Source organism: Ruegeria sp. AH7, from assembly GCF_056541325.1.
This window is the reverse complement of record NZ_JBQFYF010000011.1, coordinates 1-54,733: the sequence shown is the minus strand read 5'-3', so window position 1 is coordinate 54,733 and position 54,733 is coordinate 1. Positions and strand designations below refer to the sequence as shown.

At 56.2% G+C, this 54,733-nt stretch carries 62 protein-coding genes and 1 tRNA gene (1 of these 63 cut by a window edge); 42 read left to right on the top strand and 21 right to left on the bottom strand.

The features are described from left to right. The 31 genes from ACR0JX_RS19265 to ACR0JX_RS19115 all read left to right on the top strand — a co-directional run. A protein-coding gene (locus ACR0JX_RS19265) for an SDR family NAD(P)-dependent oxidoreductase (RefSeq protein ID WP_480545402.1) crosses the window boundary here: on the top strand, positions 1–408 show its 3' portion. It extends 375 nt beyond the left edge of the window; only the last 408 of its 783 coding nucleotides appear in the window; its start codon lies beyond the left edge, outside the window; the stop codon is at positions 406–408. 270 nt (positions 409–678) lie between these two features. Next, the gene (rpmC, locus tag ACR0JX_RS19260) at positions 679–885 is read left to right on the top strand and encodes a 50S ribosomal protein L29 (protein ID WP_037311745.1); all 207 of its coding nucleotides are present in this window, start codon (positions 679–681) and stop codon (positions 883–885) included. Positions 886–889: 4 nt separating this feature from the next. Further along, positions 890–1,120 (top strand): 30S ribosomal protein S17, encoded by a 231-nt coding sequence (rpsQ, locus tag ACR0JX_RS19255; protein ID WP_008757253.1) that lies wholly within the window; start codon positions 890–892, stop codon positions 1,118–1,120. 76 nt (positions 1,121–1,196) lie between these two features. After that, positions 1,197–1,565, top strand: a complete 369-nt coding sequence (gene rplN / locus ACR0JX_RS19250; RefSeq protein ID WP_008757934.1) for a 50S ribosomal protein L14 — start codon at positions 1,197–1,199, stop codon at positions 1,563–1,565. A gap of 2 nt (positions 1,566–1,567) precedes the next feature. Next, positions 1,568–1,879: a 50S ribosomal protein L24 gene (gene rplX / locus ACR0JX_RS19245; protein ID WP_170531626.1), complete on the top strand. Its 312-nt coding sequence runs from the start codon at positions 1,568–1,570 to the stop codon at positions 1,877–1,879. Beyond that, positions 1,872–2,432: a 50S ribosomal protein L5 gene (gene rplE, locus ACR0JX_RS19240; RefSeq protein ID WP_480501807.1), complete on the top strand. Its 561-nt coding sequence runs from the start codon at positions 1,872–1,874 to the stop codon at positions 2,430–2,432. Before rplX ends, rplE begins: the two co-directional genes overlap by 8 nt. A 19-nt stretch (positions 2,433–2,451) precedes the next feature. After that, entirely contained in the window at positions 2,452–2,757 is a 306-nt protein-coding gene (gene rpsN, locus ACR0JX_RS19235) for a 30S ribosomal protein S14 (RefSeq protein ID WP_010437098.1), read from the top strand. 13 nt (positions 2,758–2,770) lie between these two features. Next, complete coding sequence (gene rpsH, locus ACR0JX_RS19230; RefSeq protein WP_039523381.1) at positions 2,771–3,163, top strand: 30S ribosomal protein S8; 393 nt, start codon at positions 2,771–2,773, stop codon at positions 3,161–3,163. Between the two features lie 11 nt (positions 3,164–3,174). After that, entirely contained in the window at positions 3,175–3,708 is a 534-nt protein-coding gene (rplF, locus tag ACR0JX_RS19225; protein WP_170356679.1) for a 50S ribosomal protein L6, read from the top strand. An 11-nt stretch (positions 3,709–3,719) separates the two neighbouring features. Next, positions 3,720–4,079, top strand: coding sequence for a 50S ribosomal protein L18 (gene rplR / locus ACR0JX_RS19220; RefSeq protein WP_039523386.1), 360 nt, complete (start codon positions 3,720–3,722; stop codon positions 4,077–4,079). A gap of 118 nt (positions 4,080–4,197) precedes the next feature. After that, positions 4,198–4,776 carry a 30S ribosomal protein S5 gene (gene rpsE, locus ACR0JX_RS19215; protein WP_480545400.1) on the top strand — a complete coding sequence of 193 codons (579 nt, stop codon included), beginning with the start codon at positions 4,198–4,200 and terminating at the stop codon, positions 4,774–4,776. Between the two features lie 13 nt (positions 4,777–4,789). Next, a complete protein-coding gene (gene rpmD / locus ACR0JX_RS19210) occupies positions 4,790–4,978 on the top strand; it encodes a 50S ribosomal protein L30 (RefSeq protein ID WP_008757946.1) in 189 nt (62 codons plus the stop codon). Between the two features lie 192 nt (positions 4,979–5,170). Further along, a complete protein-coding gene (locus ACR0JX_RS19205; RefSeq protein WP_480545398.1) occupies positions 5,171–5,941 on the top strand; it encodes a VOC family protein in 771 nt (256 codons plus the stop codon). 244 nt (positions 5,942–6,185) lie between these two features. Next, positions 6,186–6,401: a DUF1127 domain-containing protein gene (locus ACR0JX_RS19200; RefSeq protein WP_480545396.1), complete on the top strand. Its 216-nt coding sequence runs from the start codon at positions 6,186–6,188 to the stop codon at positions 6,399–6,401. A 202-nt stretch (positions 6,402–6,603) separates the two neighbouring features. Further along, positions 6,604–7,077, top strand: coding sequence for a 50S ribosomal protein L15 (gene rplO / locus ACR0JX_RS19195; RefSeq protein WP_480545394.1), 474 nt, complete (start codon positions 6,604–6,606; stop codon positions 7,075–7,077). 109 nt (positions 7,078–7,186) lie between these two features. Beyond that, a complete protein-coding gene (secY, locus tag ACR0JX_RS19190; RefSeq protein WP_170531614.1) occupies positions 7,187–8,551 on the top strand; it encodes a preprotein translocase subunit SecY in 1,365 nt (454 codons plus the stop codon). Continuing rightward, complete coding sequence (locus ACR0JX_RS19185; RefSeq protein WP_480545392.1) at positions 8,548–9,123, top strand: adenylate kinase; 576 nt, start codon at positions 8,548–8,550, stop codon at positions 9,121–9,123. Before secY ends, ACR0JX_RS19185 begins: the two co-directional genes overlap by 4 nt. 202 nt (positions 9,124–9,325) lie before the next feature. After that, positions 9,326–9,694: a 30S ribosomal protein S13 gene (gene rpsM, locus ACR0JX_RS19180; RefSeq protein WP_008757392.1), complete on the top strand. Its 369-nt coding sequence runs from the start codon at positions 9,326–9,328 to the stop codon at positions 9,692–9,694. A 15-nt stretch (positions 9,695–9,709) separates the two neighbouring features. After that, complete coding sequence (gene rpsK / locus ACR0JX_RS19175) at positions 9,710–10,099, top strand: 30S ribosomal protein S11 (RefSeq protein WP_008757289.1); 390 nt, start codon at positions 9,710–9,712, stop codon at positions 10,097–10,099. Between the two features lie 114 nt (positions 10,100–10,213). Next, positions 10,214–11,230 carry a DNA-directed RNA polymerase subunit alpha gene (locus tag ACR0JX_RS19170; RefSeq protein WP_010437127.1) on the top strand — a complete coding sequence of 339 codons (1,017 nt, stop codon included), beginning with the start codon at positions 10,214–10,216 and terminating at the stop codon, positions 11,228–11,230. A 130-nt stretch (positions 11,231–11,360) separates the two neighbouring features. Next, complete coding sequence (gene rplQ / locus ACR0JX_RS19165; RefSeq protein WP_170334079.1) at positions 11,361–11,780, top strand: 50S ribosomal protein L17; 420 nt, start codon at positions 11,361–11,363, stop codon at positions 11,778–11,780. Positions 11,781–11,922: 142 nt separating this feature from the next. After that, positions 11,923–13,308 carry a trypsin-like peptidase domain-containing protein gene (locus ACR0JX_RS19160; RefSeq protein WP_480545390.1) on the top strand — a complete coding sequence of 462 codons (1,386 nt, stop codon included), beginning with the start codon at positions 11,923–11,925 and terminating at the stop codon, positions 13,306–13,308. A gap of 4 nt (positions 13,309–13,312) precedes the next feature. After that, the gene (locus tag ACR0JX_RS19155; RefSeq protein ID WP_480545388.1) at positions 13,313–14,626 is read left to right on the top strand and encodes a replication-associated recombination protein A; all 1,314 of its coding nucleotides are present in this window, start codon (positions 13,313–13,315) and stop codon (positions 14,624–14,626) included. Positions 14,627–14,720: 94 nt separating this feature from the next. Beyond that, positions 14,721–15,527, top strand: coding sequence for a crotonase/enoyl-CoA hydratase family protein (locus ACR0JX_RS19150; protein WP_480545386.1), 807 nt, complete (start codon positions 14,721–14,723; stop codon positions 15,525–15,527). A 67-nt stretch (positions 15,528–15,594) separates the two neighbouring features. After that, positions 15,595–16,638, top strand: coding sequence for an RluA family pseudouridine synthase (locus ACR0JX_RS19145; protein ID WP_480545384.1), 1,044 nt, complete (start codon positions 15,595–15,597; stop codon positions 16,636–16,638). Then, positions 16,635–17,306: an HAD-IA family hydrolase gene (locus ACR0JX_RS19140; RefSeq protein WP_480545382.1), complete on the top strand. Its 672-nt coding sequence runs from the start codon at positions 16,635–16,637 to the stop codon at positions 17,304–17,306. The genes ACR0JX_RS19145 and ACR0JX_RS19140 overlap by 4 nt, the downstream gene beginning before the upstream one ends. Before the next feature lie 3 nt (positions 17,307–17,309). After that, complete coding sequence (locus tag ACR0JX_RS19135; RefSeq protein WP_480545380.1) at positions 17,310–18,017, top strand: ATP12 family chaperone protein; 708 nt, start codon at positions 17,310–17,312, stop codon at positions 18,015–18,017. Positions 18,018–18,224: 207 nt separating this feature from the next. After that, positions 18,225–19,241, top strand: a complete 1,017-nt coding sequence (locus ACR0JX_RS19130) for an amino acid ABC transporter substrate-binding protein (protein ID WP_480545378.1) — start codon at positions 18,225–18,227, stop codon at positions 19,239–19,241. Positions 19,242–19,363: 122 nt separating this feature from the next. Further along, complete coding sequence (locus tag ACR0JX_RS19125) at positions 19,364–20,596, top strand: amino acid ABC transporter permease (RefSeq protein WP_353010789.1); 1,233 nt, start codon at positions 19,364–19,366, stop codon at positions 20,594–20,596. 3 nt (positions 20,597–20,599) lie between these two features. Further along, positions 20,600–21,898 (top strand): amino acid ABC transporter permease, encoded by a 1,299-nt coding sequence (locus ACR0JX_RS19120; RefSeq protein ID WP_480545376.1) that lies wholly within the window; start codon positions 20,600–20,602, stop codon positions 21,896–21,898. Positions 21,899–21,910: 12 nt separating this feature from the next. Then, positions 21,911–22,702, top strand: coding sequence for an amino acid ABC transporter ATP-binding protein (locus tag ACR0JX_RS19115; RefSeq protein WP_280922860.1), 792 nt, complete (start codon positions 21,911–21,913; stop codon positions 22,700–22,702). Between the two features lie 46 nt (positions 22,703–22,748). Here the strand turns inward: ACR0JX_RS19115 and ACR0JX_RS19110 are convergent, their stop codons facing one another. The 13 genes from ACR0JX_RS19110 to rpmH form a co-directional block, all read right to left on the bottom strand. Continuing rightward, positions 22,749–23,246, bottom strand: a complete 498-nt coding sequence (locus ACR0JX_RS19110) for a SixA phosphatase family protein (RefSeq protein ID WP_480545374.1) — start codon at positions 23,244–23,246, stop codon at positions 22,749–22,751. Next, positions 23,243–23,917 carry a ferredoxin gene (locus ACR0JX_RS19105; protein ID WP_480545372.1) on the bottom strand — a complete coding sequence of 225 codons (675 nt, stop codon included), beginning with the start codon at positions 23,915–23,917 and terminating at the stop codon, positions 23,243–23,245. The genes ACR0JX_RS19110 and ACR0JX_RS19105 overlap by 4 nt, the downstream gene beginning before the upstream one ends. An 18-nt stretch (positions 23,918–23,935) precedes the next feature. Next, the gene (gene argB / locus ACR0JX_RS19100; protein WP_480545370.1) at positions 23,936–24,799 is read right to left on the bottom strand and encodes an acetylglutamate kinase; all 864 of its coding nucleotides are present in this window, start codon (positions 24,797–24,799) and stop codon (positions 23,936–23,938) included. Between the two features lie 115 nt (positions 24,800–24,914). Next, positions 24,915–26,318 (bottom strand): PepSY-associated TM helix domain-containing protein, encoded by a 1,404-nt coding sequence (locus tag ACR0JX_RS19095; RefSeq protein WP_480545368.1) that lies wholly within the window; start codon positions 26,316–26,318, stop codon positions 24,915–24,917. Between the two features lie 67 nt (positions 26,319–26,385). Further along, on the bottom strand, positions 26,386–26,754 hold the full coding sequence (locus tag ACR0JX_RS19090) for a DUF2946 domain-containing protein (protein ID WP_480545366.1): 369 nt from the start codon (positions 26,752–26,754) through the stop codon (positions 26,386–26,388). Continuing rightward, positions 26,751–27,404 carry a ribosome biogenesis GTP-binding protein YihA/YsxC gene (yihA, locus tag ACR0JX_RS19085; protein ID WP_480545364.1) on the bottom strand — a complete coding sequence of 218 codons (654 nt, stop codon included), beginning with the start codon at positions 27,402–27,404 and terminating at the stop codon, positions 26,751–26,753. The genes ACR0JX_RS19090 and yihA overlap by 4 nt, the downstream gene beginning before the upstream one ends. Next, on the bottom strand, positions 27,401–28,138 hold the full coding sequence (locus ACR0JX_RS19080; RefSeq protein WP_480545362.1) for an MOSC domain-containing protein: 738 nt from the start codon (positions 28,136–28,138) through the stop codon (positions 27,401–27,403). Before ACR0JX_RS19080 ends, yihA begins: the two co-directional genes overlap by 4 nt. Next, positions 28,135–29,964 (bottom strand): membrane protein insertase YidC, encoded by a 1,830-nt coding sequence (gene yidC / locus ACR0JX_RS19075; RefSeq protein WP_480545359.1) that lies wholly within the window; start codon positions 29,962–29,964, stop codon positions 28,135–28,137. Before yidC ends, ACR0JX_RS19080 begins: the two co-directional genes overlap by 4 nt. A 111-nt stretch (positions 29,965–30,075) precedes the next feature. Further along, a complete protein-coding gene (locus ACR0JX_RS19070; protein WP_480545357.1) occupies positions 30,076–31,629 on the bottom strand; it encodes a putative bifunctional diguanylate cyclase/phosphodiesterase in 1,554 nt (517 codons plus the stop codon). Positions 31,630–31,693: 64 nt separating this feature from the next. Further along, positions 31,694–32,587 carry a tRNA 2-thiocytidine(32) synthetase TtcA gene (ttcA, locus tag ACR0JX_RS19065; protein WP_480501777.1) on the bottom strand — a complete coding sequence of 298 codons (894 nt, stop codon included), beginning with the start codon at positions 32,585–32,587 and terminating at the stop codon, positions 31,694–31,696. A 57-nt stretch (positions 32,588–32,644) separates the two neighbouring features. Continuing rightward, positions 32,645–32,890: a membrane protein insertion efficiency factor YidD gene (gene yidD, locus ACR0JX_RS19060; RefSeq protein WP_480545355.1), complete on the bottom strand. Its 246-nt coding sequence runs from the start codon at positions 32,888–32,890 to the stop codon at positions 32,645–32,647. Beyond that, entirely contained in the window at positions 32,887–33,312 is a 426-nt protein-coding gene (rnpA, locus tag ACR0JX_RS19055; RefSeq protein WP_480545353.1) for a ribonuclease P protein component, read from the bottom strand. Before rnpA ends, yidD begins: the two co-directional genes overlap by 4 nt. 26 nt (positions 33,313–33,338) lie before the next feature. Beyond that, positions 33,339–33,473, bottom strand: a complete 135-nt coding sequence (gene rpmH, locus ACR0JX_RS19050; RefSeq protein WP_005980833.1) for a 50S ribosomal protein L34 — start codon at positions 33,471–33,473, stop codon at positions 33,339–33,341. Between the two features lie 295 nt (positions 33,474–33,768). Between rpmH and ACR0JX_RS19045 the strand changes: the two genes are divergently transcribed. The 6 genes from ACR0JX_RS19045 (at position 33,769) to ACR0JX_RS19020 (ending at position 39,611) form a co-directional block, all read left to right on the top strand. Next, positions 33,769–34,500 (top strand): TVP38/TMEM64 family protein, encoded by a 732-nt coding sequence (locus ACR0JX_RS19045; RefSeq protein WP_480545416.1) that lies wholly within the window; start codon positions 33,769–33,771, stop codon positions 34,498–34,500. 4 nt (positions 34,501–34,504) lie between these two features. Next, entirely contained in the window at positions 34,505–35,923 is a 1,419-nt protein-coding gene (locus tag ACR0JX_RS19040) for a dihydrolipoyl dehydrogenase family protein (RefSeq protein WP_480545351.1), read from the top strand. 19 nt (positions 35,924–35,942) lie between these two features. Continuing rightward, on the top strand, positions 35,943–37,325 hold the full coding sequence (locus ACR0JX_RS19035) for an ATP-binding protein (RefSeq protein WP_480545349.1): 1,383 nt from the start codon (positions 35,943–35,945) through the stop codon (positions 37,323–37,325). Between the two features lie 64 nt (positions 37,326–37,389). Further along, positions 37,390–37,466 (top strand) — tRNA-Arg (locus ACR0JX_RS19030). A gap of 148 nt (positions 37,467–37,614) precedes the next feature. Beyond that, a complete protein-coding gene (locus ACR0JX_RS19025; protein WP_480545347.1) occupies positions 37,615–38,805 on the top strand; it encodes a tyrosine-type recombinase/integrase in 1,191 nt (396 codons plus the stop codon). Beyond that, positions 38,805–39,611, top strand: coding sequence for a hypothetical protein (locus ACR0JX_RS19020; RefSeq protein WP_480545345.1), 807 nt, complete (start codon positions 38,805–38,807; stop codon positions 39,609–39,611). Before ACR0JX_RS19025 ends, ACR0JX_RS19020 begins: the two co-directional genes overlap by 1 nt. Positions 39,612–39,708: 97 nt before the next feature. Here the strand turns inward: ACR0JX_RS19020 and ACR0JX_RS19015 are convergent, their stop codons facing one another. Continuing rightward, positions 39,709–40,272 (bottom strand): hypothetical protein, encoded by a 564-nt coding sequence (locus ACR0JX_RS19015; protein ID WP_480545343.1) that lies wholly within the window; start codon positions 40,270–40,272, stop codon positions 39,709–39,711. 169 nt (positions 40,273–40,441) lie between these two features. On the opposite strand from ACR0JX_RS19015, the gene ACR0JX_RS19010 reads away from it, so the two are divergent. Together ACR0JX_RS19010 and ACR0JX_RS19005 are read left to right on the top strand one after the other, a co-directional pair. Further along, positions 40,442–40,969 carry a helix-turn-helix domain-containing protein gene (locus tag ACR0JX_RS19010; RefSeq protein ID WP_480545341.1) on the top strand — a complete coding sequence of 176 codons (528 nt, stop codon included), beginning with the start codon at positions 40,442–40,444 and terminating at the stop codon, positions 40,967–40,969. 31 nt (positions 40,970–41,000) lie between these two features. Next, complete coding sequence (locus ACR0JX_RS19005; protein ID WP_480545339.1) at positions 41,001–41,636, top strand: hypothetical protein; 636 nt, start codon at positions 41,001–41,003, stop codon at positions 41,634–41,636. A 1,473-nt stretch (positions 41,637–43,109) separates the two neighbouring features. On the opposite strand, the gene ACR0JX_RS19000 is transcribed toward ACR0JX_RS19005, so the two are convergent. From ACR0JX_RS19000 to ACR0JX_RS18985, 4 genes are all read right to left on the bottom strand, one after another. Then, positions 43,110–44,654 carry a ShlB/FhaC/HecB family hemolysin secretion/activation protein gene (locus ACR0JX_RS19000; RefSeq protein WP_480545337.1) on the bottom strand — a complete coding sequence of 515 codons (1,545 nt, stop codon included), beginning with the start codon at positions 44,652–44,654 and terminating at the stop codon, positions 43,110–43,112. A gap of 321 nt (positions 44,655–44,975) precedes the next feature. After that, positions 44,976–46,253, bottom strand: a complete 1,278-nt coding sequence (locus ACR0JX_RS18995; RefSeq protein WP_480545335.1) for a sensor histidine kinase — start codon at positions 46,251–46,253, stop codon at positions 44,976–44,978. Positions 46,254–46,303: 50 nt separating this feature from the next. Continuing rightward, complete coding sequence (locus ACR0JX_RS18990) at positions 46,304–46,963, bottom strand: response regulator transcription factor (RefSeq protein WP_480545333.1); 660 nt, start codon at positions 46,961–46,963, stop codon at positions 46,304–46,306. A gap of 37 nt (positions 46,964–47,000) precedes the next feature. After that, positions 47,001–47,588: a PepSY domain-containing protein gene (locus tag ACR0JX_RS18985; protein ID WP_480545331.1), complete on the bottom strand. Its 588-nt coding sequence runs from the start codon at positions 47,586–47,588 to the stop codon at positions 47,001–47,003. 199 nt (positions 47,589–47,787) lie between these two features. Between ACR0JX_RS18985 and ACR0JX_RS18980 the strand changes: the two genes are divergently transcribed. After that, positions 47,788–48,864 carry a hypothetical protein gene (locus tag ACR0JX_RS18980; protein ID WP_480545329.1) on the top strand — a complete coding sequence of 359 codons (1,077 nt, stop codon included), beginning with the start codon at positions 47,788–47,790 and terminating at the stop codon, positions 48,862–48,864. 222 nt (positions 48,865–49,086) lie between these two features. On the opposite strand, the gene ACR0JX_RS18975 is transcribed toward ACR0JX_RS18980, so the two are convergent. Continuing rightward, positions 49,087–49,275 carry a hypothetical protein gene (locus ACR0JX_RS18975; protein WP_480545327.1) on the bottom strand — a complete coding sequence of 63 codons (189 nt, stop codon included), beginning with the start codon at positions 49,273–49,275 and terminating at the stop codon, positions 49,087–49,089. A 1,299-nt stretch (positions 49,276–50,574) separates the two neighbouring features. On the opposite strand from ACR0JX_RS18975, the gene ACR0JX_RS18970 reads away from it, so the two are divergent. Then, positions 50,575–51,474 (top strand): histone deacetylase family protein, encoded by a 900-nt coding sequence (locus ACR0JX_RS18970; protein ID WP_480545325.1) that lies wholly within the window; start codon positions 50,575–50,577, stop codon positions 51,472–51,474. 161 nt (positions 51,475–51,635) lie between these two features. Further along, positions 51,636–52,190 carry a DinB family protein gene (locus ACR0JX_RS18965; RefSeq protein WP_480545323.1) on the top strand — a complete coding sequence of 185 codons (555 nt, stop codon included), beginning with the start codon at positions 51,636–51,638 and terminating at the stop codon, positions 52,188–52,190. A 337-nt stretch (positions 52,191–52,527) separates the two neighbouring features. Here the strand turns inward: ACR0JX_RS18965 and ACR0JX_RS18960 are convergent, their stop codons facing one another. After that, the gene (locus tag ACR0JX_RS18960) at positions 52,528–53,343 is read right to left on the bottom strand and encodes a hypothetical protein (protein WP_480545321.1); all 816 of its coding nucleotides are present in this window, start codon (positions 53,341–53,343) and stop codon (positions 52,528–52,530) included. Between the two features lie 45 nt (positions 53,344–53,388). Continuing rightward, positions 53,389–54,288 carry a hypothetical protein gene (locus ACR0JX_RS18955; RefSeq protein ID WP_480545320.1) on the bottom strand — a complete coding sequence of 300 codons (900 nt, stop codon included), beginning with the start codon at positions 54,286–54,288 and terminating at the stop codon, positions 53,389–53,391. Between the last annotated feature and the right edge of the window lie 445 nt (positions 54,289–54,733).

Genomic DNA, 54,733 nt, shown 5'->3' with positions numbered 1-54,733 from the left:
ATGGTTAGCAGCGGCGGTGGCAAGATACTAAATGTCAGTTCGACCGCGGCGTATGTGCCGGGCCCGTTGCAAGCCACCTATTTTGCCACGAAGGCCTATGTTTCTAGTTTCAGTCAGGCTTTGGCCGAAGAACTGAAAGACAAAGGTGTCTCCGTTACAGCCCTGGAACCCGGCTATGTAGCGACTGAGTTCGCCGCCTCAGCTGATCTTGAAGGCACTAAACTCGTATCCCAGAAAGGGGCAACTGCTGAAGCTGTCGCCAAGTTTGGCTATGACGCCATGATTGATGGAAAGCTGGCCGTGATAAATGACAGGCCTCTCGCATTTATGACGGGCTGGATCATTCCATTCCTGCCACGCAGGACTCGTCTGAAGATGGTTCGGAAGATGCAGGAGAAAGGGACCTGAACAGAAGGTCGTTCTGGTTTGCATCAAACTGGATTGACCGAGCATAGCTAATTCGCAGTGCTGCTTTTGGCTATTGCCAAAATTTGTCGGAAGCCGCTTGCAAAGTCAGTGCCAAACTTTCCCTTGCCACCCATCCCCCAAACCCTTATACGGCGGCATCCTGCGATCTCCCGGCGTTGTCGGGCGATTCGTATGTCTATCATTCATCCACCAGGTCAAAGGTGACCCGTGTACGGGGCCTTCTGGTGTTTTGAGCAAAGGAAAAAGGCGATGAACGCCCAAGAACTGCGTGACAAGACCCCGGACCAGCTCCGCGAGGAACTGGCCAACCTGAAGAAAGAAAGCTTTAACCTGCGCTTTCAACAGGCCACCGGTCAGCTGGAAAGCACAGCCGGCATCAAAGCGGCCCGCCGCAACGCTGCTCGCGTCAAAACCATTCTGAACGAAAAGGCCGCTGCTGCGGCATCCGAGGAGTAATCAGATGCCCAAGCGTATCCTGTCCGGCACCGTAACCAGCGACGCCAACGAACAGACCGTAACCGTATCCGTCGAGCGCCGCTTTACGCATCCGGTTCTGAAGAAAACCATCCGTAAGTCCAAGAAATACCGGGCTCACGATGAAAAGAACGCCTTCAAGGTCGGCGACACAGTCCGCATCATCGAATGCGCGCCGAAATCGAAGACGAAACGTTGGGAGGTTCTGGAGGCGTAAGCTTCCGGGACTTTTCCATTTGTCGAAACCCTGGGGGATTTAACTAGACCAGCCCCCACAGGTCGGGAGAAACCACATGATCCAGATGCAGACCAATCTGGATGTCGCTGACAACTCCGGCGCACGCCGAGTTCAGTGCATCAAGGTCCTGGGTGGTTCCAAGCGTAAATACGCCTCCGTTGGCGACATTATTGTCGTCTCGGTGAAGGAAGCCATCCCGCGCGGCCGCGTGAAGAAAGGTGACGTCCGTAAGGCCGTCGTCGTACGCACCGCCAAGGAAGTCCGTCGCGAAGACGGCACCGCGATCCGTTTCGATCGCAACGCCGCCGTCATCCTGAACAACAATAACGAGCCCGTCGGTACCCGTATCTTTGGTCCCGTTGTTCGCGAACTGCGCGGCAAGAACTTCATGAAAATCATCTCGCTGGCGCCGGAGGTGCTGTAATCATGGCTGCTAAACTCCGCAAAGGCGACAAGGTCGTCGTGCTGGCCGGTAAAGACAAGGGCAAAGAGGGAACCATTTCCTCGGTTGACCCGAAGGCCGGTAAAGCTGTTGTCGAAGGCATCAACATTGCCATCCGTCACACCCGTCAGTCGCAAGCTTCGCAAGGTGGTCGTCTGCCTCAGGCAAACCCGATCCAGCTGTCGAACCTGGCACTGCTGGACAAAAACGGCAAAGCAACCCGCGTTGGCTTCCGCATGGAAGGCGACAAGAAGGTGCGCTTCGCCAAGACCACAGGGGACGTGATCGATGCTTGACAACGCAACCTACACCCCGCGTCTGAAAGCCCAGTACGCTGAAACCATCCGTGCCGCTCTGAAAGAAGAGTTCGGCTACAAGAACGATATGCAGCTGCCAAAGCTGGAAAAAATCGTTCTGAACATCGGATGTGGTGCTGAGGCGGTCAAAGACTCGAAGAAAGCGAAAGCTGCTGTCGAGGATCTGACTGCGATTGCCGGTCAGCAGGCCGTTGCAACCAAGGCGAAGAAGTCGATCGCGGGTTTCCGTGTTCGTGAGGACATGCCGCTGGGTGCGAAAGTAACCCTGCGCGGTGACCGGATGTACGAATTCCTGGATCGTCTGATCACGATCGCGATGCCGCGTATTCGTGACTTCCGCGGTGTGAAACCGTCTTTTGATGGTCAGGGCAACTTTGCCATGGGCATGAAAGAGCACATCGTGTTCCCGGAAATCGACTTCGACAAGGTCGACGAGGTCTGGGGCCTGGATATCGTAATTGCCACCACAGCGAAAACCGACGCTGAAGCTAAGGCATTGTTGAAAGCGTTCAACATGCCGTTCAACGCATAAGCGCCGGGAGGATTGAGACATGGCTAAAAAAGCAATGATCGAACGCGAGAAGAAGCGCGAACGCCTGGTGGCCAAATATGCCGCAAAGCGTGCCGAGCTGAAAGAAATCGCGAATGACGAGAGCAAGCCGATGGAAGAGCGTTTCAAAGCGCGTCTGAAACTGGCGAAACTGCCGCGCAACAGCTCGGCTACCCGTCTTCACAACCGTTGTCAGCTGACCGGTCGTCCCCACGCTTACTACCGTAAGCTGAAGGTCAGCCGTATCGCGCTGCGCGAGCTGGGTTCTGCTGGTCAGATCCCCGGCATGGTGAAATCGAGCTGGTAAGGGAGACATAGATATGAATGATCCTATCGGCGATATGCTCACCCGTATCCGCAACGCGCAAATGCGCGGCAAGTCCACCGTTTCCACCCCGGCGTCCAAGCTGCGCGGTTGGGTTCTGGACGTGCTGGCGGACGAAGGCTACATCCGTGGCTATGAAAAGACGACCGGTGAAAACGGTCATCCGGCCATCGAAATCAGCCTGAAATACTACGAAGGCACCCCTGTTATTCGCGAACTGAAGCGGGTCTCGAAACCCGGTCGTCGCGTGTACATGGGCGTCAATGACATCCCGCAGGTCCGTCAGGGTCTGGGCGTGTCGATTGTCAGCACTCCGAAAGGTGTGATGTCGGACCAGAACGCACGCTCCAACAATGTTGGCGGCGAAGTGCTCTGCACCGTCTTCTAAGGAGGTCTGCAATGTCTCGTATTGGTAAAAAACCGGTCGAGCTGCCCAGCGGCGTTTCCGCCTCTGTGTCGGGTCAGACCATCGAAGTCAAAGGTCCGAAAGGCACCCGGAGCTTCACCGCGACTGATGACGTAACGCTGTCGGTCGAAGACAACGTTGTGCAGATCAACCCTCGTGGGATGTCCAAGCGCGCGCGCCAGCAGTGGGGCATGAGCCGCACCATGGTTGCCAACCTGGTAACCGGTGTGACCCAAGGCTTCAAAAAAGAGCTGGAGATCCAGGGTGTTGGTTACCGGGCGCAGATGCAGGGCAACACCCTGAAGCTGAACCTGGGTTACAGCCACGATGTTGATTTCACTGCTCCGGAAGGTGTCACCATCACCGCACCGAAGCAGACCGAGATCGTTGTAGAAGGTATCGACCAGCAGCAGGTGGGCGAAGTCGCGGCCAAAATCCGCGAATGGCGCCGTCCCGAGCCGTACAAAGGCAAGGGCATCCGCTATAAGGGCGAGTTCATCTTCCGCAAGGAAGGCAAGAAGAAGTAAGGACGCAAATAATGGCAAACAGCAAAAGAACCCTGTTTCTGAAGCGCCGCCTGCGCGTTCGGAACAAACTTCGCAAAGTCAACGCGGGCCGTGTACGCCTGTCGGTTCACCGTTCGAACAAGAACATCAGCGTTCAGCTGATCGACGACGTTCGTGGTGTGACCCTGGCATCGGCCTCGACCCTGGAAAAAGATCTGGGTGTTGTTGGCAAGAACAACGTCGAAGCGGCCACCAAAGTGGGCGCGGCCATCGCCGAGCGTGCCAAGAAGGCAGGCGTCGAAGAGGCCTATTTCGATCGTGGTGGCTTCCTGTTCCACGGCAAGGTGAAGGCAGTTGCCGACGCCGCGCGTGAAGGCGGTCTGAAGATCTAAGACCTTGCGGGTGGCTTCACGGCCACCCCGATGATCCGGGGGCCTCGGCAGCAGTCGGGGCTCACTTGGATTGAATAAAACGGCGTCGCAAGCGCCACATTGAGAAAAGGGATGCCAAATGGCAGAACGTGAAAACCGTCGGGGCCGTGGCCGCGACCGTGAAGAAGCACCGGAATTTGCAGATCGCCTGGTCGCAATCAACCGCGTGTCGAAAACCGTAAAAGGTGGTAAGCGCTTTGGCTTCGCCGCTCTGGTGGTTGTCGGCGATCAGAAAGGCCGCGTCGGCTTTGGTAAAGGTAAAGCGAAAGAAGTACCTGAAGCCATCCGTAAGGCGACTGAGCAAGCCAAGCGTCAGATGATCCGCGTGCAACTGCGCGAAGGTCGGACGCTGCACCACGACATCGAGGGCCGTCACGGCGCTGGTAAAGTGGTTATGCGCACCGCACCTGAAGGTACTGGTATCATCGCCGGTGGTCCGATGCGTGCCGTGTTCGAAATGCTGGGCGTAAAGGACGTTGTGTCCAAGTCGATCGGCTCGCAGAACCCGTACAACATGATCCGCGCCACCATCAACGGCCTGCAGAAAGAGCAGAGCCCGCGTTCGGTTGCACAGCGTCGTGGTAAGAAAGTTGCCGACATCCTGCCCAAGCGGGACGAAGCCCCTGCGGCCGAAGCGCCTGCTGAAGCCGAAGCGTAAGGAGTAGCGAGCAATGGCAAAAACCATCGTCGTCAAGCAAATCGGTTCCCCGATCCGCCGCCCCGCCGAACAGCGCGCAACCCTGATCGGTCTGGGCCTGAACAAAATGCACAAGACCCGTGAGCTGGAAGATACCCCTTCCGTCCGCGGCATGGTCAACAAGATCCCGCATCTGGTTGAGATCATCGAAGAGCGCGGCTAAGCGCGAGCTCATTGAAGAATTTGAAACGCCCTCGACATTGTCGGGGGCGTTTTTTTGTTCGCACTCTAGCTTGTTGAGGAACTCTTCTTCTAGCCCGGGCCTCCGAGGTGCCATGTTCTGATTGATTTGTATCAACGACCATTTGGATTGCGTTGGACTACCCAGCGCGTGTGACGCAGGAGGTTTTTTGAAATGAATGCGGATAGCACCGGTCAGATCGTATGGCATGACCTCTTCACGCCTGATCTGAGCGCTTCTGAGACGTTCTATGGCAGTGTAGCGTCGTGGGATTTCATCAAGGAAAGCACAGATGAATACGTCTGGGGCCAAGGGAAAGGGGAATTTACTCTTGCTCTTCTAAACGGGGAAGCCGGAAGCGGATTGACCGAAACTCCAACGGGCTTTGATGCCGGATGGCTTCCCTATTTCGAGGTTCCCGATGTTGATGAGTATTCAGGGCGTGCTGAGAAGCTGGGCGCACGTATAATTCGGCGACCCTTTGATGTGCCTGGGGTTGGGCGAAACTGCCTATTGGCGGACCCCAGGGGCGCCAGATTTGGCATCTCCGTTTCACAACACGAATACCCAATACCTACGCAGCAGTTTGCAGCAGAGGTTTATTCAGGCGGAGGCTCAGAGTTTCCAGTTGAATTCTACCAGGCGCTTTTTAATAGCACATATTCGAATACGGATGGCAGTGAGAGGGCCGCGCCAAGCCGGTGGCTTTCGCAATTTCTTGTGGTTACTTTGCCAGATATTGAGATGCGCGAAAGATGCGCCTGGCTGCCTGTGATCAAAGTGGTCGCAATCGAGAAGGCGGTTCGTGATGCTTTGACGCTTGGAGCGTCTGAAACGCGTGTTCGATCACGGCAAAGTGCTCAGCAGGTGCCGCGTGTGTTTCATGACCCGACGGGACTTTACTTTGCACTTCAGCAGGTGGGCCCAATTCTAGCAACAGGCTAGCGGCCTTCAAAAAACGCAGATGGCCATCGAGCTGATCGGCAGGTCAGCTGCAAGTTACGTGCCAAAACGAATAGCAACCAGGCTAGGAACAAGCCAACCAGCGAAAGTTATTCGCAACACGCATAGCGGCTAGACCAAAACGCGCGTTGTTAGCGGTATCGACTATGCCTATCTGAGCCTTGTCCACAAAGGAACAAATGGAAACAACCGGGGAATACGCCTCGGCACAGAAAGGAATAAGAATATGGCACATACAGCTACACTGACACATGGCGGCTTCAACCTGAGCGCCCGTTTCGCGAACCTGGTTGAGCGCGTTAAAGCAGCCCGCGCACGCGCGGCGGAATATCAGCGCACCTACTCAGAACTGCAGCGTCTCACCAACCGTGAGCTGGACGATATTGGCGTCCGCCGTTGCGACATCGCGGATATCGCGCGTGAGCATGCGTACTGCTCCTAACAATACCGCACCACTCACAAAGAAAGAGGCGCCATTCGAGCGCCTCTTTTGCATCGCGCTCTAATTAACAACAAACCTTGCATCAAAGGCCGCGACGCTGTAGAGCGCTCCGGTGGATTTCCGTTCACGAGAATCAAAATCAAGAAATGCCGTGGTTGGCCCATCACGCTTCGGGGGTCACATCCGGCTAAGGAGAAGCGAAATGAAACTGAATGAATTGCGCGACAACCCCGGCGCAAACCCGAAACGCACTCGCGTTGGCCGTGGTCCGGGTTCCGGCAAAGGTAAAATGGGTGGCCGTGGTATCAAAGGCCAGAAATCCCGTTCGGGTGTGGCCATCAATGGCTACGAAGGCGGCCAGATGCCCCTGTACCAGCGCCTGCCCAAGCGTGGTTTCAACAAACCGAACCGCAAGGCATTTGCTGTTATCAACTTGGGTCTGATCCAGAAGTTCATCGACGCCAAGAAGCTGGACGCCAAAGCCGCGATCACCGAAGACGTGCTTGTTGCATCCGGTCTGGTTCGCCGCAAATTGGATGGCGTGCGTGTTCTGGCCAAAGGTGAAATCACCGCGAAGGTGAACCTGGAAGTGACCGGTGCTTCGAAAACTGCCATCGAGGCAGTCGAAAAAGCGGGCGGTTCACTGAAAGTCACAAAAGCTGCTGCGGCAGAGTAAGCGCTTGTGAGCGGGCCAAGACCCGCTTACATAGACGTCAGAGTTTTCCAAGACGCCGTCCGAGCCGGAAAACGGTTCCGGGCGGCGTTTGCATAAGAGAGACCGATTTATGGTATCAGCAGCAGAACAAATGGCAGCCAACACAAGCTGGGCTGCTTTGGGCAAAGCCACCGATCTGCGCAACCGCATCCTGTTCACGCTGGGTTTGTTGATCGTCTATCGCCTGGGCACTTTCATTCCGGTGCCGGGGATTGACGGGCAAGCGCTGCGCGAGTTCATGGAACAGGCGGGGCAGGGCATCGGCGGCATGGTTTCGATGTTCACCGGCGGGGCGCTGGGGCGGATGGGTATCTTTGCCCTCGGCATCATGCCTTACATCTCGGCCTCGATCATCGTGCAGCTGCTGACATCGATGGTTCCCGCGCTCGAACAACTCAAGAAAGAGGGTGAGCAGGGGCGCAAGAAGATCAACCAATACACCCGTTTTGGTACCGTGGCACTGGCCACCGTTCAGGCCTATGGTCTGGCCGTTTCGCTGGAATCGGGCGATCTAGCGACCGATCCGGGCCTGTTCTTCCGCATGTCCACCATGATCACGCTGGTTGGGGGCACCATGTTCCTGATGTGGCTGGGCGAACAGATCACCGCACGTGGCATCGGTAACGGTATCTCTCTGATCATCTTCGTCGGCATCATCGCCGAGGTTCCGGCTGCCCTGGCTCAGTTCTTTGCCTCTGGCCGTTCGGGCGCAATCAGCCCTGCTGTTATCGTTGGCGTGATTGTCATGGTGATCGCCGTGATCACCTTTGTGGTGTTCATGGAACGCGCGCTGCGCAAGATCCACATTCAGTATCCGCGTCGTCAGGCCGGTATGAAAGTGTATGAGGGCGGCTCCAGCCACCTTCCTGTCAAGGTCAACCCGGCGGGTGTGATACCGGCAATCTTTGCCAGTTCGCTGCTGTTGCTGCCGGTGACGATCTCGACCTTCTCGGCGGGGGCCACCAACGGCCCGATCATGTCGTGGCTGCTGGCCAATTTTGGCCCCGGGCAGCCGCTCTATCTGCTGTTCTTCGCGGCAATGATCGTTTTCTTCGCCTATTTCTACACGTTCAACGTGTCGTTCAAACCGGATGATGTGGCGGACAACCTGAAGAAGCAAAACGGATTTGTGCCGGGTATACGCCCGGGCAAAAAGACCGCCGAGTATCTGGAATACGTGGTCAATCGCGTGCTGGTTCTGGGCTCGGCCTATCTGGCAGCGGTCTGTCTGCTGCCGGAGATTCTGCGGAACCAGTTTGCCATTCCGTTCTATTTTGGCGGCACCTCGGTTCTGATTATCGTCTCTGTGACCATGGATACCATCCAACAGGTACAGAGCCATCTTCTCGCGCACCAATACGAAGGTCTTATCGAAAAGTCCCAATTGCGCGGTAAAAGCAAGAAACGCGGTAGGAAGGGACCCTCTCGTCGATGAACATTATTCTTCTTGGCCCCCCGGGGGCGGGTAAAGGGACGCAAGCCTCCCATCTGGTCAATACACGCGGCATGGTTCAGCTGAGCACCGGTGATATGCTGCGCGAAGCCAAAAGCAGCGGTACCGAAATGGGTAAGCGCGTAGCTGAAGTGATGGACAAGGGCGAACTGGTTACGGATGAGATCGTAATCGGCCTGATCCGAGAAAAGCTGGAGCAGGGTGCCGAAGGTGGTTTTATTTTCGATGGCTTTCCCCGGACCCTGGCGCAAGCAGATGCACTGGGCGCATTGCTGGCCGAGAAGGGTGAGACACTGGATTTCGTGATTGAGCTTCAGGTGGATGACGAAACGCTGGTGCAGCGCATCGTCAACCGCGCCGAAGAAGCCCGCGCCGCTGGTCAGCCTGTACGCGCAGATGACAACGAAGACAGCGTACGCATACGCCTGATGGAATACTACAAAAAGACCGCTCCGTTGATTGGCTACTATCACGCCAAGGGCGATTTGCGCCCGGTGGATGGTCTCGCGGATATCGGCGATGTCACAGCCTCAATCGAGGCCGTGCTGGGTTGATTGAATCAAGGGGCTTGACGGCCCCTTCAAAACCCCATATCGACCCACATCCCTATGGGAATCACAATCGCGTGCGGGATTCGTCCCTGTCGCATCTAATACCTCGTACAAATGCTGGACCCTCTGGCCTCACTGCCACGGTCAAGTGTTGTGAAAAAAGGTTCTGGAGCTACGGAACCGCAACAAAAAAGGAAAGTGAAACGTGGCACGTATTGCCGGCGTAAACATCCCGACTGCAAAGCGGGTACCAATCGCCCTTACATATATCACCGGTATCGGAAACACTTCGGCCAAAGCGATCTGCGAAGCCGTAGGCATTGAAGCGCACCGTCGCGTCAACGAACTGTCCGACGCCGAAGTTCTGGCCATCCGCGAGCACATCGACGCGAACTTTACCGTCGAAGGTGACTTGCGTCGTGAAGTTCAAATGAACGTCAAGCGCCTGATGGACCTGGGCTGCTACCGCGGTCTGCGTCACCGCCGCAACCTGCCGGTTCGCGGTCAGCGCACCCACACCAACGCTCGTACCCGCAAAGGCCCCGCAAAGGCCATCGCTGGTAAGAAGAAATAAGGGAGGGTCTGACTGATGGCACGTGATAAGACTCGCGTTAAGCGCAAAGAGCGTAAGAACATCGCATCGGGCGTCGCCCATGTGAACTCGACCTTCAACAACACCAAGATCCTGATCTCGGACGTACAGGGCAACGCTATTTCGTGGTCGTCTGCCGGTACCATGGGCTTCAAAGGGTCGCGGAAATCGACACCCTACGCCGCTCAGATGGCTGCAGAAGACGCAGGCAAGAAGGCGCAGGAACATGGCGTCAAGACGCTGGAGGTCGAAGTTCAGGGCCCCGGTTCGGGTCGTGAATCGGCTCTGCGTGCGCTGGCTGCCGTGGGCTTCAACATCACGTCGATCCGCGACGTGACCCCAATCGCTCACAACGGCTGCCGCCCGCCGAAGCGCCGCCGCGTCTAAGCGATTTTGAATTCAGCTGGGGCTGCGTTTCTGCGCGGCCCCAGCATGTCATTTTGAACCTCGGGCGTCTGCACCTTGTTGGTCATGGGGCGCGGACAGGAATGGAGGGATTACATGATCCACAAGAATTGGGCAGAATTGATCAAGCCGACTCAGTTGGACGGCAAGCCGGGTAACGATCCCGCACGTCAGGCAACCCTGGTTGCCGAGCCGCTGGAGCGTGGCTTTGGTCTGACCCTGGGCAACGCGCTGCGCCGTGTTCTGATGAGCTCGCTGCAAGGCGCGGCCATCACCAGCGTTCAGATCGACAACGTCCTGCACGAGTTCAGCTCGGTTGCGGGCGTACGTGAAGACGTCACCGACATCATCCTGAACCTCAAAGGCGTGTCGCTGCGCATGGAAGTCGAAGGCCCCAAACGCCTGTCGATCAATGCCAAAGGCCCCGCAGTTGTCACCGCTGGCGACATCAGCGAAAGCGCCGGCATTGAGGTTCTGAACCGCGATCACGTCATCTGCCACCTGGACGATGGCGCCGACCTGTTCATGGAACTGACCGTCAACACTGGCAAAGGCTATGTCTCGGCTGAGAAGAACAAGCCCGAAGACGCACCCATCGGCCTGATCCCGATCGACGCGATCTATTCGCCGGTCAAGAAGGTTGCCTATGACGTTCAGCCGACCCGTGAAGGTCAGGTTCTGGACTATGACAAGCTGACCCTGAAGATCGACACCGACGGTTCGATCACTCCGGAAGACGCGCTGGCATTTGCCGCACGTATCCTGCAGGATCAGCTGTCGATCTTCGTCAACTTCGACGAGCCGGAATCGGCTGGCCGCCAGGACGAAGACGATGGTCTGGAGTTCAACCCGCTGCTGCTGAAGAAAGTGGACGAGCTGGAACTGTCTGTCCGTTCGGCAAACTGCCTGAAGAACGACAACATCGTTTACATCGGCGACCTGATCCAGAAGACCGAAGCCGAGATGCTGCGCACCCCGAACTTCGGCCGCAAATCGCTGAACGAGATCAAGGAAGTGTTGTCCGGCATGGGGCTGCACCTCGGCATGGATGTCGAGGACTGGCCGCCCGACAACATCGAAGATCTGGCGAAGAAATTCGAAGACGCGTTCTAAGCGCGTCTTCCCCAATGCCCGGCCCGAATTGGGACTATCCGGGGACAATATGGGCACTTCCGCCCCAAGGAGAGCCGGTGACACGCATCGCCGGCCAGACAAAGCAAAACGCGAAAGAAGGAACTAGAAAATGCGTCACGCACGTGGTTACCGCCGCCTGAACCGTACTCATGAGCACCGCAAGGCTCTGTTTGCGAATATGGCTGGCTCGCTCATCGAGCATGAACAAATCAAAACAACTCTGCCCAAGGCAAAAGAACTGCGCCCGATCATCGAAAAGCTTGTCACTCTGGGTAAGCGCGGCGACCTGCACGCCCGTCGTCAGGCCGCCGCACAGCTGAAAGAAGACAAAGACGTCGCGAAGCTGTTCGAAGTTCTGGGCCCCCGCTACGCCGAGCGTCAGGGTGGTTACGTCCGTATCCTGAAAGCCGGCTTCCGCTATGGTGACATGGCCCCGATGGCGATCATCGAATTTGTTGATCGTGACGTCGACGCCAAAGGCGCAGCTGACAAAGCCCGCGTTGCCGCTGAAGAAGCTGCAGAAGAATAAGTCGATCCATCGATCTGACTGACAAACCCCTGCGTCCCGGACGTGGGGGTTTTCTTTTTCCCGGGGGCCGCCAAGGGTCCTGCGCTTGCAATACCGGCTGTCTGGCCGCATATCCTACGGGTCTCTGAAGATTGAGGTCGGAATGCTTCGCGCCACAGTATTAGCTTTCTCCATTTTGTCGGCATCCTTTGCCACGGCCGAAACACGGGTTCCGCAATCTCAGGCCGAAATCAGCCTGGGCTTCGCACCTGTTGTGAAACAGGCAGCCCCGGCGGTTGTGAACATCTATGCCAAGATCATCCGGCAGGGACGCAGCAATTCCTTGTTCTCGGACCCGTTCTTTCAGGATTTCTTCGGCGGTAGTTTTGGCGCACCGCAGCCACGCGTGCAGAACTCGCTGGGCTCTGGCGTGATCTTGTCTGGCGATGGGTATGTCGTTTCGAACTTCCATGTAGTTGGCTCGGCGACCGAAATCCGTGTGGTGACGACCGACCGGCAAGAGTTCTCGGCGACGGTCGTCCTGGGGCATGAGGAAAGCGACATCGCGATCCTGCGCCTGGAAGATGCTTCCGACCTGCCCCACCTGAACCTGCGCGATTCCGATCAAGTTGAGGTCGGCGAACTGGCGCTGGCCATCGGCAACCCGTTCGGCGTTGGGCAGACCGTGTCCTCGGGCATCATTTCGGGGCTGGCGCGCACCGGGACGGCCACGGGCAATGCACGGGGCTATTTCATTCAAACCGACGCAGCGATCAATCCAGGCAATTCCGGTGGTGCTCTGATCGATGTGAACGGCGACCTGATCGGGATCAACACCTCGATATTGACCCGGTCGGGTGGCTCGAACGGGATCGGATTTGCGATACCGGCCAATCTGGTGGCGGAATTTCTGCGGCAAGCGCAAGACGGCAATGACATTTTCATCAGCCCATGGGCCGGGATCACCGGCCAGCACATGAGTGCTGATATCGCCGAGTCGTTGGGTCTGGCTATCCCATTGGGTGTCGTAATCTCGAACCTGCATGAGCTTAGTCCTTTGGCAGAAGCCGGATTAAGGGTTGGCGATGTCGTGACCCATGTGGACGGGGATGAGGTGAACTCTCCCGCTGAAATGAAGTTCCGTATGTCCGTTGCGGGTGTTGGCGGGACATCGATCCTGACCCGGCTACGCGGCGATGAGAGTGCCGAGGTCGAAGTTGCGCTGATTCAAGCGCCCGAAACACCGGATGCCGAGAAAACGACTACGACCGAAGACACCGTGCTGCCCGAATTGACGATTGCACGGGTCAATCCAGCGGTGGCATCTGATCTGGGCCTGCGCATGTCGCAAACGGGGGTCGTTGTTGTTGACCCCGGCCCGTATGGCGCGCGTGCTGGTCTGCGCGCCGGTGACATCTTGGGGGAAATCAACGGTGACAGGATTGAGCGCCCGCGCGATGCGGTTCGTGCCCTGACCGATCCCGGACGTCGGGTGCAAATCACGCTAGAGCGTGATGGGCGCTCTTTATCCTTGCGGTTCAGGCTCTAGGCGCATGAGCGATCTGTTCGACACCGGAGGTTCAGATCCTGCGCCAGCCAAGCACCGTCCGCTGGCAGACAGGCTGCGGCCGCAGACACTGGCCGAGGTCATTGGGCAGAAACAGGTGCTGGGACCGGAGGCGCCCCTTGGGGTGATGCTGACCTCAGGCAGCCTATCCAGCCTCATCTTCTGGGGGCCGCCGGGTGTTGGTAAGACAACGATTGCCCGATTGCTGGCGCAGGAAACCGACCTGCATTTCGTTCAGATCAGCGCAATATTCACCGGGGTTCCGGACCTGAAAAAGGTGTTCGAAGCTGCCAAGATCCGGCGTCAGAATGGGCAGGGCACGTTGTTGTTCGTTGATGAGATTCATCGGTTCAACAAAGCCCAACAGGACGGGTTTCTGCCCCATATGGAGGATGGAACCATCCTGTTGGTTGGGGCAACGACCGAGAACCCTTCGTTCGAACTGAATGCCGCTGTGCTCAGCCGGTCTCAGGTGCTGGTGCTTGAGCGGCTGGGTTTGGCTGATTTGGAGCGGTTGACACAGCGCGCGGAAAAGGAACTGGGCAACGCGCTGCCTTTGACGCCCGCTGCGCGGGATGCGTTGCAGGAAATGGCAGACGGGGACGGGCGGGCCCTGCTGAACCTGATCGAACAGGTGACGGCCTGGACGGTGGATGCGCCGCTGGACCCGGATGCATTGTCGACGCGACTGATGCGCCGGGCCGCGAAATACGACAAATCGGGTGATGAGCACTACAATCTGATTTCGGCGTTGCATAAATCCGTGCGGGGCTCGGACCCGGATGCTGCGTTATACTGGTTTGCGCGGATGTTGGCCGGAGGTGAAGACCCGCGCTTCTTGGCGCGGCGTATTACCCGGATGGCGGTCGAAGATATCGGACTGGCCGATCCACAGGCGCAGGCCGTTTGCCTGCAGTCTTGGGAAACCTACGAACGGCTCGGTTCACCCGAAGGGGAACTGGCCCTGGCACAGGCACTGATCTATCTGGCGCTCGCGCCGAAGTCTAACGGGGCCTATGTGGGCTACAAGGCTGCGATGCGGTTGGCTAAGAAAACCGGCAGCACACCACCGCCCAAACACATCCTGAACGCGCCGACATCGCTGATGAAGGATCAGGGATACGGTGCGGGCTACGCTTATGATCATGACGCCGAGGATGGGTTTTCTGGCCAGAACTACTTTCCCGACGGCGCGGAGCGGGAGCTGCTCTATCAACCGGTTGAACGCGGGTTTGAGCGTGAGTTGAAGAAGCGGTTGGACTATTTCGCCAAGCTGCGCAAACAGCGCGACAGCGGATAACGCAGGGTCAATTTCGCGCTGCTGTAGCGTTATAGGCGACAGGAGGCGCGCGTCCGGTTTTCCTAAGGTCAATGACCATGAGGGAGGACATGTCATGCCCGTTTCCATAGACAAAACCAAAGACGTTTGGACCATCATCCATGACCGGCCCGAGGCGCGGAACGCTGTTGATCCGGATCATGCGAAGGCTCTGGTGGATGCGTTTCTTGAGTTCGAACACGGCTCCGCAAAGGTTGCTGTTTTCTGGGGGAAGGGAGGCAATTTCTGTGCCGGGTGGGACCTGAAGCTGGCTGCCAGTCTGTCGGACCCGGAACTGGGTGAGGTCTATTACGAAAAACACAGCTTTCCTATTGGATCCGCCACCTCGACACTCGGGCCAATGGGGCCATCTCGACTGGAATTGTCAAAGCCAGTCATCGGAGCAATCGAAGGTGCAGCCGTCGCCGGTGGGATGGAGTTGGCCTTGTGGTGCGACATACGGGTGATGGCTGAGACGGCCTACCTTGGGGTTTTTTGTCGCCGTTGGGGAATTACTCTGATGGACGGCGGCACAGTTCGCTTGCCGCGCTTGGTTGGGCAGGGCAAAGCACTTGAGATCGCTCTAACCGGGCGCAAGGTTGAGGCTGAGGAGTGCTATCGGATCGGGTTGGCAGAGAAAGTAGTGCCGCATGGAGAAGCGCGGGCCGCTGCCGAGGCCATGGCCTGCGACATCGCCCGTTTCCCGCAAGAGGCTGTGCGGGCCGACAGGCGCTCGATCATCGAAACGCGTGGGATGTCAGTGCGTGATGGGCTTAAGGTTGAATGGGCCAACGGTCTGGAAGCGATCCGGCGGGAGGGTACCGCAGGCGCAGAGCGGTTCCGAGACGGGGCCGGGCGACATGGGGATTTCTTGAACATCTGAAACGCCTACGATTGCTTGACTCTCGGCCCGTTGCAGGCGACAGACGCCCTGTGCGAAGGGCAATGACATGAGCGGTGTTCAGATGATTACGGTCGCTGAGGGCGACGGAGATCAGCGGGTCGACCGTTGGTTGCGCCGTCTGTTTCCGCATGTCAGCCAGGGGCGCATCGAAAAAATGTGCCGCAAGGGTGAACTGCGCGTGGATGGCAGCCGCGCCAAGGCCTCGACCCGGCTGGAGGTGGGGCAAGTTGTGCGCGTGCCGCCTTTGCCTGATGCGGATCACAAACCGGTCGAGGTGAAACGACGCGTTTCCGATGCGGATGCAAAAATGATCCAGTCCTGCGTGATCTATCGCGACGATCACGTCTTGGCGCTGAACAAGCCGCACGGCCTGCCGGTCCAGGGTGGCAGTGGCCAGACGCGCCACGTGGACAGCCTGTCCGAGGCTCTGCGTTTTGGCTATGAGGAGAATCCTCGACTTGTCCATCGGTTGGACAAGGACACCTCGGGTGTTTTGCTGCTGGCCCGCACGCGCGAGGCCGCCAAAGGGCTGACTGCTGCGTTCCGCCACCGCGACACACGCAAAATCTATTGGGCATTGGTTGCTGGTGTGCCGACGCCTTATCTGGGCGAGATTAAGACGGGTTTGGTTAAGGCATCGGGGCATGGCAAACGGGGCGAGGGTGAAAAGATGATCCCCGTCCATATGGGCGACATCGACAGCACACCTGGTGCGAAACGTGCCCACACGCTTTACGCCACGCTCTACCGTGTTGCAGGTCGTGCCGCCTGGGTCGCAATGGAGCCAATTACAGGCAGAACCCATCAACTGCGCGCACATATGGCTGCGATCGGGCATCCGATCATCGGAGATGGCAAATATGGCGGATCTGGTCAGGAGAACCTTGGTGATGGCTGGGGCGCGCAACTGGGCGGGATTATCAGCAAGAAACTGCATCTGCACGCACGCAGCGCGTCGTTCCAGCATCCAGTGACGCGCAAGCCGATCACAATCGAAGCACCATTGCCCGAGCATATGAAACACAGCTGGGACACGTTTGGCTGGACCGAGGATCTGGCCTTGGATGACCCGTTTGAGGAACTGCAATGAGCACACCCTTGCGGTTGGTGCTGTTCGATGTCGATGGCACTCTGGTCGACAGTCAGGGCAGCATCGTCCATTGCATGATCACGAGTTTTCAGGACGTTTCAGTCCCCGCTCCGTCGCGTGAGGCGATCCTGTCGATTGTGGGCCTATCGCTGCCGCAGGCGATTGCGCGGCTTGCGCCGGAGCAGTCCGACACGGTGCGGACGCAGTTGGTCGAGGGCTACAAGCAGGCCTTCCACGCGTATCGATTGAACCTTGGGGCGGCCAGTTCGCCGCTTTATCCCGGTGCGCGCGCGGCGATTGAGGCCTTGCATGCGGTGCCGGACATCCTGCTGGGTGTGGCGACCGGCAAGTCAAAGCGGGGATTGGATGCGTTGATCGAGGCGCATGGGCTCGAAGGGTATTTCGTCACGCGTCAGGTTGCAGATCATCACCCGTCGAAACCGCATCCTTCGATGGTTCAGTCCGCCTTGGCCGAAACCGGGGTTGAGGCCCTGAATGCCGTGATGATCGGGGATACCAGCTATGACATGGATATGGCTGCCGCAGCAGGGGTGGCCGGGATCGGTGTCGATTGGGGCTACCATGATCGATCTGCATTGAACGCGGCTGCCTGCGTTATTGAAACCTTCGACCAGTTGCCTGAGGCGCTGGCCCATATCTGGAACTGACACATGAGCGATTGGAAACCGAAACGCTTTTGGACGCACAGTGCGGTGGTCAAGGTCGATGGTGGGCATACGGTTGAGCTGGATGGGCGCCGGGTCAAAACCCCTGCAAAACAGGCGTTGATTCTGCCCACAGAGGCCATGGCCAAGGAGATCGCCGCCGAATGGGACGCGCAAGAGAAAGAGTTGGATCCCGCCACCATGCCTTACACGCGTTCAGCCAATGCTGCAATTGATAAGGTTCGAACCCAGCATGGCGAAGTGGCTGCGATGTTGTCCGACTATGGGGATTCCGATCTGCTGTGCTATCGCGCAACGCATCCTCAGGCGCTGCAAGACCGTCAAGTGGCCGAATGGGACCCGGCCTTGGATTGGGCCGCTGAAACCCTGTCAGCCCGGTTGGTCCCGGTGTCAGGCGTCTTGCACAAACCGCAATCCGAAGACGCGCTGGCGCGGCTGCGGCAACGGGTTCATGGGATGGATGCGTTTCAATTGGCTGCATTCCATGACCTGGTGAGTCTGTCGGGATCGTTGATTCTGGGCTTTGCAGCTGCCTTGAATTGGCGCGAACCGGATGAGATTTGGCGCATTTCGCGTCTGGACGAAGACTGGCAGATCGAACAATGGGGCCATGATGACGAGGCCCACGCCGCAGCCGAGACCAAGAAAGCGGCCTTTCTGCATGCTAAATCCTTCTTTGATCTATCGTTTTGATCGCTCTCGGCTAAAAAACTGGCCGTGTTAACGCTGCCGTAGGGTGTGATAAATCGATTTCCATGATCGGGCACTTGACGTTTGTTTATGAATGCGACCAAACTTGTGCCCACTAAAGGGGAGACACCTTTGGGGTAACCTTACCGGCATCCACTTTGCCGGATAGAGCCGTCCCGCAAAGGGGCGGAAAATCAGGAAGAGGTAAAAATGAAAAAATCCGTAATCTTGGGCGCGGCAACAGTTGCCGGTCTGGCCGCAAGCGCTGCAGTGGCGGGTACTATCGATGACGTCAAGGCGCGCGGTACTCTGAACTGTGGTGTGACCACCGGTCTGGTTGGCTTTGCGGCACCAGATGCGAATGGCGAATGGAAAGGCTTTGACGTCTCGCTGTGCCGTGCGGTTGCAGCCGCAGTTCTGGGCGATGCCAGCGCTGTTGAATTCGTGCCGACCACCGGCAAGACGCGCTTTACCGCGCTTGCATCGGGTGAGATCGACATGCTGGCCCGTAACACCACTTGGACCTTCAGCCGCGACGTTGACCTGAAATTCGAATTCACCGGTGTGAACTACTATGACGGTCAGGGCTTCATGGTTCCCAAGGCACTGGGCGTAAGCTCGGCCAAGGAACTGGACGGCGCAACCGTCTGCATCCAGACCGGCACCACAACCGAGCTGAACCTGGCCGATTTCTTCCGTGCCAACAACATCAGCTACGAGCCGGTTCCGATCGAAACCAACGCCGAAGCGCAGCAGCAATACCTGGCTGGCGCATGTGACGTTTACACCACCGACGCTTCGGGCCTGGCCGCAACCCGCGCCACGTTCGAAAACCCTGGTGACCACGTCCTGCTGCCCGAAATCATCTCGAAAGAGCCGCTGGGCCCGCTGGTCCGTCACGGCGATCACGAGTGGGGCGATGTTGTCCGCTGGACCCTGAACGCGCTGGTCTCGGCTGAAGAGCTGGGCGTGACCTCGGCGAACATCGACGAGCTGGCAGCTGGCACCGACAACCCGGAAGTGAACCGTCTGCTGGGCACCGAAGGTACCCTGGGCGAGATGCTTGGTCTGGACGCACAGTGGGCCATGCGCGCCATCAAGGCGGACGGCAACTATGGTGAAGTGTTTGCCAAGAACATCGGTGAAGAAACTCCGATCGGTCTGGCACGCGGCCTGAACGCACAGTGGACCGAAGGCGGTCTGCTGTACTCGCCGCCTTTCCGCTAAGACATCCATGGGAAAGGGCGTGGGGAAACCTGCGCCCTTTTCTTTCATAACTGCTGCGGACGCTACAGAGCGGGGAATACCTCGCCGGGGTTTAAAGTCCGCAAGCCACGGGGATTCCATATATGTCGACTATGACTGACCCACCGAAAGCTGATTTTCGGTTGTCGATGCTCATTAACGATACCCGCTACAGATCACTCACATTCCAGGTGATTGCGGCCATCGCTATTGCGCTATCCATTTGGTATCTGGGCAACAACCTGATCCAGAACCTTCGGGCCGCAGGGCTCAATATCTCATACACTTTCCTTGGCGATGCCGCCGGATATGACATCAACCAGCGTCTGATCGAATATGACAGCCAGGCCTCGCATGGCCGTGCTGCTGTCGTTGGGATCCTGAACACGCTGCTGGTGGCCTTTCTGGCCTGTATCACGGCCACGGTATTCGGTGTGATCGCGGGTGTTTTGCGCCTGTCCAACAACTGGCTCGTTTCAAAACTGATGGCGGTGTATGTCGAGATTTTCCGGAACATTCCGGTTCTGATCTGGATCATCATCATTTTCACCATCATGACAGCCGTGCTGCCGGGGCCACGCGCCTTCCGGGGTGAAGATCCAACGTCGACGATGCTGTTTGACGCGTTTGCCTTCACCAACCGGGGTGTCTATGTTCCGCGGCCGGAATTCACGAATGCGTTGTTTGGCTCAACATTGCTAAGCTGGCTTCTGGTGATAGCGGGCCTTGTCGGGTCCTGGTTTGCCTCACGTGAGATTGAAAAACGCGCGGCGTTGAAGCAGGAACAAACAGGTGAACGACCGCAGACGCTTCTGGTGAAACTGGGCGTTTGGCTTGTTCCTTTTGTGGTTCTGATGGTCCTGATGGGGCTGACCTGGAATATTCCAGAGCTCAAGGGCTTTAACTTCAGTGGCGGTATCAAAGTTGGTGGTCCGCTGATCGCCCTATGGTTTGCCTTGTCGATCTACACCGGTGCCTTCATCGCCGAAAACGTGCGGGCGGGTATTCAGGCGATCAACAAAGGCCAGACCGAGGCCGCAGCGGCGCTGGGCTTGCGTCCGGGTCGGATCATGAACCTTGTGGTTCTGCCTCAGGCATTGCGGGTGATCATCCCGCCGCTGATTTCGCAGTACCTTAACATCACCAAGAACTCGTCGCTGGCGATTGCCGTGGGTTACGCGGATATCACCGCAACCTTGGGCGGTATCACGCTGAACCAGACAGGTCGCGCGATCGAGTGTGTTCTGCTGCTGATGCTGTTCTACCTGACAGCCTCGTTGCTGATCTCGATGGTGATGAACCTCTACAACGCATCCGTCAAGTTGAAGGAGCGCTGAGCCATGGCTGATCAATCAACAAATCCGATCGCTTTCGTGGCAGACGGGAATATTCCTGAATCGCCACCTCCGGCCAACCAAACCGGCGCCGTCAAATGGCTGCGGGATAACCTGTTCTCGGGTGTTGCAAACACAGTCCTAACCGTTCTGTCGCTGATCCTGATCTACTTGTTGCTGAAGAACACTCTGCCGTGGATCCTGAACGGAGTCTGGAACGCGAACTCTCTGGCCGAATGCCGGGAGATTCTGGCGGGTAAGACAGGGGCGTGTTTCGCCGTTCTGACGGAACGCTGGCCGCAGCTGATCTATGGGTTCAAATACCCTGCTGATGCCTATTGGCGCCCAAATCTGGCCTTTGTGCTGATGCTGGTTGCCTTCGCGCCTGTGCTGTTCTTCGACCTGCCGCGCAAGATGCTGATCTTTACCGGCCTCTATCCCTTCATTGCCTTCTGGCTGATCTGGGGCGGTACGATCCTGGCCCCGTTGGTGGCATTGGTCGGCTGTGTGGCCGCTGGCGCCGTGTTCCAGAAGTTCGGCAAGAACAGCTTTGCCGCTGGATTCTTTGGCGCCATCGTTGTCGCGTTGGTCGTCTGGAACGTGGGCGGGGCTCTGATCCCGGAAGGGGCGTCAGAGGATGCTTGGCTGACCTATGTGCCTAGCCGCGATCTGGGTGGCTTCATGCTGAATATGATGCTGGGCGTAACCTGCGTGTCCCTGTCGGTGCCGCTGGGCATTGCCTTGGCGCTGGGCCGTCAGTCCGATATGCCGCTGATCAAGTGGGTCTGTGTCATCTTCATCGAGTTTATCCGTGGCGTGCCTCTGATCACGCTGCTGTTTGTGGCTTCGGTGATGCTGGCCTACTTCTTCCCGCCTGACAGCACGGTCGATCTGTTCCTGCGCGTTGTGATCATGATCACCATGTTCTCAGCCGCCTACATCGCCGAGGTGATCCGCGGCGGTCTGGCAGCGCTTCCACGCGGACAGTACGAGGCAGCAGACAGCCTTGGTTTGGATTACCCTCAGGCGATGCGTCTGATCATCCTGCCGCAGGCTCTGAAGATCTCGATCCCCGGTATCGTGAACGTGGCCGTTGGTCTGTTCAAGGACACCACACTGGTTTCGGTCATCTCGATGTTCGACCTGGTGGGCATGATCCGGGGGCCCATCCTGGCGTCGACCGAATGGAACGGCGTCTATTGGGAGCTTCTGGGCTTTGCCGCGCTTCTGTTCTTCGTCGTCTGTTACGGCATCTCTCAATATTCTCAGTGGCTCGAGCGTCGCCTTGCCACAGATCATCGTTAAGGAGTTCAACACATGTCTGAACTTGCAGTAGAACGCGAAATCGACCGCTCGAAGATGCAGGTGAGCGACGAAGTCGCCATCGAAATCAACGGCATGAATAAGTGGTACGGGTCTTTCCACGTACTGCGTGACATCAATCTGACCGTCAACCAAGGCGAGCGGATCGTAATCGCGGGCCCGTCCGGTTCGGGCAAATCCACCCTGATCCGCTGCCTGAACGCGCTGGAGGAACACCAGCAGGGCAAGATCGTGGTGGACGGGATCGAACTGTCGAATGACCTGAAAAACATCGACAAAATCCGGTCCGAGGTTGGCATGGTGTTCCAGCACTTCAACCTGTTCCCGCACCTGACCATTCTGGAAAACTGCACGCTGGCTCCGATCTGGGTGCGTAAGACGCCCAAGAAAGAGGCCGAAGAGCGCGCGATGCATTTCCTTGAGAAGGTGAAGATCCCCGATCAGGCGCTGAAATATCCCGGTCAGCTTTCAGGAGGTCAGCAGCAGCGTGTGGCGATTGCACGCTCGCTCTGCATGATGCCACGGATCATGTTGTTCGATGAACCGACATCGGCGCTTGACCCTGAGATGATCAAAGAGGTGCTAGACACCATGATCGAGCTGGCCGAAGAAGGCATGACCATGCTGTGCGTGACCCACGAGATGGGCTTTGCCCGTCAGGTCGCCAACCGCGTGATCTTTATGGATGCTGGCCAGATTGTTGAGCAGAATGAACCGGAAGAGTTCTTCAACAATCCGCAGAGCGAACGGACCAAGCTGTTCCTGAGCCAGATTCTGGGGCACTGATCCCAGAGAAACGAATAGAGAAGGCGGGGTTTGACCCCGCCTTTTTTCATGCCAGAAGCTCGCGCGGGATCGTAAAGCCCAGAACCAACCCGCTGTTCCAATTCACTTGCGCCCAGTCATCGCTTTCAAAGCGGATCACTGTCGTCGCACAGGTTGGGTAGTCGTAGAAGCGCGGGTGATCCGCTGGCTGGCGAGTTATGCGGTTGGCAAAGTCGGCAATGCCGGGGTTGTGCCCTAGCATCAGAACGGTGGGCTCGGTGGCCCCGGATAGCGCGTCTAGCATATCCTCCGGGCTCGCGTGATAGAGCGTGCGCAGAAAACGCACCGTATCAGCTTGCAGCCCCATCCGGTCCCAGGTTTCGCGCGTACGAGCTGCGGTGGAACAAAGCACCTCATCCGGCACCCAGCCATTGCTGCGCAGCCATTCGGCGATTGCCGGTGCGGATTTACGTCCACGTTTGTTCAAGGACCTGTCGTGATCCGGCAGCATTGGGCTGTCCCAACTGGATTTTGCATGGCGGGTCAGGATCAGCGTCAAGGTCATGACGGGTGAAATGCCTTCATATGATGGGCGGATTGTTCCGGGTCGCGCTTGGCCCCGGCATTGATCGGGCAGGACAGCCGCGCAAGACAGCCACCTGTCATACAGGTCTGGCCTTCAGGGGTGGAAAGGTGTTGGTGGCACGCATCCACATTGTAAAAGGTTTGATCGTTCAAGGCCCCCACCGGGCAGGTTTGCGCGCAAGGCGCAGGGCAGGTGGTGCAAGGAGATGTCCCTTCGGCTTTGGGGATGTCAAACTCCTGCACAAAATGCAGCGCGCCGCGAAATGAGATCATCATGCCCATAGTATCATGAACCAAGGCGCCAACAGGGCTACTGAAGGTTCGCCCGGATTTCAGTGCCCAATCGATGAATGGGGCATAGGGCGGGCCACCGAATGGGAAATGTGCCTGTGCCTGCATCTGCTGCGCCAATTGCCCAATCACGCGTAGAGACCAACTGTCTACCGGATCGTCGCCCTGCCATTCCGGCGCAGCTTTGAGCGTTGGCCAGAACTCTGGCCCCGCGCCCAGCAGGATCAACGTTCCCCCTTCAAGCTGCTTTGCGTCGGTCATATGCGGATGCAGTGCGCCCATGACAATCAGGCTGACCTGCTGCGCCGCGTGTTCAACGCGTTCATATGTGACCTCTGCGGAGTGTGCCTGGTCTGTCATATCCCCTCCGCGCTCAGATCAATCGGGCCGGATCAAAGACCCGGCACCGTGTTCGGTGAACAGCTCCAGCAGCACCGCATTAGGTGCGCGCCCGTCCAGAATGACCACCGCGCGAACGCCACTGTGCAAAGCGTCTAGCGCCGTTTCGGTTTTGGGGATCATACCGCCTGCAATCGTGCCTTCGCGGGTCATTTCGCGGATTTGACCGGCTTTCAACTCGGTGACCACGTCACCGGCCGCGTTTTTAACACCAGATACGTCGGTCAGCAGCAACAGGCGATCCGCTTTCAGGGCAGAGGCGATAGCCCCGGCAGCTGTATCGCCATTGACGTTGAATGTCTCTCCGTCCGTGCCAGCGCCCAACGGTGCGACGACCGGAATCACATCATGCGAGAACAAATCGTGCAGGACCTTCGGGTTCATCTCGGATGGGGTGCCGACAAAGCCCAGTGAGGCATCTGTCTGCTCGCAAGTCATCAGGTTGGCGTCCTTGCCCGACAGGCCCACTGCGGTGCCGCCCTGACGGTTGATCGCTTGAACGATGCGTTTGTTGACCAGGCCAGACAGGACCATCTCAACCACCTCAACAGTGGCTTTGTCCGTGACACGTTTACCATTCACGAAATCCGATTGGATATCCAGCTGCTTCAGCATCGCGTTGATCATTGGCCCACCGCCATGCACGACGACCGGGTTCACACCTACCTGACGCATCAGCACAACATCGCGTGCAAAGCTCTCCATCGCTTCGTCGCTGCCCATGGCGTGACCGCCCAGCTTGATAACAACGATGGCGCCGTCATAGCGCTGCAAATAGGGCAAGGCGCTATTTAGGGTTGCAGCAGTGGCGATCCAGTCCCGGTTCATGTCTCGTGTCTTCATTGGCTGTCAGTCCTTTGATCCACCCTGTTAGGGCGTTTGGACCGGGCTGCCAAGACCATACCGGGCAATTGCTGCAATCTGAGGCCGCGCCGGCTTGGCGCGGCCCGTGTTCAGCTCAGCTCATCGCGCGTTTCATCGCGGGAATGTTGCTGAGGACGAGCAAGTCAAAGGCAAGAACGGCCATTAGGGTCAAACCAACCAATGGGAAAGCCATGGCCGTGAACAACCCGATCAGAACAGCACCTTTCCAAAAGGGCAGTTCTGCCGGCATGGGTGGAGCGGCCAAACGGCCGGCTTTTTGCGGACGTCGCTTAACCCACATCACCACGCCCGAGACGCAGACAAAGATCACTGATAGGCAGAAAACCAGGTTCAGAACAAAGTTCCAAATGCCCATCAACCCCATATGCAACGGGATGCCAACAGCCATGGCCTTGCCCATCAGCGAATAGTCCGCATACTGCACATCGGCCAGGATTTTGCCTGTGTACTGATCCACATGTACGGTTCGATCGTTCACCGGGTCAGTTGAGTCACTGCTCATGCTGTCACGGTTCAGCGTCCAAACCCCCGCTTCCCCGCTGGGATAGGCCACCCGGAACCGCCCTGCCATGCCCAGAGCCGTGCCGAGTTCGACCAATGCGTCGATATCGACGCTTGCGCCCTCTGGCACGCCTGTGATCCCCACATTCGAACCCGAGGCGGGCATTGGGGTCTGTTCCAACGCCCAAGGGACATCGTTCTGATGCCCATGGTTCATGCTGGCGTGGGTTTCGTCCGATAGCGGAACATTGTCCCATTTCTCGGCGGGGAAACTGCTCCAGGGTTGGACAATCATGCCTCCCCAGACCCCGGCCCAAGACAGGCCAGAGATCAGGAATACGATCAGCAGAAGCGACATCCAGAAGCCAACCACAGCGTGCAGTGACTTCCAAAGCGTACGACCGCGCGCCTTCAGGTTCGGGACAAGGGCGGCCAGTGTATTGCCGCGGGGCCACCACAGATAAAGGCCGGTAAAGACCAGAACCAGACTCAGACCCGCAGCAATTTCAAGGATACGGTCACCGGTGGTGCCGATCAAAAGCGTTGAATGGATATTGTCCGCCAGATCGTACCAACCCGCACGGCGATCCCAGACTTCGATCACCTGACCGGCATAGGGGTCGACGGCAACCATACGGTGCCCGGCTTCGGTTTTGATGCGGAACACGGTGGCCAGATTTTCGGCCTTGGGACCGATCCATTCCACGACCTGACCGGGTACCTGGGCCGTCGCGACCTCGGCCTGCTCTGAAACGGGCAGGGTGGTGCCGTCAATCGTGACGCCGATCTTTTCGCCGTCACGTCCGTCGAACTGAGTGATAAACATCATCATCAAACCGGTCACGGCCAATATGATGAGGAATGGAATCACGAAAATCCCCGCGTAGAAGTGCCACCGCCAGGCGGCGAAGTAGAATTTTTGCGCAATTGTATCCTGCGCTTGGGCCGTGCCCGGATTTTGGCTATCGATTGCCATTAGAAAATCTCCATATGCAGACATGCCCCGCATGCGTGGCACGCAGGGTGAACAAGTGTTTGCTGTTTCAGGAGATTTGGGGTGGCCCGCGGGCGTCGTAGCGCGTGTAGAAACCAGCGCTGCGATGGGTGAAGTCCGAATGATCCCAGCGAGACTGAATGTGGAAGTCTGCCGGAACGATCATGGTGATCCCGGGGATATCTACGCCAGCTGTCAGTCCAGCGAAGGGGCACATTGTCCGCGTGTCGCTATCGTCATGAACCGGTTCATCCGCGTCTAGGTCGACCCATTGTTCAACTGTGCCTTCTCCGGTGCAGAGCACCAGCAGGATCTTGCCGTCAATGTCCTGCGCTGGCATCCAACCCTGCGGGATTGCACCGGTTGTCAGCAGTGCAAGCACGGTCAGAGCGCCTATGGCACGCAGGATCAGGGTCATTCGAGATGTGCAATTATAGAGCGGAGTGTTGGGACACCGTCACCCTTCTCGGACGAGGTCAGCACAATCTCGGGGTAGGCTGCTGGATGTTTGGACAGGGCCGTGCGGACTTGATCCAGCACATTTTCCCGATCTTGTGCTTTGACCTTATCGGCCTTGGTCATCACGCATTGAAAAGTCACCGCGCTCGTATCCAGCAACTTCATGATCTCATCGTCGACGGGTTTTACCCCGTGGCGTGAATCGATCAGCACGAAAGCCCGGCGCAGGGTTTGCCGCCCGCTCAGATATTGCTTGAGCAGCCGCTGCCATTTCTCAACCACCTTGACCGGAGCGTTTGCGTAGCCATAGCCGGGAAGGTCGACCAGATACAGCTCGGGTCCTTGGGTGAAAAAGTTGATCTCTTGCGTGCGGCCGGGGGTGTTTGAGGCGCGCGCCAGACCCTTGGTCCCGGTCAGAGCGTTGATCAGGCTGGATTTGCCGACATTGGACCGCCCGGCAAAACAGACCTCGAGCCTGTCAGGGGCAGGCAGGCCGTTCATGGCCACGACGCCTTTGACGAATTCCGACGGGCCTGCAAACAGCTTGCGCCCGCGCTCCAGCGAAATTTCATCTGGGTCTTCGGTTAGGGGAAAGGGCAGGGCGGTCATAGCACCTGAACCTTGTCATCCAGGCTGATCCTGCCGCCTTTGATCACCTCGGCATAGACGCCGAAATCCTGATGATCCCAGCTGTTCAATGCGCCCAGCGTGTCTGCATCCCGCTCGCCAGTTTCAGGATTGGCAGTAGTTGCCATACAGCGCACGATCCGTTCGCGCACATGCAGCACGGCTTCGCCAATCTGAACGTCCTTGCCCAGCCAATCGAATTCTTCCCACAGGGGCAGACCATCGAACCAGATATTGCCGCGCCAGCGTGCAATCGATAAATCCTGCGCCAGCTTCTGCGAAACTGCACGGTGCGAGGCCATGTTGCACAGGCTGATTGAGGGGTAGTCACTGTCGGTCATACCACGACCGGGAACACGAATGATCCGTGCCGAAGCCGCCCGGTCAGCGGGCATCAAAGGCTTCACCCAGTCCAGAAACACGTCTTGTTCGTTCTCCGGATCGAAGCGCAGATCGGGCCTGTCGGGATGGCTGAGGGTAAGGGTTTCCCCTTCAAGCTGAGCCGATATTGCCATCAGGCTGGGCGCTTTTGATCCACGGCTGAAATTGGCGCAGGGCACCCATTTTGATCCATCAGCCTTTGACGCCTCATGCGCGACTGCCCAAACGCGATCCCCGGGCATAGTCTGCCCGGGGGTCAACGTCACGTCAGTTAGGCTCTCCCGCCCATGGCTTTTGATGGGGTGTCGCCATATGCAGGTTACGGTGCCGGTCATTTGTCATCCGTCTTTGGCGTTCGCTTGAAGCCCGATTTGATATTGCCGAACACATCCGGCGTATATCCCTGGCTGCGCATGATCAGGTATTGCTGCGTGAAGGTTATGGTGTTGTTCGCGATCCAGTAGACGACCAGACCACTGGCAAACCCGCCCAGCATGAACATGAAGACCCATGGCATCCAGGCAAAGATCATCGCTTGGGTCGGGTCGGTTGGGGCCGGGTTCAGTTTCTGCTGCATCCACATCGAGATACCCAGTAGCAAGGGCAGGATACCGATGAAGATCAGTGCCATCAGGCTTTCGGGCGCAGGTGCGGCCCAAGGCAGCAGTCCAAAGAAGTTGAAGATCGAGGTCGGGTCCGGCGCGCTGAGGTCCTGGAACGGGCCGAACCATGGGGCCTGCCGCAGTTCGATGGTGACAAAGATCACCTTATAGAGCGAGAAAAAGATCGGGATCTGCATCAGGATCGGCAGGCAGCCCGCAGCCGGGTTCACCTTTTCCTTCTTGTACAGCTCCATCATGCCTTGCTGCATCTTCTGACGGTCGTCGCCTGCGGCTTCTTTCAGGGCCTCCATCTGCGGCTGCAATTCCTTCATCTTCGCCATCGAGACATAGGATTTGAACGCCAGCGGGAACAGAATGGCCTTGATGATCAGCGTCAGGCCGATGATCGACCAGCCCATATTGCCGATCAGCAGGTTGATATTGTGCAGCAGCCAGAAGATCGGTTTGGTCAGGAAGGCAAACCAACCCCAATCGATGCTTTCGATGAATTTCTGAACACCTTCGGCTTGGTATTCGCGAATGGTTTCCCACTCTTTTGCACCAGCAAACAGCCGCGTTGTGGTCTGTTCGGTCGTGCCCGGTGCTACTGCGATTGTCGGCAGCACCGTCTCGGTCTGGTAGATTTTGCGCCGAGCGTCGTATTTTGCAGCGGCCTTGAACGTCGCGCCTTCGGCAGGGATCAGGGTTGTCATCCAGTAGTGGTCTGTGAAACCAACCCAACCACCCTCTTTCACCTGAAAAACTTCGGCCTGCGCGCGTTCGTTCGGATCGATGTCGAAATCGCGCACATCGCCGTAGTCGATCTCATCCAGCACGCCATCGGCCATGACCATGGCCCCTTCATGCAGGATGAAGAAGTTTTTCAAGCCCGGCAGATCGCCATCCTCGCCAATGCCATGGCGCGCCAGAATGCCGTAGGGGGCCATGCTGACTTCGGACGCGGTGGCGTTTTCGACGGATTGGGTCACCGAGAACATGTAGTTGTCGTCGACAGAAATGGTGCGGCGGAAGGTCAGCCCGTTGCCGTTCTCCCACGCCAACGTTACCGGGCTGTCCGGGCTCAGGGTTTCACCCTGTTCCAACGTCCACAAGGTGTTGGGGCCGGGGACGTCTTCGCCCGAAACGCCCGCGCCCGGCGCCCAGCCATACAGCGCGTAGTAGGCAGAGTTTGACCCAACCGGCGACAGCAGCTCGACAATCGGTGCGTCTTCTTCGATCGAGACTTTGTAGTCTTTCAGGAACAGCTCATCGATACGTCCGCCCGACAGTGACAGGCTGCCTTTTAGGCGGGGCGTGTCGATTTCGACGCGCGGGGCCTGTTCTTCGGGTAGTGTGTCTTCGGCGGCGGCGGTAGCTTCACCTACGGTGCCACTTGCAGTTGCGCTGGGCGTCTGAATCTCGGCCTCATCTATTGCCGCGATCTCAGCATCCTCTGCCACAGTGCTGGGTTCCGGCGGAGGGAACAGCACGAACCAGACCAGGATCACCAGAAAGCTGAGCGCGGTTGCGAGGATGAGGTTCTTATTCTGATCGTCCATCTGGGACAGCCACCTTGAGCAGTGAAAGACACCCGCAGGGTTCAACAGAGTGCAGGCCCAAAGGTCAAGCGGAATCGGCTGTCAATTCGTCACGGATCATCCATATAGGGCTTAAAATCCGCCTTGTGATCCCGTTTGCCGGCCAATCTTCGGAACACCGTTGACCTTGTTGCGATGCGCGGCAATCCAATCCAGTGTTTTCTCGAACGGCATGGGTTTCCCAATGCCAAAGCCCTGAACATGGTTGCAACCAAGCTGTGCCATCAAGGCGTGTTCCCCTGGGGTTTCCACACCTTCGGCCAGGGTTTCAACCTTCAGGCGCTCCGCCATGGTCAGGATCGCGCTTGCAAGCTGTTGCTGGCTTGGGTCTTGATCGGATTTGGCAACAAAGGACCGGTCGATCTTGATCCGGGAGACCTGAAACCGCTTGATCGACGCGATTGAGGCATGTCCGGTGCCAAAATCGTCCAGATCAATACAGCATCCAAGCGCGGCCATGCTGGTGACATTCCGCGTGATTACGTCATCGGGTCTGCGGGAAAAAACAGTTTCCAGAATTTCAACCGCCAGCCTGTCTGGGGTGAGGTCGAATTGATCCATCTCCCATTTTAAGCGATCGATCAGGCCGGGGTCTCGCAGCTCATCCGATGAGAAATTAATGCCGATCCGCGGCACGATTACTCCGGCCCGATCCCAATCGCGCATGGCTTTGAACGCATGATGGCGGATGGTCTGTCCGAAACGTTCCATCATCTCGGCCTGTTCCGCAAAGGGCAGAAACACGTGCGGGCCCAATACGCCTTTTTGCGGATGCTCCCATCTTGCCAGCGCTTCAAACCCCGTGACCTTGCCGGTATCGGTAGAGATTTGAGGCTGAAACCATGGGCGGATTTCGCCGCTGTTCAGCGCGGCCCCGAACTCTTTTTTCAGATTGGTACGAATGCGCGACCGGCGGCGTGTATCCGACGAATAGGCGCGAATCGTGGATGGGCCATTCTGTTGCGCCTCGATCAAGGCGTTGTTGGCGGCGTCCTTCCACATTTCCGGGGTCCCGTTAGGTTCGCCTGAACTGAGGCAGAACCCTATGGAGCACGAGACATAGATGCCGGTGCCGTTCAGCGGTATCGGATCTTCGATGGCTGACTGAATGCGCCCCGCCATTTGTATACAGGCCTCAAGATCCAGGTGCTGCGCTGGGCGCAGAGCAATCAGAATCCTGTTGCCTGCCAACCGGGTTACAAAGTCCTGGCTGCGAATGACCGAGAGAATGCGATTGCAGACCTGCTCCGATATCAGGTTCGTCGCGGCCTCGCCATGCAGGTCAAGAAGCTGTGTGTAATCGTCGAGCGCAATGGCAATACAAGCGGACATTTCCCCGCTTTGTTTTGAACCTTGAAAGACCGCCTCCAACTCTGCATCGAAGCGGTCGTTGGTGAGAAGACCACCTGCTTGGTGAGTTCCAAACGTCCCACCAGCCTTTGACCCAAACCGGCCGACTGCCGCGGCGATCAACGGCAGGCCCAAAGCGGCGGCGACAAGCGCACGTTCACCCCCGATCCAGAACGCACCAAGGCTGAGTGCGGGAATGAAGGCGAGAGCAGATGGGGAGTTCAGCAGCGACGCGAAGCTACGCGACAGACGGTCAAAAGAAGGTAGGTTCCGCATCGGTTTCCAGGCCCTGAGAGATGATCACAGGCCCCGACCGTATGAAACCAATCTGAGTCAGCCGTTAACGCAGATGCGGAATTTCACCCAAATCTTCGGGTTTTTTGTCCGGATCCAAAGAAAGCCCTGCAAAATCGAACAGTTTGGGGTCCAGCAGGTGCGACGGTCGGGCATTAGTCAGGGCGCGGAACATGACCTGCCGCCGACCGGGGCTGTTCTTTTCCCATTGATCGAGAATTTGTTTGACCTGTTGGCGTTGCAACCCGTCCTGACTGCCGCACAGATCGCAGGGGATGATCGGGTAGCGCATTGCATTGGCAAATTTCTCGCAATCCGCTTCGGCCACATGGGCAAGTGGGCGAAAGACGAACAAATCACCCTCTTCATTGACCAGCTTGGGCGGCATAGTGGCCAAACGACCGCCATGGAACAGGTTCATGAAGAAGGTTTCCAAAATATCGTCACGGTGATGGCCCAGCACAACGGCTGAACACCCTTCTTCGCGTGCGATGCGATACAGGTTGCCGCGACGCAGGCGAGAACACAGCGCGCAATATGTACGGCCTTGCGGGACTTTATCGACTACGATCGAATAGGTATCCTGATATTCGATCCGGTGGGGTACATCCATGCGTTCCAAAAATTCAGGCAGGACGGTGGCGGGAAAACCGGGTTGCCCCTGATCCAGATTGCAGGCCAGCAGATCGACGGGCAGCAGGCCGCGCCATTTCAACTCATAAAGAACTGCAAGCAGGGTGTAGCTGTCTTTGCCTCCGGACAGGCAGACCAGCCACCGGGGCGGCTTGCCGTCCTTGTCATGGGCAGAGGGGTTCACCATCCCGTAGTGTTCAATGGCTTCACGGGTCTGGCGCACAATACGCTTGCGTAGTTTCTTGAACTCGGTGGTCGAGGGCGCGCCAGCGAAAAGCGGGTGGATATCATCTGCTTCGTCAAACATGGACCTGCCCTAAAGAGTTTGAGGCACCCCGGCAAGATAAATGCCAGGTTTTGAGCATCAGGTTTTGTCTTTACACGCCTGGCACTCTGGAACCGGATCGTACCCGTCGCCGCCCCAGGGATGGCACCGCCCGATTCTGCGCGCGGCCAGCCATGCCCCCTTAATCGCCCCGTGCTTTTCCAGCGCTTCCAGCGCATAGGCAGAACAAGTGGGTTGATAGCGGCAGTTGAAGCCAACCCAGGGGCTAAAGATCAACCGATACGCCCGGACGGGCAGGGCGATGATATGAGCCAGAAATGTCATTTGCCCGTGCCATGGATTTTGCGCAGCGCGTATTTCAGATCGTTCAGCAGAGAGTCATAGGGGCAGGACCCGGTGACATCGGCGCGTCCGATCAGCACATAGTCCCACCCGTCATGACCTCGGGTGGGCAGAATGGCACGCGCTGCTTCGCGCAAGCGCCGTTTGGCGCGGTTTCGGGCGACAGCGTTGCCAACTTTCTTGGAACAGGTGAACCCAACCCGAATACCGGGTGCTTCGTCCGGCGCGCGCTTGCGGGCCTGTACCATCATCGACGATGTGCCTTGCCTGCGCGCGCGCGCGGCTTTCAGGAAATCAGGCCGGTTCTTAAGTGCAGTCAAAGATACTGGCGCGCAAACAGAAGCCGCCGGGGGCTTTTCCCGGGGGTGGTTCTTACCAACCTCAGGGGCCTCCGGCGGCGTCATGTTCAGTACCTGACAGGTCGAGCGGTTTACGCGCTCAGCGACTTGCGGCCACGTGCGCGGCGCGCGTTCAGGATTTTACGGCCGGCCTTGGTGGCCATGCGCGCGCGGAAACCGTGGCGGCGTTTGCGAACCAGGTTCGAAGGCTGATAGGTGCGTTTCATCGCTCCGTCTCCAATCTATAGCGGTGGGTGCGGCGCGGATTCGCCTGGCCCTAGTGTTCGAAGCCCGTCCTCTACTGCTAAGCGGGGGGTAAGTCAAACCCCAAGACAGGGGTTTTGACGCCTTTTGCAACAATTCTGTAACCGGGCCGTCGAAAAGGTTTCAGATTCCTGGTTTTGCACCCGAAACTCTCACATTCCCTGCCACATAGTTCAAGGCCGCGTGAGGGACCTGTCGTTTGGCGGTCGGGCAACGCATGTTGGGGTCAGAATGAAACAGATCAAGCCGGATGAGCCTATGAGTGAAACGACCCAGCCCCCGCGCAGCGGCGTTGCGCGCCATATTCCACTGCTGGTGATCCTTACGGTCGCAGCGCTGGGGTTCTTCACGCTTGGCGATTACCTCAGCTTTGAGACCTTGCGCGATAATCGTGAGGCGCTTCTGGCATGGCGGGATGCAAATTACTGGGCCATGGCCGGTGCCTTTATCGCAATCTACATCGTGATTGTGGCCTTCTCCTTGCCCGGTGCAGCCGTGGCTTCTATGACCGGTGGCTTCCTGTTTGGCTTGTTCGCGGGAACGGTTTTCAACGTTTTCGCGGCGACGATTGGCGCATCGGCGATTTTCCTGGCCGCCCGTTGGGGTTTGGGTGAATCACTGACCGCGCGGTTGGAATCCTCGGAAGGCACGGTCAAAAAGCTGAAGGACGGGCTGCGCGAGAACGAGATTTCTGTGCTGTTCCTCTTGCGGCTGGTTCCAGTTGTGCCTTTCTTTGTCGCCAATCTGGTGCCCGCATTGGTCGGCGTAAAGTTTCGTAACTTCCTGATCACCACAGCGCTGGGGATTATTCCGGGCGGGATCGTGTACACGTGGATCGGCGTCGGGCTGGGCGGTGTGTTCGATCGGGGTGAAACGCCTGATGTATCCCTTTTGTGGGAACCGTTTGTGATCGGCCCGATCATCGGCCTTTGTGTGCTGGCCGCGTTGCCAATTGTGATCAAAGCCCTGCGCGGCAAAAAGGACACCTGAACGCATGAAGAAAGTGAAGACGGATATCCTGGTGATCGGAGCCGGATCGGGCGGGTTGTCAGTTGCCGCAGGAGCCGCACAGATGGGGGCCGACGTGATCCTGCTGGAAGGCCACAAGATGGGTGGTGACTGCCTGAACTTTGGCTGCGTCCCGTCAAAGGCGCTGATCGCAAGTGGTAAAGCGGCTCACGCGCAGGGGCACGCCACGTCGTTTGGAGTGGCGAATGTTGTGCCTCAGGTCGACTATGGTGCAGCGAAAGATCACGTTCATGATGTAATCTCTCAGATCGAGCCGATGGACAGTCAGGAGCGGTTCGAGGGCTTTGGCGTGACAGTCATCCGAGAGTTTGGCACCTTCCTGACGCCAACCGAGGTGCAGGCCGGGGACACCGTGATCACCGCGCGCCGTGTTGTGATTGCGACCGGGTCATCTCCGTTGGTCCCTCCGATCCCCGGTTTGGAAAATGTGCCGTATTACACCAACGAGACCATTTTTGATCTGCGCGACAAACCGGACCATCTGCTGATCATCGGTGGAGGGCCTATCGGCATGGAAATGGCGCAAGCGCATATCCGGTTTGGCTGCAAAGTTACAGTGATCGAAGGCATGAAGGCGCTGAGCAAGGATGACCCTGAGGCTGCGGCCGTGGTTGTGGACACCTTGAGGGCAGAAGGCATCGATATCCGCGAGCAAGCCATGGTCGCTCAGATACGTGGTGAGGACGGTAAGATCGAAGTTGTGACTGAGAACGGCGATATCATTTCAGGCACCCATCTGTTGATGGCTGCCGGGCGCAAGGCGAATGTGGATCGTCTGAACCTTGAGGCTGCTGGTATCGACCGAACACGCACCGGTATCCAGGTTGACGACGCTCTACGCACGACCAACCGCAAGGTTTATGCGATTGGCGATGTCGCAGGTGGGCTGCAATTTACTCATGTTGCAGGGTATCATGCTGGCATCATTATTCGGTCAGCTTTGTTCGGACTGCCCTCAAAAGCCAAAACGGCGCATATCCCATGGGCAACTTACACCGACCCAGAATTGGCGCAGGTCGGTTTGACAGAGGCGCAAGCCCGCGAACAACATGGTGAGGCGATGGAAATCGCCCGGTTTGACTATCATCACAATGACCGCGCGATTTCTGAACGAAAGACCAAGGGTTTCATCAAGGTGATGGTCGTCAAAGGCCGCCCGGTTGGCGCAACAATCGTGGGGCATCAGGCCGGAGAGTTGATCAACTTGTGGTCTCTGGCGCTGGCCAATAACCTCAAGATGGGTCAGATCGCCGCGATGGTTTCGCCCTATCCGACGATCGGAGAGCTTAACAAACGCGTCGCGGGTGCTTATTTCTCGCCGAGGCTGTTTGAGAATCAGACAGTTAAACGAGTGGTCAGGTTCGTCCAGCGCTGGATTCCCTGACCCAAAGAAGGAGCGTCAATTGAACTCGCTGTCGGGCCGTTTCCTGATCTTGACGACGGTCTTCGTGATGCTGGCCGAAATCCTGATCTTTGTCCCGTCAATCGCGCGCTTCCGGGAAGACTTTCTACTAAACCGGCTGGAGCGCGCGCAGATCGCATCGCTGGCGCTGTTAGCCGATGACATGCTTGCCGATGAGCTTGAGGCCGAACTGCTGGAAAACGCGGGCGTCTATAATGTCGTACTCAGACGTGATGAGGTGCGTCAGTTGATGCTGTCCTCACCCATCCCAGAACAGATCACCAATACTTACGATCTGCGGGATGCAGGCCCCTGGATTCTAATCCGTGATGCGATGACACGGATATTCACGGTCGAGAACGAAGTAATTCGTGTGATCGGAGAACCTGTCAAACGGGCTGGTTTGTTAATCGAAGTGACCATGGAAAGCGCACCTTTGCGGATGGCGATGGTGGACTATGGCCTTCGAATCCTTGGACTGTCATTTGTTATCTCGATCATAACGGCGTCGCTGCTGTTTCTCGCAGTACGTGTTGTTCTTGTTCGTCCGATCAAAAGTGTTGTCGGCTATATGCAGCGCTATGCTAGCGCGCCCGAGGATGCGCGTGGCATCATCTCGCCGAGTTCGAAAGTGACCGAACTGCGCGAGGCGGAAGAAGCCTTACAGATGCTGCAAACGGACCTGACACAGGCGTTGAAACAGCGCGAGCGATTGGCGCAATTGGGTGGTGCCGTGGCCAAGGTCAGCCACGATTTGCGGAATATCCTGACATCGGCGCAGCTTTTTACGGACCGGATTGAGGCGAGTGATGATCCTTTGGTCAAACGCATGGCACCGAAGCTGGTCAACTCGATCACCCGAGCGGTTTCCCTTTGCGAAAGCACACTTGCCTTTGGCCGTGCAGAAGAACCCGCGCCAACTCTGAACATGGTAAAGGTTCGCGACATTGCTGCGGACGTGGCTGCAAGCGAGCAATTGGCGGTGGCCGACGCCTGTGTCGAGATTGTGAACGAAGTACCGGACGACTTGGTCGCACGTGCCGACCCTGAGCAATTGTACCGAGTCATCATGAACCTTGTCCGCAATGCGCGACAGGCGCTGGTCGCCTCTGGAAAACCGGGTCGGATCGTCATCGTGGGGTGCGAGCTGGAGAGCACCTGGTGCATCGAAGTCAGCGATACAGGACCCGGCCTGCCGCCCAAAGCGCGTGAAAACCTGTTCACCCCGTTTGAGGGTGGTGTGCGTAAAGGCGGATCTGGCCTAGGTCTTGCAATTTCGCAGGAACTGGTGCGCGGCCATGGCGGGGATCTGGTGCTGAAAGACACCGGACCCGATGGAACGACCTTTGAAATAAGGCTGCCCCGCGGAGACGAGACTTTTTGAGGATTTTTTACAGAATCGACTTGCACGTCCACCGTGCCGGGTCTAAATAGCGCCTCACCAACGCGGACCGATAGCTCAGCTGGATAGAGTACTTGACTACGAATCAAGGGGTCGGGGGTTCGAATCCTCCTCGGTCCGCCACTTGGTGATATTCCAAAATCTTGGTGAGACGCACTAGGTTGTATAAACCTCTGTGTTTTATGGCCATAGCCACGCTGGTGGGTTTCATTGGATTTTATCCGATAGCACAAGTATGCTTTCATTGAGTGGTATATTTTGTGGTATTTTCATGTCCGCACTCGGCAGGAAGCTGACAAAGAAGCTGGTTGAGAATCTTGGCCCTGGTCGGCATGGTGACGGCTCTGGCTTGTACCTTGTTGTTGATCCATCGGGTGCACGGCGCTGGATCGTGCGTGTAACGGTCAAAGGACAGAAGAACCGCAAGGGCGCTCCGCTGCGCACGGATTTCGGGTTAGGTGGCGCTGATGTCGTCACACTAAACCAGGCTCGAGAAAGAGCCCTCGAATATCGACGCATGGCAAAGTCCGGGCTGAACCCGCGTTTCAACGCCCAGCGTGAAATCCCGACCTTTGAGGAACTCAGCCGACAAGTTCACATTGACCGCCTGCCAACATGGAAGAATGCCAAACACGGCCAGCAATGGCTCAACACCTTGCGCGACTATGCGTTCCCAAAGATCGGGCGCATGCCAGTCGACAGCATTGATCAGCCCGAGGTGTTGATGTGCCTGTCCCCCATCTGGACCGAGAAACACGAAACCGCAAAGCGACTGTCGCAGCGGATCAAGACGGTGCTCGATGTGGCAAAGTCCAAGGGCTTCCGCTCGGGCGAGAACCCGGTGACCGCTATCCGCGAAGGTAAAGTGCTGCCAACCGTCAAAGCCAAGGTCCAGCACCACGACGCGATGCCGTGGCAGGAAGTGTCCGCATTCTATGCCGAGCTACAGACCCGTTCAGCCATGGCCGCAAAGGCGCTGCAGTTCACCATTCTGACCGCCTGCCGAACCTCAGAGGTGCTAGAGATGAAGTGGCCCGAGGTTGATGTCGATGCGCGCCTGTGGACCATACCAGCGGAGCGCATGAAAGGTGGTCAGGTCCATCGCGTGCCTCTCACCGACGAAATGCTGGCCATTCTGGAACCGCTGCGCGCGCTGGCCTCTGACTATGTGTTCGAGGGGCAGAAGCGGCATCAGCCCCTGTCAAACATGTCCATGCTGATGCTGCTGCGCCGGATGCGAGAGGATGGCGTTACCGTGCATGGCTTTCGCAGCTCGTTTCGAGATTGGGCGGCGGAAGCTGCAGGTGCACCACGCGAACTGGCAGAGGCGGCCTTGGCCCATCAGGTTGGGTCAGACGTGGAGCGGGCCTACGCGCGAACGGATTTGTTAGAAAGGCGACGGGAAATGATGAATACTTGGTGCAATTACGTATGTGAGCGCACAGAAAGGGCTTCGAACTGATGTTCAGCCCGATCGGCACAGTTAGCTTACTCGAATTAAGAGGGAAGTTTGGTGAAATACTCTCCTATTGGGAAAACAGAAACGTCTTTCATGAGATTTGTAGGGAACTAGGGTACGAATACGAAGATGTAGACGGGGTACCCTATCTTCGCGACCGGAGAGAACCTGATGGTTCCGTGTCTCCGGCGCCGACGCACTTTGGTGCGTCAGCCTTCGAATACGTTATAGAAGACGTTTTCAAGTTGTTTTTGTTTGGAACGGACCGATTTTATCTTTGTTCGCCGAGTGGTAAAAAAATGGTGGGCTCTAATCTGTTCCTTGAGCTCCTCGACTTGAATTATGAGGCAGAGGAGTTCCCAGAATTTATTAGAAACAACCACGACTCTCAGTGGATTTTCTTGGAGTACCCAACGTACCTAATTTCTGCGAAAAGCTGGGACAGATTTTCCAAAGAATTTTTGATCGAGAACGACCTGATTGATCCCGACTATGTTCTGCCAATTGCTGAGAGGGTCAGATCGTTTGAAGGTTGGAGCCTGTGCGTTGTTGAGGATGATATACCAAAAACGGCACAGGATTGCTTGTCCTTGGTGGCATTCAATCGGGAGAAAAGACCAACCTCTAAACGAGGCAGACCATCATTGGAAAAAGCAAGAGCCGCCTTCGCCGCGATGGGGAACGACAAAGGATCGTTGTCTTGGACGCAAGTCCAAAACCGACTAGAGAACCAGACCGGGCAGCGGCCTTCACCTAAAACACTTCGAGACTGGCGCGACGCGGCGTCGAATCCCCCCGGGAAAAAATAGGGGGAAGACTGGGGCCAAACTTTTCATTCTTCCCCGACTAGCTCGTTAGGGGAAAATGGTTCCAATTTAGTGCCATCGCAACTGATCCAAGAGGATTTCAACGATGGCAAACGTCTTCAATGACGACCGGGTCTATTTCCCAGAAGACCCTGAAATGCAATTGCTGGGAAACCGCGAAAAGCTGGCTCAATAGCGCCACCGCATGTGTGGTCCGGCCTTTATCCGCATAGGTCGGCGGATCGCCTATCACGGCGCCGATCTGAACGCCTGGCTGACGGCCCGGCGCACCGATCCCAACAACGAGGCTGCATAATGAAAAACCCCAACTCCAAGCGTGGAGATGGGGCTTTTCCAGTGACATCAACTGCCACCCTAGCAAGTCCAGTTGATGCCACAGGATGCCCTGTGCCGACAAGACAAAACGAACGCCGGTACTACTGGTCGCCCCTGAGCCACTCGGTGGAACGGGTGATCGTGCGGAAAGGACGGATTGAGCATGGCTGAAATGTCCATTTCCAAGTCGATCAATGCCGGTCACGACAGGGAGCCGCACACTGGCCCTCTTTCGCGAACCGATCATCGGGAAACTGCTGAGAACTACAGCGGTGAACTCTTTCGCCATGGTGTCTACCGCGTCGCTGTTTGCCGGGACGGTATCCAATGGCTGTTTCAGCGCCAGAGACCCCAATTTCCCGCCGGGGGAGCGGCCTGGGACACACTCGGGTACTGCGTGTCCAAAATCGGCCTAACCCGGCTCGTCCGGGCGCATATCGACTTTGATATACCCGAACTAGATGCTTTGCCCGCGCATTTCCAGCGGAGGTGCCGCGATGAGTAGACGCCGATCTCCCAAGGGCAAAAGGTCGGATGAGGGTCAGTACATCCCTCTGCCTTACGCGATGATCAAATCCCCGGCATGGCGTGCGTTATCCGGGCCTGCGGTGAAGCTCTGGCTGGAGCTTCACACCCGCTTCAACGGTAGCAACAACGGCAAGGTGTTTCTGTCGATGAACGAGGCAGCAGAAGTCTTGGGGTTGGGCAAGGCCACCGTTCAACGCGCCTTCGAGGATCTGCAGGACAAAGGCTTCCTTATGCTTGAGCAGGAGGGCGATTGGTACCATCGCCGGGCTCACGAATGGCGGCTGACGACCAAGGCGACGCAGACCCGATCCGGCAAGAAAGCAGCCACCAATGACTGGCGGTTCTGGCAGCCCGAAAAAACAATACGCGGTTCTGAGACGGACCCGTCAGCAACTTCTGTGGTTCCGTTCGAGAACCCAAAGACTTTCCATGGTTCCAAATCAGAACCCGTCAGATCGATTTTGCGTCGGTCCATCGGTTCTGAATCGGAACACTAATACTAACCACTCCCTGTTACGCGAGGCGGACATGAGCAAGACACAGAAAGACAAAGGCAACGATCTGCAGACAAAGGGCTTCAACCTCACGGATGCGGAGACCAATGCGATTGTCGATCTGAGGGAACGGAAGAAATCGCGCGTTCGGGCACCGGACATCCAGTTGGACTTCGATGAAGATACACGCAGGCTCACGGTTGGGCACAAGGGAAAAGACCCAAAGGCGGCATGTGCCTTGGCCATGCATGAGCTCGGCACGGCGGATTACCGGTTCTTCGAAGGTGTCATGGACCAGGTGGCTGTGCTCGGACAACAAGGCAGCTCAGTCTCCGAGACCGCATCCAATTTCGTGATGTCGGTTGTTGCAGGTATCCGGCCAGAGGATGAGATCGAAGCGATGCTGGCCATTCAAATGGGCGCGATCCACCAGGCGACGATGATGATGGCGCGCAGGCTCAATCACGTCGAAACCCTCCCTCAGCAAGACTCGGCTGAAAGGGCACTGAATAAACTTGCGCGGACCTTCGCGAGCCAGATTGAAACCCTGAAACGGTACCGCTCCAAGGCAGATCAGACCGTCCGCGTCGAACGCGTCGAGGTCAAAGAAGGTGGGCAGGCCATTGTCGGCAACGTCCAAAACGGGGGGCGGTCGGATGACAAAAAATGACGATAACCTCATGGACCCTACGAAAAGACTCAATGATGCGCCCAGATGCACCGCCACAGCCAAGTCCACTGGCAAGCGGTGCCGTGCCCCCGCCGTTCAAGGCTGGAGTGTTTGTCGCATGCATGGGGCCAGAGGTGGGCATGCTGCTGGGCCAAGCCATCCGTCATGGAAGCATGGGGAACGGTCGCAGAGCGCGAACCAGGCCCGCAAAGCCGTTAACTACTTGATCCAATTGGGGACGAAAACTGGAGTAGCAACTCAATTGAGTTAGTAGAGAATTGTGATAAGGCTATGCTCACGTTAACCGAAACCAGCCAGATGACTACTTTGAAATCAGCCGTACAAAGCTGGATTTAACGCTGCTTTCGTTTAACCGAAATGATGCATCCAGAGTGTTTTGGATGCCGTGCAGGTACATCCCGTGCCATTGCGTCAACGTTTCCAAGGTGCCGTAACGCTCCGTTGCTCAGCAATACGCCTCGACCAGCATCATACCGGCGCTGTCCAAATCCGCTGGCAACGCATTCCCAGTTTTCCTTGGCCGCTGTGTTGCGGAATCTCGGTAGATCGTGCGGGTCATGCCGTCCGGGTGTTGCTGCGACGTGATCGTGTTTCTTTGAACTGCTTTGGTAGGTTGAATGGTGAGTCACTTGTGTTGGGCCAGGTTGCTGAACAGTACCTGTTGTCGGCCTCGGCCTTGGGCGCATGATTGTCACGACGCCTTGTGGCTGCGTATGTCCGGGGACGGCTACATGAGTTGCCGTAGGTCTTGGCGTTAACTGTGGAACCTGGCCGGGAACCGCTGTGGGAACCGGATTTGGGGTCGCGGTTGGGACAAGCGGTGGCACAGCAGATTGACCGGTAGGCTGAGGCGGCACCTGACCAGGAACGGCGACTGGTATTTGGTTGGGTGTCGCCGTTGGCACAAGGGGCGGCACACTAGGCTGAGGCGGGACCTGGCCAGGAACAGCTATCGGAACTTGATTTGGGGTTGCAGTCGGAACTTGCGGCGGCACAGCAGTAGGCCCGGTAGCCAATGGCGGAACCTGATTGGGAACGGCTGTCGGAACCCGGTTTGGCGTCGGATTTGGCACCAAAGGCGGAACTAGGGTCGGCGCTGCGACGGGTGTTGGAACTTGACCGGGAACCGCTATCGGCGTCGCGATTGGAACCCGACCGGGAATTGCATTCGGGACCGCGCTAGGCGCTAGGACCGGCACAGTAACTGACGTGGGTGTTTGCTGCGTTCCCTTAGGTGGCAACTGATTTGCCACCGGCTGCGTTGGACCGGTAATTTGGTTGCCTGCCCCTTGCCCGCCAGCTTGCCCACATCCTTGGCTCGATTGGTGCGGGTTCCCTACACCACGGCACCACCCATAATGATTGCCGCGGGCAACTACCTGCGTAGCGACCAGCTCAGCGACCAAACAAGCTGCGGCAATTATTGCAATGCGGTTCCGTTTCATAACATCCTCACCAACTTGTTGTCAGAGCAAGATACGCGCCAGGATCGCCAGAGTCGGTCAAGGGACCGTCTCTCAAAGGGACACCGACATATCCGGACAGGAATAGGTTTTGCTTAAACTCAATGTCTAAACCCAGACCTGTCGAGGCCAGTGTAGCATTATCAACTTCAAAACTCGCAGGGTCATTGTTCGAGATGTAACCCACGTCGAAAAAGACAAAGGGCGTCAAGCGATGAATGCTTTGGGAACTCGGAAAGTAGGAGTGAGACACTTCGAAAATCGCGGATATCCCTGAATCACCATCCACTTCGTCAAACCGATATCCACGCAAAGCATAACGATCACCAAGGAAGTACTCCTCGACCGAGGGCAGCCGGTCGGTTGTGTACTGCCCCCAAATCTCAGTGCGCCAAGCTGTGTTGGGCGACAAGCTCGTTAGCGGGCTTTCGTATCCGATGCCGCCCCGCAGATGCCAGAATGAAGAATCTCCATCATCAAAATTTGCGTCCGTCGTGTCGTTGTCATTATCGCCAAAAGATAGGGTTAGCCCCGCTTCCAGAGCCTGTCCTTTTGGATAGTTTTGTCCGTAGAGATATGTCAGGCCAACGACACTCGCGTCACTGGATAGTGGAACACCGCCACTGACTGAGTCCGCTTCGGAAACGCGATAATCCAGCAGAAGATACCCATAGCGAGCCACATCGCGGATCACGGGGTATCCCAACGCGAGGGTGAAGTTCTCGCCATCAACATCTGTTCTTGCAAAATCCCCCGAGAGGTCACGTTTTGCGTTTATGTTTCCGTAGAAAATCTCACCGTACAGACCATTGCTGTTCAGCGGCGTGCGATAGGTAACAGCGCCCCACAAAGAGTGTTCGTCGTCTTTGTCCCAATTGTAGTTGCCTGACCCCTCAAATCGCAGCAAATCCCCGACGGTCAGCGTCGAATAATATTCTTGTACGATATAGAAACTGAGCGCTTCTCCAAGCTCACGCGGAGGGTTGTCGAGTGTCGCGCTGCCGGCTTGTTTGAGTAGAGGGTCTCCCAATACTCTCAGCCGCGCACCACCCTGGTCCGGGTAGTCAAGTTCGGTCGACACGTCCAAGTCGGGTATGTCCTCGGCCAACATAACCGCACGCTCAAATCGTTTAAGAGTTATTGGATATGCTGTAGTGAGGGGGCGAAAGATCTTTTCTAGGGTTTGGAACGTGCGTGTATCTACACCTTCAATTTCGATGGTTTGAATACGCCCTTCATCAACAACTATGCTCTGCCCATCGGGACCAGGCCACGCCTCAGCCAAGAAGTAACCGTCTTCTCGGTAGATCTGCGTGATCGTTGATGCGACCTCCGCCGCCGTGATGCGCCCCGACCGATCAAAGGCCAACTGACCGGCAAACGTTAACAGCTCATCGGTATCGTACACCGTTACACCGCTGACAGAGTGCTGGGATGCGATGTCCCAGGTTTGGGCAATACTGTTTTTCGACACGGATATCACGGACACGAAAGTGCATAACACCGTAAAAACAACCGAGTTGAATAGGCGCATTATCGACAACCTTAAGATGACTGAGCTTATTTGCAACCAATCCTAATACGAGGTTAGAAGGGACCAACTTAGAAGCATTTGAGTTTAATTGTTGTTGATGCTTTTTGAACACATAACATTTTGAGTGAGTTTATGCTGTTTAATAGAAAGCTGCTCACTGGCGGGACCTAAGCTGTTGGCTCTAGTTGATGCCCGCTACGCTCGAATTGGCATCGCGCTTGTAGTGTTTGTTGAAAGCGTTTGTAGTTTATTCAGACGGAGGTTTACAAATTTTAAAGAACTGCACCGAGGCTTCCAGAGATCGAAAACAGTACGTTGTTCTCAGGGGCCAATCGTCACTTCACAAGCCAAGCCACCTAGGCGCTCCGATGTTCTAAGTTCTAGCTTCCCACCATATGCAGCCAATAAATCGACCGAGATAGACAGACCCAAACCTGTTCCCTTGACAGAGGTATCCAGCCGACTGCCGGAACGAAGGACTTCAAGTCTGGCATGTTCTGGGATTCCAGGCCCATCGTCCTCAACGCAAATCTCGATACCGCTTTCCGTTCGCCTCACAGTGATTTGGAATGTTGTTCGGCTCCACTTGAGCGCATTGTCGAGGAGATTTCCGATCACTTCTTCAATGTCCTGAGGATCCATGCGGACAAGAAGACCTGCCTCGTTGTCTGACACCAGGGTCTTCCCCTCGCGTTCCGCCATAACCGAGAATAGCCGGGACAGTCGTTCGACCGAGTTCGACAGGTCTGTCCTAGAATGGGTTAGCTCACCAGTGTTTGAAGCACGCATGCGCGCGAGCGAACGGCCAAGCTGAGCGTCAATTCGAGATAACGCCTCTTCCGCAGGCTCTGTGTGTACGCCGGCTTCAGACAGATCCGCCAATTCGTTTCGTAAGATGGCTGTCGGCGTTTTCAGAGCGTGCGCCAGATCCGCTGCCTGCCTTCGCGAACCGGAGACGATCTCTCGGTTTCGATGCAGCAGTTTATTGAGGTCTTCTACCAGAGGCGAAACCTCATCCGGGTAGTCTGCGGGCACCAATTCATCACCCCGATCCCAGCGATGAGCGACATCGGCACGCAACTTCCTGAGGGGGCCAATAATGGCGGACATCAATAAAAGTGAACTGGCCACTCCGATCAAACCGATCAATCCGAAAACCGAGAGCAGGTATCTTTGTGCGGCACTGCGTTCGTCGATCAGTTGGCTCCTGCTTTCGGCGACAGTTACACCCCACTCCGTTCCGTCTTCGAACGTAATTTTTTGATAGACGCTGCGAACGGCCTCGTTGTCCGGACCTGTAGTGTTCCAAATGATTGTTTCGCCACTTGCGCGCGGAGGCTCGGAAATCGTTTCGTCAAAAAGCGAGGCAGAGGTATAGATGGCGCCAGTACCGTCTGTTACTTGCCAATACCGCCCTGAGTAGGGCGTACCATAGGCCGGGTCGAATACAAACTGCCGCAAGGTTTCAGGGTCATCCGTAGTCGCACTTAGGCCAACGACAACTTGCGTATGATGGTCTTGCAGCGCACTGTCGAACTGATCCAGGACGCGCGCATTTATGTAGGAAAACACCACCAGCGTACCAACGCCTACAGACAACGCACCCGAGGCGATACCTCCGAGCAAGGCCCGTTGGCGTAACGACAGCATTAGGCAGGATCAATCATATAGCCCCGTCCCCTGACGGTTGTGATCAAATCAGAGCCCAGTTTTTTGCGCAGACGCGTAACGAATACAGCGATTGTGTTGGAGTCCCGGTCGCCGTCATATTCGTAGATGTGTTCGGACAATTCTGTACGCGACACCATCCGACCGATATTATGCGCAAGATAAGTGAGCACCGCGATCTCCTGCGCAGTCAAATCGACCGGGATTCCTCCGACGCTGACCCGACCGTTTCTAGTGTCTAACACCACGTTCCCCATTTCGATTACAGGGTTCAGCTGACCGCTTTGCCTGCGCAAGATCGCCCGCACCCGTGCGGCCAGTTCAGGCATGTGAAATGGCTTTGTCATATAGTCATCTGCGCCCGCATCCAGACCGTCGACACGTTCGCTCCAGCCATCTCGGGCCGTCAAGATCAAGACCGGGGTTTTGACGCCCGCGTTACGCCATTCCCGCAGGACCGAGATACCGTCGCGTTCGGGCAGGCCGATGTCGAGGATGATCATGTCATAAGGTTCAGTCGACCCCAGATGCAGGGCATCCGTACCATTGGTTGCCACGTCGACCACGCGGCCCTCGGAGCCCAGCAGCTTTTTGACTTGTTCACAAAGCTGGGGTTCGTCTTCAGCAAGGAGAATTCGCATATTCGGAGACTATATCTAAAACGCGGTCAGCTTCACGCTATTTCTTACCGCCGCCATTGCCGTTGCCGCCGCCGTTGCCGCCGCCGTTACCACCGCCGTTGCCGCCACCGTTGCCGCCACCGTTACCTCCGCCATTGCCGCCGCCATTGCCGCCGCCGTTACCGCCGCCATTGCCTCCGCCATTGCCGTTACCATTTCCGCCGCCATTGCTGTTGCCACGGCTAGTGCTGTTCCCGCGAGTCGCAGAGGCGCTTTGACCAATACTGCTTTTGGACTTGGAGGCTGTGGAGCGTGCGGCTTTGGAGATTTCGCGTCCGACACTTGAATTATTCGACACGACGGCGCCGGTTTGGGCGTCCACAATTACGCTGACGATCTTTCCGCCCGGCTTCTTGACCAGAATGCGATAGTAAATCTTGTCGGTTTGGAAGGCGCGTGCATCAACGGGGGTCCCACCGATGGCTTTTTCGACACCTTTGATGACACGTTTCAACCGGATTGCGCTTCCCGACAGAGTTGCCATGCGCAGTTCAGACTGTTTGAGTTCGCGCGCCTCGGCCACCGCTTGTCCTCCGGACAAGGCGCTCAGCAACGCTGCAACCAACAATAAAGCTTTGGTTTGCATAGAACCCTCATACTCTTGGGCCGAGACTACAGGGCCGGATGTGAACCGGCGATGAACAAGCAGTTAGCCCTGCGTTCAAGCACGCTCAAGTTAAATGAAGTCCAGCCTTATTGATTCGATCACGGATCGAACGGCCAGAACACGGCGTCCAAGTTCAGTTTACCGATAGCTGTTGCTGTGAGTTTTTTAGGAGATTGAGATGAATATCACCAAGTGCGGACTGCTGAAAGCCTCGACAATAGCGATTGCCTTATTGGGTTCGACGGCCATTGTGACCACTGTTACAGCTCCCGATTTTGCCTATGCCAAGCAGGGAAATGGTGGCGGAAACGGCAACGGTAACGGCGGCGGAAACGGCAATGGCAACGGTGGTGGAAACGGCAACGGTAATGGCGGTGGGAACGGCAACGGGGCGAAGGGATCTGGCGGAGATCACAGCACGGTTGGCAAGGACGCCAGCGGAAGCAAGGCCGGAAATTCCAGATCAGGAAAAACAAAGTCTCGCTCTGCCGGGGTTGGTCAGAAAAAAGGCGGTGGGTTCTCTCTGAAAGATCTGTTCGGTGGGAAAAAGAAAGCGCGTAAAACAGAAGCCGCCGCGACGGGTGCTAACAAAACGCACGGGACCCGTAAGACCAAGGCACCAAAATCCTCAGCGCAGACTGTCATTGTGGACGAGTCAAAGCGCCCCGTATCTCGTGCTAAGGGCAATCGTATGGCCGCGTTGCTTGGTGCCCATCCATCGGAACTGGGCGCGCTGAATGCTGCCAACGCCAGCCCCACTGCACTGGCCAATGCTGCGCCGAATTCGCGCGTTGGCAGAATAGCCACCTACCGAGACACGGTGTTGGCCGGTGAACCCTTACGTGAGGATCTGGTCGAGCAGCTAGAGGTTTTAGCGGGGCTGGAGCCACCGGAGCGCCCATTGCAAGATATCGAAGATGATTTGGAAACTGCGCTGTCTGAAGTTCAAGAAAACCAGAACAAAGTACAAGAGCTTGAACAGGCCTTGGCTGAAGCGGGCGGAACAGATCCCAACATCGAAGCGCAGCTTGAAGAGGCTCAGGCCGCTTTGGATGCCTCAATTGATGAAGCGCAAGACTTGGACGACGAAAGACAGGCTGCCATCGATTACAATGACGCGGTCGATGAGGTGGAAGAATTGACAGAGCTTGTTGAAGAACAGGACCTGGCAGAGCGCGAAGCCTTGGAAGCGGCGGCCAACAAACCTGTAACTGACGCCGTCGAAAAAAAGGTCAAAGCCCTTTTGGGATTTTAACCCGAAGCCTTTAGGCCCTTGTTGATCTACACTTTGAGCGTGCCGACCGCAGGCGCGCCAAGGGATGTTTTGACGGTTTCTAAAGCTGAAACTCGTTTTTTGGTGATAGTGTCACCCGTCAAAAACAAATCCCACCCCAAATGATGGGGTGGGATCGGGGGACAATTCTGATGTTTAGGGTGAATATCGAGAATTGTTCGGGGGGGGTCAACTGATCTGCCTTCAGGCGTTCTGACGAGCCTCGGAGAGCCGCAAGCTTTTGGTGATCTCGATTAGTGCATTTTCGATAGGAGGGAAGCGACCACTGTTCGAAATGATCAAGGTTTGCAGACGCTCGTCGGCAGCTTTACCGGAGGTCTGCATTGCAGCTGGTGTGCCACAGTCTTTAGTCACAAAGGCAGGCTTGACCATGTTGTTCCCCTTGTTTCCGTCAAACGATACACATGTCGTTCGATCCAATTCAGGGACTATGACTCAGCGTGGTTGAACGCACCGAGAATATGCTGTTCATGTTCGGTTAATATTGTTTACGGAATAAAAACAAATGAATTCTCTGGTTGTGGGACCGTTCGATTGCCACCTTTTAACTTAACGGTTTGGAAGGTCGCTAGGTGAGGATGATGCATCAGTCGAACCATCGCCTCAGATCCAAAGATGCTAGCCGCAAGCCAGTCTCCGCCTATGGGTTAGGCAAACAGGGACCGGAAGCATACTTAGAATTTGAAGCCAAATGAGGCCCTAAAGATGAAAACAACGTTAGTAATCGCAGCAACACTATCTGCCATTCAAAGTGCGCCGGTTGCGGGTGCGAGTTTCGACTTACAGACCCTTGGGCTTGGACTACTTATTAGTTCACATACCGCAGTGCAGCCTGTTCTCGTGAAATCGAAGGTGGGACATTGTCCACCTGGCTTGGCCAAAAAAGCAATTCCATGCGTGCCGCCAGGCCAAGTAAAACGATATCGGGTTGGGGACTACATCTACGATGGGTACGTACCTATCGACAATCCCAGCCGATATGGACTACGGCGAAACGGCTACTATGTGCGTGCTGGAGACTATGTTTATCAGGTGAACCGAGAGACGCACGAGGTGTTGAACCTGATAGGCGCCATAGCTGATATACTTAACTAACGGCCTTCTTCTCAGACCAAATATGCCTGGTATCAGGCCTTTCGGACGCGAACCACGACAAGAGACAACGGGCTCAAACCGGTCATCTGCCGGTTCTGGTGGGGTCAAACGCATTGAACGCAGCCGCGCTCCTCCGGTTCTGCGACGGACTAGCCCAAGAACTAGTCACAGATCATGACGCCATCCTGTAATGGCTGCAGCGCTACTCCGAAAAGCACTAAACGTTGCCTGAGCAGCGTTGCTACGTACCGATCATTGATTTACGATTTTTTTGGATGCTCGAGAAAATTTGAAAAGAGGCTAGAAAGTCAAAGTTTTACAGCAAGGCCTTCCAAAAGGACGAGTCACTCATTCGCCCTTGATGTCGACAAATGGCTGGTGAGCGAATCTTCGAGGCCGCAGCCGGAACGAAAGCAAAGTCCAGCACATCGAACAATCTCATAAGATATCAACTGTCACCTTCCTGCAAATCGACGCACAATTTGAACCACAATGCCATCGGGGACTGTTATTGAAGATCTGTTCTGAGGTCGGTTGTACGCTGGCGCGTTGCCTGAGCTCCAATACACCGAAGTCATGAGATTTTACGCACCTCAAAACTCCTCTCTTAGCCTGCCTTCCGGACATCGCTTTCCGCAGGGCAAGTACGAGATGCTCCATAAGCTACTGCTGAAAGATAGTATTCTTCAGGAGGCGCAGCTGGCAGAGTCTTTGCCAGCCAGCGATGAATCAATAAGGCGCGCGCACGCCGCCGGATTTGTCGCGCAGTTTGAAATCGGGGAACTCGAAGAAAAAGCCATGAAACGGATTGGCTTTCCGTGGAGCCTGGAATTAGTGAGGCGCGTTCGCGCAACGGCCGGTGGCGCAATAGCCGCTGCTGAGACAGCTCATGAGTACGGTATATCGGGGCAGCTCGCTGGTGGCACGCATCATGCCCATCCAACGTTTGGATCTGGCTATTGCGTCTACAACGATCAGGCCGTCGCGGCGCTCCACCTGCTTGCGACTCGCAAGGCCGAAAGGGTCGCAATCATTGATCTTGATGTTCATCAGGGTGACGGCAGCGCCGCGATTTTCGCTGCCAATCCATCGGTCTTCGTCTTTTCGATGCACGGCGAAAAGAATTTTCCGTTCCGGAAGTTTCCGGCGGATCTCGATGTTGCCCTTCCAGATGGCACCGGCGATGAGGACTACCTACGCTCCTTAACCAACCACTTGCCCGCCGTATTCGAATTTCGCCCCGACCTCATTCTATACCAGGCAGGTGTTGATCCGCTGGCAGAAGACCGGCTAGGGCGGCTTGCGTTGACCCATAATGGCCTCATCCAGCGCGATCGGGCCGTTCTACACGCCTGCAAAGGCCGTGGCATCCCAGTTTCAATGGCAATCGGCGGTGGCTATGCCGACCCAATCGATGCTTCCGTCACGGCCTATGCCAATACCTACCGGGTCGCAAAGAAACTTCACCGATTTTGACAACAGATATGATCTTTGTGGTTCGTCATTCTAACTGTGTATCGATGGTCCGCACTGAGCCCAAATTCACGGATGCCGAGCTTTGTGCAGATGTAGGGAAAGCGGACGAAGTTGACATTTACAGCATAGACAAGATTTGATGACAAAGATAAGAACAATACATGAACAAATTACTTTGTGTACAAGCCTACAACAATGCTTGGGCGAACCATAGGCTGGGGGTCGCCTGCTCTTTGTTATCAAAGAGCGAACTTGAAAAGGAAAGAGAGAGCTTCTTTGGCTCGATCATCGCCACCCTCAATCACATTCTGATTGTAGATTGGTTCTACGTTTCCGCGTTGGAAGGTCGGTGCATTGGCCTAAGCGCTTTCGACAATCGCATACCTTGCCCCAACATAGGTAATCTCATTGAAGAACAGCGAAAAATTGACCAACGCTTTGTGTCTACCTGCTCAGATGCAAGTACTGACCTAGGAGCTAAGCCTGTCGAGATGATACGCGGTGGCAACATTCAGACCGAGCGCTTTGACAGAACTTTTCTACATCTTATCCAGCATCAAATTCACCATCGTGGACAAGTCCACTCTATGTTATCAGCGACGAGCGTCGCACCGCCTCAGCTTGATGAGTTTTATCTCGCTTGGGAGCCAGATCGACAACTGCGTGCACCTGACTTGGAGCAGATGAGCACCTCGGAAAAAGACATCTGGGACTGACAGTTTGGGCTCGAAGAAGGCCTTCGCTTTACTCTAAATGAGTGTCTGTTATACATTTCTTATCGTGCGTCCCATTGCATTCAAGCCTTTGGCTTTGAATCGCGAGTGTCTAACCTCAGTGTGGTATATTTAGTGGTATTTGTTTGAATTTTTGAATTTTAATGTTTTACTATGAGGTACTTATATAGAAAGTATAGTTGCTCCTCGGGAAGTCGAACTCTATGGTTTGACCTGCCCCTAGATTCTCCCCCAGCTAACAAGCAGTTGCCATCTAGTTGTAAGAATTTGGATTTATCGATGGCAAGATCGGAAAAGCGGGTTACCTTTGATTGAGCAGCTACCAACCGATCGCCGTCAAGACGTTCAGTACCGGCTGATCTATGTTCCGAAAAGTCGTTCCTGAGTTTCTATCTGGGACCATCAAGGAATTTGGTGGAGGCCGAAAGTGTTCATCACTTGATGCCGGTTGAAACGGGTTTGGTGAATATATTGGATAGGTCTGGTTCAGACCGGTTCGGATACGCAAACTTCCTGAGGTGAGCGCCACGGCAAGTGGCTGAGAATTGTTTGCATAGTGGTTCCCGACAAGCTCATTGCCCTGTGCATCCTCAACGAGAACGCCAAAAGCGCTGGGATGACCGTTCAGGTTTGCAGGAAGGCTTACTTGGGGGTTCAGATTTGGTGGAATTGCCCCAAGCACCGCATTGTTTCCGTAAGAGCCAAAGTTATTCCCATTCACGTCGGCGACCCAAAATAGCCCAACAAACCCTAAACCATGACAGATTTCATGAAGGGCAACTGATTCCAGGTCGTACTGGTCCTGTGCAGGTTGACCCTGGCCTGTGTAGAAGTTCTGCTGACCAAAGATGACTTCCATATCGAACAGGTTTTGCGCTGACAAATCGGCGCCTGCGAGTTTGTCTGCTAACGCACTGGTGTACCAAGTATCTTGGCGCGGAGCGTTGTTGAAGTTCTCGTGGCCACCGGGAATGCACATTCCCAATAGGCCTCCCAATTGTAGATTCCACTGCACATTGACTTTGATATCGATATTGGACTGAAGGTTTGTGGCCTCCCATGTAGCTATAGCGCGGGCAAAAGCAGCTTGCGCGCCTTGAGGCATTCCTTGCGGGTAGGTTACATCAAAATTCATTGTCCATTCTCATCACAATGTTCTTGGATCATCAGAGGGTGTAGCCTACGGTGGAGGGACGACGTGTGTTTTAATGTGCGCTGGTGGCCCACCAGAATAGCCGTAAATGTCTATCCATGCTTCTCCTGTCGGGGTCAACGATAGTGGAGTTGGCCAATTTGGTGCGAATGTTGGGCCGGATTCCAACGATAGTGTAGCGGTAAGATTTGTAACGTTCAGAGGAATATTGGTGACCTCTTTACTTGATCCACCGGAGACCTGGCATCCGCCCAAAGGCTGCATCCCATCTTTCCCGGGAATCAAGCCAGTCACAGAGACATTCACGATGTAAGTGCCGCCGTGCTGATTGTCGAAGTACAGAGTAAAGTAGTTCAGGCGATTCACCCATAGCGGAACCAATAAGTTGTCGCCGACGAAGGTGGCGAATTTGAATGCAATCGGTGCATCAACCGATGAGATTTCATCCGAAGAAGCTGGCCAAAGATGCGAGGATATGGTTCCGGTGCTGTTTTCTGAAAAGTATGATCCTTTGAGGCTGGCCTTCGATTTATCACTGTCCGTCATCCCTGCCATTCCATCGACCGACGCCGACATCGAAAAGCTGGAGTTGGTTGACGCTGACCCAACATTCATGCCTGCCTCTGCATAGATCACCTGAGTGATAACCCCGAAGCCCTGTGTGATCTGGCCATTTTGCGTGTAGTTGTTGGCGCTTGCGGTGGACTTTATTAAATCCATGTTGTTTGCAATTTGCACACCGCTGCTGATCTTTGGGCCTTGCAAGAGAACCTTTTTCGATGGCTGGAACTTGGACATAATATCTTGGGAATTGCTAAACGACCACTTAGCCTCCGCTTCGACTTCAACAGTTGTATTTGTGGTCGGATCATGACGTCCACTTATCTTCACCTCACTCCCTGTTTTAGTCACTCCGTTAGTTGTCATGTTCCAGTGGGAGTTGTACGGTTTTGCAGTTAGTTGCGGGGAGTCGATTAGTCCATAAGATGTAAAATCTCTCTGGTCGCATCAAGGAAGCCCATCATACCTGGTTGGACCGAACTGTTCAGAGTCCAATTGCCCCAGAGCGAGGGAGCCTCATTTCGAACAAGCCCAGTGAAAAGCGCATTCCAATTTAGATTCGACATGTCAAATGGTGCTCCGCTCTAAATAAATTTACGCGACAGCATAATGCTCCAAATACACGCTAATCTGTTAGTAATCGATTCAGGCGGCTTCAGATTATTTTTCGCGAGGAGTATAGTGTACCCGCAACAAAACTTGATCAGCCCCACTTGAGTGGTCCAATTTGATTGTTAGTGCATGATCGGCCTTTGGTCCATCTGGACGATGGTTTCAGGCACCGGCGGCCGGTAGCCTAGAGCACTGTGTG

What these genes read in the sequence shown, in the direction of transcription:
- rpmC (WP_037311745.1), top strand. Translation starts at nt 679, where the DNA reads ATGAACGCCCAAGAACTGCGTGACAAGACCCCGGACCAGCTCCGCGAG.
- rpsQ (WP_008757253.1), top strand. Translation starts at nt 890, where the DNA reads ATGCCCAAGCGTATCCTGTCCGGCACCGTAACCAGCGACGCCAACGAA.
- rplN (WP_008757934.1), top strand. Translation starts at nt 1,197, where the DNA reads ATGATCCAGATGCAGACCAATCTGGATGTCGCTGACAACTCCGGCGCA.
- rplX (WP_170531626.1), top strand. Translation starts at nt 1,568, where the DNA reads ATGGCTGCTAAACTCCGCAAAGGCGACAAGGTCGTCGTGCTGGCCGGT.
- rplE (WP_480501807.1), top strand. Translation starts at nt 1,872, where the DNA reads ATGCTTGACAACGCAACCTACACCCCGCGTCTGAAAGCCCAGTACGCT.
- rpsN (WP_010437098.1), top strand. Translation starts at nt 2,452, where the DNA reads ATGGCTAAAAAAGCAATGATCGAACGCGAGAAGAAGCGCGAACGCCTG.
- rpsH (WP_039523381.1), top strand. Translation starts at nt 2,771, where the DNA reads ATGAATGATCCTATCGGCGATATGCTCACCCGTATCCGCAACGCGCAA.
- rplF (WP_170356679.1), top strand. Translation starts at nt 3,175, where the DNA reads ATGTCTCGTATTGGTAAAAAACCGGTCGAGCTGCCCAGCGGCGTTTCC.
- rplR (WP_039523386.1), top strand. Translation starts at nt 3,720, where the DNA reads ATGGCAAACAGCAAAAGAACCCTGTTTCTGAAGCGCCGCCTGCGCGTT.
- rpsE (WP_480545400.1), top strand. Translation starts at nt 4,198, where the DNA reads ATGGCAGAACGTGAAAACCGTCGGGGCCGTGGCCGCGACCGTGAAGAA.
- rpmD (WP_008757946.1), top strand. Translation starts at nt 4,790, where the DNA reads ATGGCAAAAACCATCGTCGTCAAGCAAATCGGTTCCCCGATCCGCCGC.
- ACR0JX_RS19205 (WP_480545398.1), top strand. Translation starts at nt 5,171, where the DNA reads ATGAATGCGGATAGCACCGGTCAGATCGTATGGCATGACCTCTTCACG.
- ACR0JX_RS19200 (WP_480545396.1), top strand. Translation starts at nt 6,186, where the DNA reads ATGGCACATACAGCTACACTGACACATGGCGGCTTCAACCTGAGCGCC.
- rplO (WP_480545394.1), top strand. Translation starts at nt 6,604, where the DNA reads ATGAAACTGAATGAATTGCGCGACAACCCCGGCGCAAACCCGAAACGC.
- secY (WP_170531614.1), top strand. Translation starts at nt 7,187, where the DNA reads ATGGTATCAGCAGCAGAACAAATGGCAGCCAACACAAGCTGGGCTGCT.
- ACR0JX_RS19185 (WP_480545392.1), top strand. Translation starts at nt 8,548, where the DNA reads ATGAACATTATTCTTCTTGGCCCCCCGGGGGCGGGTAAAGGGACGCAA.
- rpsK (WP_008757289.1), top strand. Translation starts at nt 9,710, where the DNA reads ATGGCACGTGATAAGACTCGCGTTAAGCGCAAAGAGCGTAAGAACATC.
- ACR0JX_RS19170 (WP_010437127.1), top strand. Translation starts at nt 10,214, where the DNA reads ATGATCCACAAGAATTGGGCAGAATTGATCAAGCCGACTCAGTTGGAC.
- rplQ (WP_170334079.1), top strand. Translation starts at nt 11,361, where the DNA reads ATGCGTCACGCACGTGGTTACCGCCGCCTGAACCGTACTCATGAGCAC.
- ACR0JX_RS19160 (WP_480545390.1), top strand. Translation starts at nt 11,923, where the DNA reads ATGCTTCGCGCCACAGTATTAGCTTTCTCCATTTTGTCGGCATCCTTT.
- ACR0JX_RS19155 (WP_480545388.1), top strand. Translation starts at nt 13,313, where the DNA reads ATGAGCGATCTGTTCGACACCGGAGGTTCAGATCCTGCGCCAGCCAAG.
- ACR0JX_RS19150 (WP_480545386.1), top strand. Translation starts at nt 14,721, where the DNA reads ATGCCCGTTTCCATAGACAAAACCAAAGACGTTTGGACCATCATCCAT.
- ACR0JX_RS19145 (WP_480545384.1), top strand. Translation starts at nt 15,595, where the DNA reads ATGAGCGGTGTTCAGATGATTACGGTCGCTGAGGGCGACGGAGATCAG.
- ACR0JX_RS19140 (WP_480545382.1), top strand. Translation starts at nt 16,635, where the DNA reads ATGAGCACACCCTTGCGGTTGGTGCTGTTCGATGTCGATGGCACTCTG.
- ACR0JX_RS19135 (WP_480545380.1), top strand. Translation starts at nt 17,310, where the DNA reads ATGAGCGATTGGAAACCGAAACGCTTTTGGACGCACAGTGCGGTGGTC.
- ACR0JX_RS19130 (WP_480545378.1), top strand. Translation starts at nt 18,225, where the DNA reads ATGAAAAAATCCGTAATCTTGGGCGCGGCAACAGTTGCCGGTCTGGCC.
- ACR0JX_RS19125 (WP_353010789.1), top strand. Translation starts at nt 19,364, where the DNA reads ATGTCGACTATGACTGACCCACCGAAAGCTGATTTTCGGTTGTCGATG.
- ACR0JX_RS19120 (WP_480545376.1), top strand. Translation starts at nt 20,600, where the DNA reads ATGGCTGATCAATCAACAAATCCGATCGCTTTCGTGGCAGACGGGAAT.
- ACR0JX_RS19115 (WP_280922860.1), top strand. Translation starts at nt 21,911, where the DNA reads ATGTCTGAACTTGCAGTAGAACGCGAAATCGACCGCTCGAAGATGCAG.
- ACR0JX_RS19110 (WP_480545374.1), bottom strand. Translation starts at nt 23,246, where the DNA reads ATGACCTTGACGCTGATCCTGACCCGCCATGCAAAATCCAGTTGGGAC.
- ACR0JX_RS19105 (WP_480545372.1), bottom strand. Translation starts at nt 23,917, where the DNA reads ATGACAGACCAGGCACACTCCGCAGAGGTCACATATGAACGCGTTGAA.
- argB (WP_480545370.1), bottom strand. Translation starts at nt 24,799, where the DNA reads ATGAAGACACGAGACATGAACCGGGACTGGATCGCCACTGCTGCAACC.
- ACR0JX_RS19095 (WP_480545368.1), bottom strand. Translation starts at nt 26,318, where the DNA reads ATGGCAATCGATAGCCAAAATCCGGGCACGGCCCAAGCGCAGGATACA.
- ACR0JX_RS19090 (WP_480545366.1), bottom strand. Translation starts at nt 26,754, where the DNA reads ATGACCCTGATCCTGCGTGCCATAGGCGCTCTGACCGTGCTTGCACTG.
- yihA (WP_480545364.1), bottom strand. Translation starts at nt 27,404, where the DNA reads ATGACCGCCCTGCCCTTTCCCCTAACCGAAGACCCAGATGAAATTTCG.
- ACR0JX_RS19080 (WP_480545362.1), bottom strand. Translation starts at nt 28,138, where the DNA reads ATGACCGGCACCGTAACCTGCATATGGCGACACCCCATCAAAAGCCAT.
- yidC (WP_480545359.1), bottom strand. Translation starts at nt 29,964, where the DNA reads ATGGACGATCAGAATAAGAACCTCATCCTCGCAACCGCGCTCAGCTTT.
- ACR0JX_RS19070 (WP_480545357.1), bottom strand. Translation starts at nt 31,629, where the DNA reads ATGCGGAACCTACCTTCTTTTGACCGTCTGTCGCGTAGCTTCGCGTCG.
- ttcA (WP_480501777.1), bottom strand. Translation starts at nt 32,587, where the DNA reads ATGTTTGACGAAGCAGATGATATCCACCCGCTTTTCGCTGGCGCGCCC.
- yidD (WP_480545355.1), bottom strand. Translation starts at nt 32,890, where the DNA reads ATGACATTTCTGGCTCATATCATCGCCCTGCCCGTCCGGGCGTATCGG.
- rnpA (WP_480545353.1), bottom strand. Translation starts at nt 33,312, where the DNA reads ATGACGCCGCCGGAGGCCCCTGAGGTTGGTAAGAACCACCCCCGGGAA.
- rpmH (WP_005980833.1), bottom strand. Translation starts at nt 33,473, where the DNA reads ATGAAACGCACCTATCAGCCTTCGAACCTGGTTCGCAAACGCCGCCAC.
- ACR0JX_RS19045 (WP_480545416.1), top strand. Translation starts at nt 33,769, where the DNA reads ATGAGTGAAACGACCCAGCCCCCGCGCAGCGGCGTTGCGCGCCATATT.
- ACR0JX_RS19040 (WP_480545351.1), top strand. Translation starts at nt 34,505, where the DNA reads ATGAAGAAAGTGAAGACGGATATCCTGGTGATCGGAGCCGGATCGGGC.
- ACR0JX_RS19025 (WP_480545347.1), top strand. Translation starts at nt 37,615, where the DNA reads ATGTCCGCACTCGGCAGGAAGCTGACAAAGAAGCTGGTTGAGAATCTT.
- ACR0JX_RS19020 (WP_480545345.1), top strand. Translation starts at nt 38,805, where the DNA reads ATGTTCAGCCCGATCGGCACAGTTAGCTTACTCGAATTAAGAGGGAAG.
- ACR0JX_RS19010 (WP_480545341.1), top strand. Translation starts at nt 40,442, where the DNA reads ATGAGTAGACGCCGATCTCCCAAGGGCAAAAGGTCGGATGAGGGTCAG.
- ACR0JX_RS19005 (WP_480545339.1), top strand. Translation starts at nt 41,001, where the DNA reads ATGAGCAAGACACAGAAAGACAAAGGCAACGATCTGCAGACAAAGGGC.
- ACR0JX_RS19000 (WP_480545337.1), bottom strand. Translation starts at nt 44,654, where the DNA reads ATGCGCCTATTCAACTCGGTTGTTTTTACGGTGTTATGCACTTTCGTG.
- ACR0JX_RS18990 (WP_480545333.1), bottom strand. Translation starts at nt 46,963, where the DNA reads ATGCGAATTCTCCTTGCTGAAGACGAACCCCAGCTTTGTGAACAAGTC.
- ACR0JX_RS18985 (WP_480545331.1), bottom strand. Translation starts at nt 47,588, where the DNA reads ATGCAAACCAAAGCTTTATTGTTGGTTGCAGCGTTGCTGAGCGCCTTG.
- ACR0JX_RS18980 (WP_480545329.1), top strand. Translation starts at nt 47,788, where the DNA reads ATGAATATCACCAAGTGCGGACTGCTGAAAGCCTCGACAATAGCGATT.
- ACR0JX_RS18975 (WP_480545327.1), bottom strand. Translation starts at nt 49,275, where the DNA reads ATGGTCAAGCCTGCCTTTGTGACTAAAGACTGTGGCACACCAGCTGCA.
- ACR0JX_RS18970 (WP_480545325.1), top strand. Translation starts at nt 50,575, where the DNA reads ATGAGATTTTACGCACCTCAAAACTCCTCTCTTAGCCTGCCTTCCGGA.
- ACR0JX_RS18965 (WP_480545323.1), top strand. Translation starts at nt 51,636, where the DNA reads ATGAACAAATTACTTTGTGTACAAGCCTACAACAATGCTTGGGCGAAC.
- ACR0JX_RS18960 (WP_480545321.1), bottom strand. Translation starts at nt 53,343, where the DNA reads ATGAATTTTGATGTAACCTACCCGCAAGGAATGCCTCAAGGCGCGCAA.
- ACR0JX_RS18955 (WP_480545320.1), bottom strand. Translation starts at nt 54,288, where the DNA reads ATGACAACTAACGGAGTGACTAAAACAGGGAGTGAGGTGAAGATAAGT.